The 55,821-nt window shown below is 68.5% G+C and carries 52 protein-coding genes and 1 tRNA gene (1 of these 53 only partly in view); 25 read left to right on the top strand and 28 right to left on the bottom strand.

Features of this window, described 5'->3' with window-relative positions; translation table 11 throughout:
* Positions 1-96, bottom strand: the 5' portion of a protein-coding gene (locus VG566_RS16170; protein ID WP_014647972.1) for a hypothetical protein. 84 nt of this gene lie to the left of the window's left edge; 96 of the gene's 180 nt are visible here — the first part of the coding sequence; the start codon lies at positions 94-96; the stop codon falls past the left edge of the window.
* A 126-nt stretch (positions 97-222) separates the two neighbouring features.
* Here VG566_RS16170 and VG566_RS16165 point away from each other — a divergent pair, with 126 nt between their 5' ends.
* From VG566_RS16165 to VG566_RS16155, 3 genes are read left to right on the top strand one after another with little or no spacing between them, the layout of a single operon-like run.
* Positions 223-801, top strand: coding sequence for an RNA polymerase sigma factor (locus VG566_RS16165; protein WP_032958649.1), 579 nt, complete (start codon positions 223-225; stop codon positions 799-801).
* A complete protein-coding gene (locus VG566_RS16160; protein ID WP_014647970.1) occupies positions 798-1,331 on the top strand; it encodes a hypothetical protein in 534 nt (177 codons plus the stop codon). Before VG566_RS16165 ends, VG566_RS16160 begins: the two co-directional genes overlap by 4 nt.
* A gap of 11 nt (positions 1,332-1,342) precedes the next feature.
* The gene (locus VG566_RS16155; protein WP_069116188.1) at positions 1,343-2,224 is read left to right on the top strand and encodes a DUF4097 family beta strand repeat-containing protein; all 882 of its coding nucleotides are present in this window, start codon (positions 1,343-1,345) and stop codon (positions 2,222-2,224) included.
* Positions 2,225-2,273: 49 nt separating this feature from the next.
* Here VG566_RS16155 and VG566_RS16150 read toward each other — a convergent pair whose 3' ends face one another.
* The 3 genes from VG566_RS16150 to VG566_RS16140 form a co-directional block, all read right to left on the bottom strand.
* Positions 2,274-2,456, bottom strand: a complete 183-nt coding sequence (locus VG566_RS16150) for a hypothetical protein (protein WP_005410566.1) — start codon at positions 2,454-2,456, stop codon at positions 2,274-2,276.
* An 11-nt stretch (positions 2,457-2,467) separates the two neighbouring features.
* Positions 2,468-2,761 carry a YkgJ family cysteine cluster protein gene (locus VG566_RS16145; RefSeq protein ID WP_053462562.1) on the bottom strand — a complete coding sequence of 98 codons (294 nt, stop codon included), beginning with the start codon at positions 2,759-2,761 and terminating at the stop codon, positions 2,468-2,470.
* Positions 2,762-2,990: 229 nt separating this feature from the next.
* Positions 2,991-4,352 carry an Hsp70 family protein gene (locus VG566_RS16140; RefSeq protein ID WP_049407984.1) on the bottom strand — a complete coding sequence of 454 codons (1,362 nt, stop codon included), beginning with the start codon at positions 4,350-4,352 and terminating at the stop codon, positions 2,991-2,993.
* Between the two features lie 192 nt (positions 4,353-4,544).
* On the opposite strand from VG566_RS16140, the gene VG566_RS16135 reads away from it, so the two are divergent.
* Positions 4,545-4,880, top strand: coding sequence for a zinc ribbon domain-containing protein YjdM (locus tag VG566_RS16135; RefSeq protein ID WP_049407986.1), 336 nt, complete (start codon positions 4,545-4,547; stop codon positions 4,878-4,880).
* 7 nt (positions 4,881-4,887) lie between these two features.
* On the opposite strand, the gene VG566_RS16130 is transcribed toward VG566_RS16135, so the two are convergent.
* Positions 4,888-6,039 (bottom strand): tetratricopeptide repeat protein, encoded by a 1,152-nt coding sequence (locus VG566_RS16130; protein WP_134966276.1) that lies wholly within the window; start codon positions 6,037-6,039, stop codon positions 4,888-4,890.
* Positions 6,040-6,268: 229 nt separating this feature from the next.
* On the opposite strand from VG566_RS16130, the gene VG566_RS16125 reads away from it, so the two are divergent.
* The 4 genes from VG566_RS16125 (at position 6,269) to VG566_RS16110 (ending at position 9,133) form a co-directional block, all read left to right on the top strand.
* Positions 6,269-6,871, top strand: coding sequence for a hypothetical protein (locus VG566_RS16125; protein WP_014647966.1), 603 nt, complete (start codon positions 6,269-6,271; stop codon positions 6,869-6,871).
* Positions 6,872-6,920: 49 nt separating this feature from the next.
* Positions 6,921-7,094 (top strand): oxidoreductase-like domain-containing protein, encoded by a 174-nt coding sequence (locus VG566_RS16120; protein WP_032958663.1) that lies wholly within the window; start codon positions 6,921-6,923, stop codon positions 7,092-7,094.
* A complete protein-coding gene (locus tag VG566_RS16115; protein WP_014647965.1) occupies positions 7,091-7,708 on the top strand; it encodes a DUF998 domain-containing protein in 618 nt (205 codons plus the stop codon). Before VG566_RS16120 ends, VG566_RS16115 begins: the two co-directional genes overlap by 4 nt.
* A 78-nt stretch (positions 7,709-7,786) precedes the next feature.
* Positions 7,787-9,133, top strand: coding sequence for an AcvB/VirJ family lysyl-phosphatidylglycerol hydrolase (locus VG566_RS16110; RefSeq protein WP_241884319.1), 1,347 nt, complete (start codon positions 7,787-7,789; stop codon positions 9,131-9,133).
* Positions 9,134-9,257: 124 nt separating this feature from the next.
* Here the strand turns inward: VG566_RS16110 and mprF are convergent, their stop codons facing one another.
* Entirely contained in the window at positions 9,258-11,822 is a 2,565-nt protein-coding gene (gene mprF / locus VG566_RS16105) for a bifunctional lysylphosphatidylglycerol flippase/synthetase MprF (protein WP_014647963.1), read from the bottom strand.
* Positions 11,823-12,014: 192 nt separating this feature from the next.
* Between mprF and VG566_RS16100 the strand changes: the two genes are divergently transcribed.
* Positions 12,015-12,362 carry a RidA family protein gene (locus tag VG566_RS16100; protein ID WP_005418155.1) on the top strand — a complete coding sequence of 116 codons (348 nt, stop codon included), beginning with the start codon at positions 12,015-12,017 and terminating at the stop codon, positions 12,360-12,362.
* Positions 12,363-12,412: 50 nt separating this feature from the next.
* On the opposite strand, the gene rnfB is transcribed toward VG566_RS16100, so the two are convergent.
* The 9 genes from rnfB to VG566_RS16055 all read right to left on the bottom strand — a co-directional run bounded on the left by rnfB (position 12,413) and on the right by VG566_RS16055 (position 21,566).
* Positions 12,413-12,826: an Rnf electron transport complex subunit RnfB gene (gene rnfB, locus VG566_RS16095; protein ID WP_164110719.1), complete on the bottom strand. Its 414-nt coding sequence runs from the start codon at positions 12,824-12,826 to the stop codon at positions 12,413-12,415.
* 25 nt (positions 12,827-12,851) lie between these two features.
* Positions 12,852-13,442: an HAD family hydrolase gene (locus tag VG566_RS16090; protein WP_032958670.1), complete on the bottom strand. Its 591-nt coding sequence runs from the start codon at positions 13,440-13,442 to the stop codon at positions 12,852-12,854.
* Between the two features lie 78 nt (positions 13,443-13,520).
* The gene (metG, locus tag VG566_RS16085) at positions 13,521-15,602 is read right to left on the bottom strand and encodes a methionine--tRNA ligase (protein WP_241884320.1); all 2,082 of its coding nucleotides are present in this window, start codon (positions 15,600-15,602) and stop codon (positions 13,521-13,523) included.
* Positions 15,603-15,703: 101 nt separating this feature from the next.
* Positions 15,704-16,147 (bottom strand): DUF2147 domain-containing protein, encoded by a 444-nt coding sequence (locus VG566_RS16080; RefSeq protein ID WP_032958676.1) that lies wholly within the window; start codon positions 16,145-16,147, stop codon positions 15,704-15,706.
* Positions 16,148-16,565: 418 nt separating this feature from the next.
* Positions 16,566-16,970, bottom strand: a complete 405-nt coding sequence (locus VG566_RS16075; protein ID WP_100450437.1) for a VOC family protein — start codon at positions 16,968-16,970, stop codon at positions 16,566-16,568.
* Positions 16,967-18,037: a serine hydrolase domain-containing protein gene (locus VG566_RS16070; protein ID WP_046431895.1), complete on the bottom strand. Its 1,071-nt coding sequence runs from the start codon at positions 18,035-18,037 to the stop codon at positions 16,967-16,969. The genes VG566_RS16075 and VG566_RS16070 overlap by 4 nt, the downstream gene beginning before the upstream one ends.
* 16 nt (positions 18,038-18,053) lie before the next feature.
* A complete protein-coding gene (locus tag VG566_RS16065; RefSeq protein ID WP_049442350.1) occupies positions 18,054-19,994 on the bottom strand; it encodes a DUF885 domain-containing protein in 1,941 nt (646 codons plus the stop codon).
* A 94-nt stretch (positions 19,995-20,088) separates the two neighbouring features.
* The gene (locus tag VG566_RS16060; protein WP_134967184.1) at positions 20,089-20,874 is read right to left on the bottom strand and encodes a queuosine precursor transporter; all 786 of its coding nucleotides are present in this window, start codon (positions 20,872-20,874) and stop codon (positions 20,089-20,091) included.
* Positions 20,871-21,566, bottom strand: coding sequence for a DUF502 domain-containing protein (locus VG566_RS16055; RefSeq protein WP_049404662.1), 696 nt, complete (start codon positions 21,564-21,566; stop codon positions 20,871-20,873). The genes VG566_RS16060 and VG566_RS16055 overlap by 4 nt, the downstream gene beginning before the upstream one ends.
* Before the next feature lie 76 nt (positions 21,567-21,642).
* Between VG566_RS16055 and VG566_RS16050 the strand changes: the two genes are divergently transcribed.
* Positions 21,643-22,959, top strand: coding sequence for a hypothetical protein (locus VG566_RS16050; RefSeq protein ID WP_241884321.1), 1,317 nt, complete (start codon positions 21,643-21,645; stop codon positions 22,957-22,959).
* 8 nt (positions 22,960-22,967) lie between these two features.
* Here the strand turns inward: VG566_RS16050 and VG566_RS16045 are convergent, their stop codons facing one another.
* The 5 genes from VG566_RS16045 to trxA form a co-directional block, all read right to left on the bottom strand.
* Positions 22,968-23,684, bottom strand: a complete 717-nt coding sequence (locus tag VG566_RS16045) for a hypothetical protein (protein WP_241884322.1) — start codon at positions 23,682-23,684, stop codon at positions 22,968-22,970.
* A gap of 47 nt (positions 23,685-23,731) precedes the next feature.
* Positions 23,732-24,184: a DUF4442 domain-containing protein gene (locus tag VG566_RS16040; RefSeq protein WP_049447139.1), complete on the bottom strand. Its 453-nt coding sequence runs from the start codon at positions 24,182-24,184 to the stop codon at positions 23,732-23,734.
* A gap of 67 nt (positions 24,185-24,251) precedes the next feature.
* Positions 24,252-25,877, bottom strand: coding sequence for a CHASE2 domain-containing protein (locus VG566_RS16035; RefSeq protein WP_241884323.1), 1,626 nt, complete (start codon positions 25,875-25,877; stop codon positions 24,252-24,254).
* A complete protein-coding gene (locus VG566_RS16030; protein ID WP_032961938.1) occupies positions 25,874-27,574 on the bottom strand; it encodes a FecR family protein in 1,701 nt (566 codons plus the stop codon). The genes VG566_RS16035 and VG566_RS16030 overlap by 4 nt, the downstream gene beginning before the upstream one ends.
* A 107-nt stretch (positions 27,575-27,681) precedes the next feature.
* Positions 27,682-28,539 carry a thioredoxin gene (gene trxA, locus VG566_RS16025; RefSeq protein WP_241884325.1) on the bottom strand — a complete coding sequence of 286 codons (858 nt, stop codon included), beginning with the start codon at positions 28,537-28,539 and terminating at the stop codon, positions 27,682-27,684.
* Between the two features lie 323 nt (positions 28,540-28,862).
* On the opposite strand from trxA, the gene VG566_RS16020 reads away from it, so the two are divergent.
* The 9 genes from VG566_RS16020 to VG566_RS15980 all read left to right on the top strand — a co-directional run bounded on the left by VG566_RS16020 (position 28,863) and on the right by VG566_RS15980 (position 36,790).
* Positions 28,863-29,462, top strand: a complete 600-nt coding sequence (locus VG566_RS16020; protein ID WP_046431876.1) for a DUF998 domain-containing protein — start codon at positions 28,863-28,865, stop codon at positions 29,460-29,462.
* A gap of 105 nt (positions 29,463-29,567) precedes the next feature.
* Positions 29,568-32,210, top strand: a complete 2,643-nt coding sequence (gene leuS, locus VG566_RS16015; RefSeq protein ID WP_046431889.1) for a leucine--tRNA ligase — start codon at positions 29,568-29,570, stop codon at positions 32,208-32,210.
* Between the two features lie 137 nt (positions 32,211-32,347).
* A complete protein-coding gene (gene lptE, locus VG566_RS16010) occupies positions 32,348-32,923 on the top strand; it encodes an LPS assembly lipoprotein LptE (protein WP_032961942.1) in 576 nt (191 codons plus the stop codon).
* Positions 32,924-32,935: 12 nt separating this feature from the next.
* Positions 32,936-33,973: a DNA polymerase III subunit delta gene (holA, locus tag VG566_RS16005; RefSeq protein ID WP_032961944.1), complete on the top strand. Its 1,038-nt coding sequence runs from the start codon at positions 32,936-32,938 to the stop codon at positions 33,971-33,973.
* Positions 33,974-33,976: 3 nt separating this feature from the next.
* Entirely contained in the window at positions 33,977-34,642 is a 666-nt protein-coding gene (gene nadD, locus VG566_RS16000) for a nicotinate-nucleotide adenylyltransferase (protein WP_014647945.1), read from the top strand.
* A gap of 58 nt (positions 34,643-34,700) precedes the next feature.
* On the top strand, positions 34,701-35,111 hold the full coding sequence (gene rsfS / locus VG566_RS15995; protein ID WP_005410536.1) for a ribosome silencing factor: 411 nt from the start codon (positions 34,701-34,703) through the stop codon (positions 35,109-35,111).
* Between the two features lie 66 nt (positions 35,112-35,177).
* Positions 35,178-35,648 carry a 23S rRNA (pseudouridine(1915)-N(3))-methyltransferase RlmH gene (gene rlmH, locus VG566_RS15990; protein WP_046431872.1) on the top strand — a complete coding sequence of 157 codons (471 nt, stop codon included), beginning with the start codon at positions 35,178-35,180 and terminating at the stop codon, positions 35,646-35,648.
* Positions 35,649-35,670: 22 nt separating this feature from the next.
* Positions 35,671-35,747: transfer RNA gene (locus VG566_RS15985), tRNA-Asn, on the top strand.
* A gap of 116 nt (positions 35,748-35,863) precedes the next feature.
* The gene (locus VG566_RS15980) at positions 35,864-36,790 is read left to right on the top strand and encodes an alpha/beta hydrolase (RefSeq protein ID WP_423172667.1); all 927 of its coding nucleotides are present in this window, start codon (positions 35,864-35,866) and stop codon (positions 36,788-36,790) included.
* 49 nt (positions 36,791-36,839) lie between these two features.
* Here VG566_RS15980 and VG566_RS15975 read toward each other — a convergent pair whose 3' ends face one another.
* From VG566_RS15975 to VG566_RS15960, 4 genes are all read right to left on the bottom strand, one after another.
* Positions 36,840-38,261, bottom strand: coding sequence for a basic amino acid/polyamine antiporter (locus VG566_RS15975; protein WP_046431885.1), 1,422 nt, complete (start codon positions 38,259-38,261; stop codon positions 36,840-36,842).
* 167 nt (positions 38,262-38,428) lie between these two features.
* Positions 38,429-41,224: a TonB-dependent receptor gene (locus VG566_RS15970; protein WP_014647941.1), complete on the bottom strand. Its 2,796-nt coding sequence runs from the start codon at positions 41,222-41,224 to the stop codon at positions 38,429-38,431.
* 197 nt (positions 41,225-41,421) lie between these two features.
* Positions 41,422-42,072 (bottom strand): energy transducer TonB, encoded by a 651-nt coding sequence (locus VG566_RS15965; protein ID WP_134966372.1) that lies wholly within the window; start codon positions 42,070-42,072, stop codon positions 41,422-41,424.
* A gap of 219 nt (positions 42,073-42,291) precedes the next feature.
* The gene (locus VG566_RS15960; protein WP_049406598.1) at positions 42,292-43,029 is read right to left on the bottom strand and encodes an SIMPL domain-containing protein; all 738 of its coding nucleotides are present in this window, start codon (positions 43,027-43,029) and stop codon (positions 42,292-42,294) included.
* A 129-nt stretch (positions 43,030-43,158) separates the two neighbouring features.
* Here VG566_RS15960 and VG566_RS15955 point away from each other — a divergent pair, with 129 nt between their 5' ends.
* Genes VG566_RS15955 through tldD form a run of 4 tightly spaced genes read left to right on the top strand, consistent with a single transcriptional unit; the run spans position 43,159 to position 50,639 of the window.
* Complete coding sequence (locus VG566_RS15955) at positions 43,159-43,767, top strand: Maf family nucleotide pyrophosphatase (RefSeq protein WP_197561830.1); 609 nt, start codon at positions 43,159-43,161, stop codon at positions 43,765-43,767.
* Positions 43,760-45,247 carry a ribonuclease G gene (rng, locus tag VG566_RS15950; protein ID WP_005418079.1) on the top strand — a complete coding sequence of 496 codons (1,488 nt, stop codon included), beginning with the start codon at positions 43,760-43,762 and terminating at the stop codon, positions 45,245-45,247. The genes VG566_RS15955 and rng overlap by 8 nt, the downstream gene beginning before the upstream one ends.
* A gap of 30 nt (positions 45,248-45,277) precedes the next feature.
* Positions 45,278-49,135, top strand: coding sequence for a YhdP family protein (locus tag VG566_RS15945; protein ID WP_241884326.1), 3,858 nt, complete (start codon positions 45,278-45,280; stop codon positions 49,133-49,135).
* Between the two features lie 58 nt (positions 49,136-49,193).
* A complete protein-coding gene (gene tldD, locus VG566_RS15940) occupies positions 49,194-50,639 on the top strand; it encodes a metalloprotease TldD (protein ID WP_014647936.1) in 1,446 nt (481 codons plus the stop codon).
* A 41-nt stretch (positions 50,640-50,680) separates the two neighbouring features.
* On the opposite strand, the gene yjgA is transcribed toward tldD, so the two are convergent.
* A complete protein-coding gene (gene yjgA, locus VG566_RS15935) occupies positions 50,681-51,268 on the bottom strand; it encodes a ribosome biogenesis factor YjgA (RefSeq protein WP_014647935.1) in 588 nt (195 codons plus the stop codon).
* Between the two features lie 68 nt (positions 51,269-51,336).
* Here yjgA and pmbA point away from each other — a divergent pair, with 68 nt between their 5' ends.
* Positions 51,337-52,704 (top strand): metalloprotease PmbA, encoded by a 1,368-nt coding sequence (gene pmbA, locus VG566_RS15930; protein WP_241884327.1) that lies wholly within the window; start codon positions 51,337-51,339, stop codon positions 52,702-52,704.
* Positions 52,705-52,791: 87 nt separating this feature from the next.
* On the top strand, positions 52,792-53,163 hold the full coding sequence (locus VG566_RS15925; protein WP_014647933.1) for a DUF4870 domain-containing protein: 372 nt from the start codon (positions 52,792-52,794) through the stop codon (positions 53,161-53,163).
* Positions 53,164-53,239: 76 nt separating this feature from the next.
* Here the strand turns inward: VG566_RS15925 and VG566_RS15920 are convergent, their stop codons facing one another.
* The 3 genes from VG566_RS15920 to tilS are packed head-to-tail and all read right to left on the bottom strand — an operon-like array spanning position 53,240 to position 55,691.
* A complete protein-coding gene (locus VG566_RS15920; RefSeq protein ID WP_164110698.1) occupies positions 53,240-54,118 on the bottom strand; it encodes a farnesyl diphosphate synthase in 879 nt (292 codons plus the stop codon).
* The gene (locus VG566_RS15915; RefSeq protein ID WP_014647931.1) at positions 54,108-54,368 is read right to left on the bottom strand and encodes an exodeoxyribonuclease VII small subunit; all 261 of its coding nucleotides are present in this window, start codon (positions 54,366-54,368) and stop codon (positions 54,108-54,110) included. The genes VG566_RS15920 and VG566_RS15915 overlap by 11 nt, the downstream gene beginning before the upstream one ends.
* Before the next feature lie 36 nt (positions 54,369-54,404).
* Positions 54,405-55,691 carry a tRNA lysidine(34) synthetase TilS gene (tilS, locus tag VG566_RS15910; RefSeq protein ID WP_241884328.1) on the bottom strand — a complete coding sequence of 429 codons (1,287 nt, stop codon included), beginning with the start codon at positions 55,689-55,691 and terminating at the stop codon, positions 54,405-54,407.
* Positions 55,692-55,821: the final 130 nt, after the last annotated feature.

The following is a 55,821-nucleotide window of genomic DNA, read 5'->3' as shown; positions in this document are numbered from 1 at the left end:
GCCGTTACCGGGGTGCAGCTGCAGCGACAGGCCCAGTGCCTGCAGCACGACGCAGGCGGCGATCACCAGCAGGGCGGCGCAGGTTGGGCTGGACATGGCAGGACTCCTGGACGGCAATTTCGCGAAGGACCTTCCATGGATGCAGCAGGTGTCGAAAAGGTTGCACGGCAGTGATCGTCGTCCGGCTCTAAACCTTTTCCCGGGCCGCCGCATCCAAGCGATATGCTCGACACCACCATGCCCGCGCCGCCTGCCGCCCACGACGCCGTCGATGAACCCGCCCTGGTGCGGGCGGCCGCCGCCGGCGATACCTCGGCCTATGAACTGCTGTACCGGCGGCATGCACCGCGCGTGTTCGCCGTGCTGTGGCGGCTGTGCGGGGGCCAGCAGGCGCGTGCCGAAGACGCCTTGCAGGAAGCCTTCCTGCAGGCGTGGAAGGCGCTGCCGGGGTTCCGTTTCGAGAGCAGCCTGTCGACCTGGCTGCATCGCCTGGGCGTCAACGCTGCGCTGATGGAACTGCGTGGGCGCGCCGCCGGGCAGGACCACGACAGTCTTGATGATGTGGACGGAGGACTGCAGGAACTGGCCGTACACGACCGCTGCGCCGGTACCGAGCGCGACCTGGAGCGCGCGCTGGCGACGCTGCCGCCGAGGGCGCGCGCGGTACTGGTGCTGCATGACATCGAAGGCTGGAAACACCAGGAGATCGCCGCGCAGCTGCAGATGGCCGTCGGCAGCTCCAAGGCACAGTTGCATCGTGCGCGCGGCCTGTTGCGCGCACGGCTGGGAGACATGACATGAGTACACACGAACACGATTCCGACCACGATCTGGTGGCCCGACTGCGCGCGCTGCCTTCCGAACGCGGCCTGCCCGCCGATGGCTGGACGCGGTTGTCGGCGCAGCTGCCGCCGCGTGAACCACAGGCGGCGCCTGCGCCGACCGGCAACGTGGTGGTGCTGCCGGGGCGTTCGCGCCGGCGCTGGTGGTTGCCGGTGGGGGCCGCACTGGCCGCAAGCCTGGCGCTCTACGCGGTGGCGCCGTGGCGCCATGCGCAACCGGACGCGCCGGTGCCGTCTACCCTGCAACTGCAGGCCGCGGCGATGACCGAGCAGTACCAGCAGGCAGTGGCCTCGTTGCCCGCAGGCCGGGCGCCGGAATGGCAGCCGGCGCTGCACGAACTCGATGAAAGCGCGGCACAGATCCGGGCCGCGCTGGCGCAGGATCCACGCGCGCCGCATCTGCTTGGCCAGCTCAAGCGCACCTATGCGTTGCGGCTGGAATTGACCCGGCAGGCGGCCTATGCCGCCGAGTCCGGCCTGACGACCTGAGGAGACCCCCGATGACACGAACCCTGATGACCTGCTGCGCCGCGCTGTTGCTGCTGCCCGCGGTGGCCCTGGCTGACACACGGATCGACGAGCGCCACAACCTGGCCGCCGGCGGCCGCATCGAACTGAGCAACGTGGCCGGCAAAGTGAGCGTGCGTGGCTGGGACCGCAACGACGTGCAGCTCACCGGTACGCTGAGCGATGGCCTGCAGCTGCGCCAGGAGAAGAGTGCCAACCGCGTGCGCTGGGAGATCGAGTATCCGCGTCGCAACAACAACGGCGGCGCGACGCTGGTGCTGAACGTGCCGCGCTCGGTGGAACTGCTGCTGAGTACGGTCAGTGCCAGCCAGGACATCAGCGGCATCGATGTGCGCCGCCTGCAGGCCGACACGGTCAGCGGCAGCCTGAGCGCCTCCGGTCGCAGCGGCGACAGCAAGCTCAATACGGTCAGCGGCGGTGTCATCGCGCGCCTGCAGACGCCGAAGCTGGACGTGAACACGGTCAGTGGCCGCATCGAAGCCGGCGGCGGCGCGTCCGGTGACATCGGTGCACAGACGGTATCCGGCCGGGTCGAGGTCGATGCCGGGCGGGTGCAGCGGCTGGCGGTAGAAACCGTGTCGGGCAGCATCGACCTGTCGGCGGCCGGGCTGGCGCCGGGGGGCCGTATCAATGTCGAATCGGTGAGCGCGTCGGTCAACCTGCGCCTGCCACGCACGGTTTCGGCGCAGCTGTCGGTGAACAGCTTCAGCGGGTCGATCAACAGCGACGCCGGCCAGGTGGAACGGCCGCGCTACGGCCCGGGCAGCCATCTCGATACTCGGCTCGGCAATGGCGACGGTGACATCCGCATCCAGTCGCATTCGGGCAGTGTGCGGGTACGCCTGGATCGCTGAGCGCGGTCCGGCAGGCCGCGGCGGCAGCGCCGCCGCGGTCGGAGCTGGGTCAGCTGGCTTTCTTCAGCGCCCAGGTAGTGCCGAGGACTTCGATCTTGCCACCGGCCTTGCGGAACGCTGCCAGGTCCGAAGCGATCGAATCGCTGCTGACCACGGTGCTGGCGGCCGCGCCCTTGCGTTCGCTGCGGATGCTGTTGCTGGCCTTCGCGGGGGTCTTTGCCTTGCGGGGCATGGTTGCTCCTGTCAGGTGGAAGGGGAGGAAAGCGCCCAGGCATCGGCCTGGCGCAGGTAGTCCTGCCGCTCGCGGCGGCAGTCATCGCCGCCCATCGAGAACTGGCGGCAGATCGCCGGGCGCTGCGAATAGATCGTGCAGCGCAGGTGATAGGGATCGATCGCCGCGCACCAGCCTTCCTCGTTGCGCGCCATCACGGCACGGCCGTGGGTGTCGCGTGACAGGAACTGGCCGGGCACGTGGTCGCCGGGCTGCAGCAGCACGGGCAACCGGCAACAGACCGCATCACAACGGCGGCAGTCGATGGGTGCAGGTGCTGCGTCAGGTTGTAAGGCCTCAGGGGCCTGGCGGGTGCCCAAAGCGGGTCTCAATGGCGGCTCAGGTGCTGCGCGGACCATGAACGAGCCAGGAAGGCATGGCCGCTAGGCCCGCTGGGCGGGCCAGGCTGCACCGTGGACACACACCGGCATGGCCGGTGGAAGGGACAGCAGGGTTCTAGCCGACCAAGAGTAACTTAGACCGCGTAACGTTTTGTTAATCCTGGCTGGCTGCCGCCAGCGCAAGGCCCTGGACCACGCCCAGCGAGGGCTCGCCGTGGACCATGCGGGCGCCCGGGAAGGCGGCCGCCACCGCCTGGCGCAGGTAGCCGGCGCGGGACATGCCACCGGTCAGGAACACGGCATCCGGGTCGCCGCCGATGTCGCTGCGGACCTGGGCCAGCAGCTCGCGGATCTGCTCCAGGTAGCCATGGGCGGCGGCGGCCAGGCCGTCGGCGCTGCTGTCGGCATGCAGGTCGCGGGCGATGTAGTCCAGCGTGCTGCGGTGCTCGCTGGCAGCGCTGAGGGCGATCTTGGCGCGTTCGACGTCACGGTACAGGCGGGCGGTGTTGCCGGTGTCCTGCAGGGCCTGCAGGCGGTCGCCCCAGGGCGCGTCGACATGGTCGTACTTGTGCAGGCGGAATTCGCGCTGGCGGGTCATGTCCTGCACGGTGGCCGCTTCCACGTAGTGGTGGGCCGGCACGCGGGTGATGCCGCGGCCGAACAGCGGCATGTAGCTGGACAGGCTCAGCGCCAGGTCGATGTCGGTACCGCCGCGGGCGATACCCCAGGCGCGGTGGATGCGCGGGGCGTCGTCGCCGCCGACTTCGGCATGGGCGATGTCGGTGGTGCCGCCGCCGATATCGACGATCACCGCCTGGTGCCGCTCGCGGCTTTCGGCGTGGTAATGCATGGCCGCCGCGGCTGGCTCCTCGAGGAAATCAACCTGGTCGAAGCCGGCCTGGGTGGCCGCTTCACGCAGGATGTCCAGCGCCTGGTCGTTGCCGGCTGCGCCGATCGAACTGCGGAACTGCACCGGGCGCCCGAGCAGGGCGGCGCGCAGCGGCCGGCCGAGCTGGGCACTGGCGGTCAGGCGGATGTGTTCGAGGATGTGCGCGGCGATGCCGGTGATGGTCTGCTTCGCGCGCGGGTGCAGGTTGTAGCCGAGCATCGACTTCGGGCTCTGCACCAGGTTGCCTTCGTGTTCCTCGAAATAGGCTTCCAGCGCTTCGTCGCCGTAGACCGCGTTCTGCAGCAGGTCGTTGGCGCTGCGTTCCTTGCCGGCGCGGGCTTCCATCCATTCCCGGCGCAGCGCGCGCAGGGCTTCGCGGCGCAGCGCCTGCGGCGTGCGTTCCTGGCCGGCGGCGCGCGCCGCGCGCGCGGCGCTGTCGATCATCTGCTGCAGCTGGTGTTCCTGGCCGTCGTCGAGCTGGAAGTCGTCCGGGTCGGGCACCACGCCGGGGAAGTACACGCTGGTGCGGAACTGCTCGGCGTCGCCGAAGCGGATCGGCAGCAGTGTTCCCTCATGCACGATGGCGGCGGCGGAGTTGCTGGTACCGAAGTCGATGCCGAGGCGCATGGGGAGTTCCGGGGGCGATCAGGGGCCGCGCACTCTGCTGCAGTTCGCCGCCGACTGCAAGTTCCTGCGGCCTCCCATTCCGTATCGGCAGGCCGGATCGGGTCAAGCCGGGGGCCGGGCGCCGCCCGGAAAAGGGCAGGCGAGCCGGGCGGTTACAATGGCGGCTGTTGATTCACTTTGAGGTACTTGCTGATGTCTTCTGTCCCCGCCTGCCCGCAGTGCACCCTGGAAAACACCTATGCCGATGGCGCGCTGTGGATCTGCGCCGACTGCGGCTTCGAATGGACCGCCGAGGAAAGTGCCGGTTCGACCCTGGTCGTGCGTGACAGCAACGGCAATACCCTGCAGGCCGGTGACACCGTCACCGTGATCAAGGACCTGAAGGTGAAGGGTTCCTCGATCCCGCTCAAGCAGGGCACCGTGATCCGCAACATCCGCCTGGTCGAGGACGATGCCGAGCACATCGAAGGCAACTCGGAGAAGATCAAGGGCCTGGTCCTGAAGACCTGCTTCCTCAAGAAGGCCTGACCGGCCTTCAGCGCCTGGCCTGCTGCTGTGCGCGCCAGCGGGCCAGGCTGTCCAGCTTGGCCTGGTAGCGCGCCTGCTGCGGGGCACCGCCCAGCGCCTGCGCGCGCAGCAGTTCACGATCGGCGCGCTTGAGCTGGCCGGCCAGGAAATAGGCCCGCGCCAGCCCGAAGTGGAACTGGTGTGCGGTGTCGTACAGGCGCACGGCCTGCCGGTAATAGCGGATCGCCTGATCCAGTCGGCCGGCGCGTTCGGCCTCGGCGCCGAGCATGTACTGCGCGAACGGATCCTCGCGCTGCACCGACTGCAGGCGCTGCTCCAGCGCCTGCGCCTGCATGATCATGCCCAGCTTCCGGTACAGCGCGCTGGCGTTGGTCAGTGCAGCGTCCTGGCGGCCGTCCAGTCGCAGCGCCGTTTCCAATGCCCGGCGCGCGGCGGCGGTATCGCCCGTACGGTTTTCCAGCACGCCCAGGTTGTTCCAGGTGGCGGCGAAGCTGTTGTCCTGTGCCAGCGCGGCATTGAAGAAGGTGCGTGCACCCACCAGATCGCCGCTGGCCATGCGTTCGGCGCCGCGGTTGTTGTAGAAGTGTGCCAATGCCCGTGCCTGGCTGATCGGCAGCGGCCCGCGGCGGTCGTACAGCACGTTGCGATCCAGATCGACGGTGGCGAAGCGACCGGCGAAGCCGACCCCGGCATTGACGTGGCCGACGCTGTAGACCAGGCCCTGGGCCTGGTCCTGGTACCACGACACGACCTGGCCGACTTCCTGCACGCGTGCCTGGATGCCGGCTTCGCGTGCCAGCGCGACGAACATCAGGGTAAAGGCCAGGCAGTTGGCGCGCCGCTGCTGCCAGATCTCGCTCACGGTGAAGGTCGCATCGGCGTCGTACTGCAGGTCCAGGCCGTGGCGGTCGAAGATCATCTCCACCAGCGCCTGCAGGCGCTGCTCGCGGGAGTAACCGTGATTGATCACCTGCGTGCGCAGCATGTCGCGCATCGCCGGTGGAATCGCGAACACCTGCTGCGGCGTCGGCATCGCCGGAGTGGTGGTGCTGGCAACGGCCAGCGGCGCGGCCGTTCCCGGATGATCCTGTGCGATCGCGGACGGTGCTGCCAATGCGGCCAGTGCGAGCAGAACGAATCGGGCGGCAGGACGGTACATGACGGCTCCCGGCAGCGGCGGGCGCTCCCGCCTGAGGCGAGTGTAGACCTGTGCGCGCACCGCTGCAGCGACCGTTGGTCGGTCCGCACGTTCATCCACAACCGGTGTGGACCAGCGCTCGGGAAAGCTGTGGACAACCGCGTTGCGGCCTAGTGCGAAGGGCGTTGTGAGGACGTGGTGAAAAAAGCGACAGCTTGCCCGTCAACCGCGCAGGCGGGATGATCCGGGCATGGACTTTTCCCCGCTGACGCTCGCTCCGGCGCAGTGGCAGGCGCTGCAGGACAGCTATGCAACGCCACCACGCGCCTACCATCACTTCGGCCACGTGCGCGCGGTGCTGCAGCACTGCCAGGAGGTTGCCGACGGCCCCGGCTGGCAGCAGCCGGCCGAGGTCTACCTGGCCGTGCTCTACCACGATGCGATCTACGTGGCGGGGCGAAAGGACAACGAAGCACGTTCGGCGCAGATGGCCCTGCAGGCGATCACGCAGGCGCCGGAACTCGCCGCTGTCGATGCCGCCCGGGTCGAGCAGCTGATCCTGCTGACCGCCCGCCATGGCGCGCTCGGCCCGGACGATGTCGATGCCGAGGCCGCGCTGTTCCTGGACTGCGACATGGCGATCCTGGCCGCGCCGGAACCGGTGTTCACCGCCTATGACCGGGGCGTGGCCGAAGAGTACAAGGGCGTGGTGCCGGGCTTCCTGTATCGCGCTGGCCGCCGCCGTTTCCTGCAGGGCCTGCTGCGCGCACCGCGCATCTTCCTCAGCGAGTTCTTCCACCAGCGCCTCGACGCGGCCGCGCGCGACAACCTGCGGCGGCAGCTGGGTCGCTGAGCCAGCCCGCTACACTGGGGCCCGTTTCCACCGATTGCCGCTTCCAACCGTGTCCGTCCCTGATCCCGATCCCCGTCCGCTGCCGCCGGAAGAGCCCGGTCCCAACGAATGCTGTGGCAGCGGTTGCCCGCTGTGCGTGCTGGACCTGTATGCCGACGAGCTGCAGCGCTATCGCAAGGCGTTGGCCGAATGGCAGGCGCGGCACCCGGAGGCCTCCGCATGAGCCGCGCGCGTCCGGCGGCGCTGCTGGCGCTGGCAGCCCTGGTTCTGTTCCTGGTTACCGCGCTGTGGACCCAGTTCGCACGCACCGACCTGGACTGGGTGCGGGCCACGCTCAGCCTCTACCTGCACGGGCCGTGGGGGCTGGCGTTGCGTGCGGCGTACTGCCTGCTGGCACTGGCGATCACCCTGCTCGGCATCGCCCTTTATCGCGGCAGCATCGGCCCGCGGCGCAGCGCGGCGGCGCCGCTGCTGTTCACGGTCTCGGCGCTGGGCCTGGCCACGGTCGCCATCGGTGACAGCTGGCTGCCCGAAGCAACCCCGCTGCTGGCACCGTTCATCCACGGGTTGGCGGCCAACACCGCGTTCCTGTGTGCCAGCGTCGGCATGCTGCTGCAGGCCTGGTACCTGCGCCGCGAACCGGGCTGGCAATCCGCCGCCGGCCTGCTCTGGGGCTGGGCCTGGCTGGCTTTCGTGCTGTTGTGGCTGCACGTGCTGTGGCGTGGCGGGCCGCCGCGCGGGCTGGGGCAGAAAGTGGTGATCGTGGTGATCGTGGGCTGGCTGCTGTATCTGGCGCTGGCGCTGTATCGGCGCAGTCGTCGCGCCGCAGCCTGCTGAAACCCCAACGGCCTGCACCGGTACGTGCCGTGCACGTGGAGGCAGCGTATCGTGTGCGCATTCCATCGGGGCTGCGATATGAAGCGTGCAGGGCTGGGCAGGGTAATGGGCGTGGTGCTGGCGCTGGCCGCACTGCCGGCAACCGCGGCAGCGACCGTGCAGCAGTTCAGCCACGGGCGGTTCGAACAGATTCCGGTGCATATGCCGGCCGGTACCCCGCAGCGGGTGGTGATCTGGTTCCACGAACCGACTCCCGGTGGCGATACCAGCCGTCTGCCGATCGAGGCCCTGCGTGCCGACGGTGCGATGGTCGCCGCCGTGGACATCGCGCACCTGCGCGGCGTGCTCAAGCGCGAAGGCAACCCGACCTGTTCGTTCGGTTCCGGCGATGTCGAGAATTTCTCGCGCTGGCTGCAGGCCTCGCTGCATCTGCCCGGGTACCACCTGCCGCTGGTCGGCGGCGATGGCGAAGGCGCTGAAATGGCCTACTCGCTGGCCGCGCAGGCCGACACCCAGGTGTTCGCCGGCCTGCTCACCACCGGCTTCTGCCCGGACCACAACCACGAGCGCATGGTCTGCGGCGATGGCGTGAAGCGCAACACGCTGCAACCCGCCGAGCTGAACTTCCCGTGGTTGAGTGCAGCCGGTGATCACGGCTGCAAGGCGGGCGAGGCCAGCGGGTTCGTGCAGCAGGTGGCGATGGCGCGCGAGTTCAAGCGCACGGCGCGTGGTGATGCCTCACCGGGCCTGGTGGCTGCAGCGCGGGTGATGGGTGCGCAGGCAGGCGTCAGCCTGGCACCGCCGCCGGCCGCGCTGAAGGGCCTGCCGGTGGTGGAAGTACCGTCGACCGGCAACGGCGACACGCTGGCCGTGTTCGTCTCCGGTGATGGTGGCTGGGCCGGCCTGGACAAGGACGTGGCGTCGTCGCTCAACGAGCACGGCGTGGCCGTGGTCGGCATCGACTCGCTGCGCTACTTCTGGAGCGAGCGCACGCCGAAGGGCTTCGCTGCTGACCTGCAGAAGATCATCGATCACTATCGCCAGCAGTGGCACCGCGACAAGGTGATGCTGATCGGTTTCTCGCAGGGTGCCGACGTGCTGCCGGCGACCATCAACCAGCTCGATGCCGATACCCGTGCAGCGCTGGATCGCATCGTGCTGCTGTCGGTAGGCAAGAAGGCCGACTTCGAGTTCCACGTCAGCAACTGGCTCGGCGGCGGCGGCGACGGCCTGCCGATCGCGCCGGAAGTGGCCAGACTGCCGGCGGAGAAAACGCTGTGCGTGTACGGCGACAAGGATGAGGACACACTGTGCCCGGACCTGCCGGCCAATGACGGTGTGAAGAAGGTGAAGCTGCCGGGTGACCACCATTTCGGTGGTGACTATGATCGGCTGGCCGAGGTGATCCTCAAGGGCGGTATGTAGCGCTTGGTAGACGCCGACCTTGGTCGGCGCTGGGGCTGAGGGCGCCTTGGGGATGAGCGTGTCGACCAAGGTCGACACCTACCGGGCGACAGGTGGCGCCGGGTATGCCTGGTGATACGGGGCTTCAGTTGCGCCGCGGGTCCAGCGAGATCAGGCGCGTGGCGTCCAGCAGTGCGGCCGGCAGGTGCATGCCACCCGGCGCAGCGAGATAGCGTGGCCGCCACTGCGGGTCGAACTTCGACTTGAAGCGGCGCAGGCCACTGAAGCCGTAGAAGCGTTCGCCATGCCGCGCCAGCAGGCCGGCCAGGCGGTTCCAGCGGCCGGCCAGGCGATGCTGTGCCAGCCCGGACAGTGGCGCCATGCCCAGCGAGAAGCGTGCATAGCCCTGCGCGCGGCCCCACAGGAACAGTTCGATGAAGAGGAAGTCCATCGTCCCCTTCGGCGCCTCGTTGACGTGGCGCATCAGGTCCACCGACAGCTCGGCACCGGCCGGCGCCTGCCACAGGTTGGCGAACGCCACGATCTGGCCTTCGGCCTCGACCAGTGCCACCGGGAACCGCACCAGGTAATCCGGGTCGTAGCTGCCCAGCGAAAAGCCCTTTTCGTCGCCGGCCTTGTCTTCCAGCCACGCGTTGGAGATCGCGTGCAGGCGCGGCAGCAGGCTGGGAATTTCCTCCACCGGTGCCACACGGAAGGACAGGCCGCCGCGCTTGCCCCGGTTCCAGGCCTGGCGCAGGTCCGCACGTTCGCGGCCTTCCAGGCCGAAATCGTGCAGCGGCACCATCGCTTCTTCGCCCAGCTTGACCAGGCCCAGGCCCAGGTCGAGGTAGGTCTGCCAGTAGGACTCGCCGACCTGGTAGAACACCGGGCGCAGGCCGAGCCGGTCGGCTTCCTCGCGGAAGCGCCAGATCAATGCGCGGGCGACCTCCGGCGGGCCGACGGGATCGCCCATCGCGATCAGCGAACCGCCGTAGCGTTGCATCATCACGAAGCCCTGTTTCGCCTCGTCGCGCAGCACCGCCTTGTCAGCGGTCAGTACCAGGCAGGCCTGGGTATCGGTGGCACCGGCCAGTACCGGCGCCAGTGATTGCAGCGTGGCCTCGTCGGCGGCTGGCAGCGGGCTGCGCGTGCTGTGCAGCAGCCGCGCCAGGCCGAACATCACCAGCGCGATCGCCACGACCAGCAACGCGCGCAGCGCGCGTGGTGCGTTGCCGGATATCGCAAACTGCCACCACAGCTCGTTCTGGTACTCGACATGGCTGTAGGTGAAGAACAGCAGCCAGGTGACCGCGACCAGCACCAGGCCGAGGTTGCGCAGCCATGGCCATGACCAGGCTTCGTCCAGCAGCGCGCCCTGGCGGTAGAACTCGCGACGTGCGGCCCACAGTGCCATCGCCACCAGCACTGCCGAGACGGCGATCAACAGTTGGCCACCCCGCAGCCACAGCGGCAGCGGGGTGATCACGCACACCGCCATCGCCAGCACCCAGGCGGCGTGGCTGCGCCGGGCCAGGCCCTGGCCGATCAGCAGCAGTGCGACGCCGCTGAGGCTGCCGATCAGGTGCGAGGTCTCCAGGATCGGCAGCGAGGCATTGACCAGGTGACGGCGTGGCGTCGGCAGCGTGCCGTCGATGACCAGTGCGGCGCCGATGCTGAACACCGCCAGCGCGATGATCTGCGGCAGCCACGGGCGCAGCGCGTTCCAGCCCGCACGGGTTGCCCCGGCGCTGGCCTGCAGCGGTTGGCGCAGGGCGGGCGCGAGCGCGAGCAGGGTGGCCAGCACCAGCGGCAGCACGTAGTAAGTGACGCGGTAGATCAGCGCCGCTGCCAGCACCGCCGCCGGTGCCACCTGCGGCAACAGCTTCAGCAGGCTCCACTCGAACACGCCAAGGCCGGCGGGCACGGTCGAGACCAGGCCGGCCAGCACGGCCACCAGGTACAGGCCGACGAAGCCGGGCAGTCCGGTCGGCGTGGAGTCCGGCAGCAGCACGTAGAACGCGGCACTGGCCAGCACCAGTTCGATCACGCTCAGCACGGTGACGCCGATCATGGTACGGCGGTCGGGCAGCCACAACGCATGGCCGAACACGCTGAACTGCCGTCCATCGCGGCCGACCAGCAGCACGGTGCCGAGATACGCGAGCAGGGCGACGATGCCGACGATGCGCACGGCATCGGGATTCAATGGCAATGCCAACGCTGCCGCTGCAGGTTCCATGCACAGTGCCACGCTGATCAGCAGCCATGCCCCGAACACGAAGCCGAGCGTGCTCATCAGCACCACCTGGCCGATCTGCGCCAGGTCCAGGCCGGCGCTGCGGTAGCCACGCAGGCGTACCGCGCCGCCGGTCAACGCGGCAAAGCCCACGGTCTGGCCCAGCGTGTGCGCAAGGAACGCGGTGATGCCGACTCGCGCAGGGTGCACGCGGATGCCGCTGCGACGCAGGCCGATGGCATCGAAGCCGATCAGGCAGGCGTAACTGGCCAGGCCGAGTACCACGGTGAGCGCGATCTGCATGCCACTGAGCTGGCGGAACGCCTGGCGGATGGCCCGGTAGCCGTGCTCGTCGAACTCGTTGGCCAGGCCGTGCAGGGCCAGGGCGAGGATCAGCAGCGGGATGACGATGGTGGCAACCCGCTTCCAGGCTGGCGTGGAAGGGGCAGTGGTGGAATCGACGGGGACGGTCATCGGCGCAAGGGTGCGGCAGGAGGGGCGAGGGCGGTGTCAACGCGGGCGTGGCGCATCGTGCGCCTGTCATCGTCATTTGACCAGTGGGACCGTCGGAGCCCGGTAGTGACGTGTCGCGGAAGGTGCCCGTGCACCCACCGTCGACCGGATTGGAGGACAATGCAGGCCTGATCACCCGCAGGAGCCACGCCCATGATGGAGCGTTACGACGTCGGACCGCGCATGTCCGAAATGACCGTGTACAACAAGGTCGCCTACCTCTCCGGCCAGATTCCGGAAGACACGAGCCAGGACATCACCGGGCAGACCCGGCAGGTGCTGGCGGAGATCGACAAGCTGCTGGCACTGGTCGCCAGTGATCGCCAGCACGTGCTGCGCGCGGAAGTGTTCCTGGCCGATATCGCCGACTTCGACGGCATGAACAAGGCGTGGGACGAGTGGGTGGTCGAGGGCGCGACCCCGGCCCGCGCAACCTTCGAAGCCAAGCTGGCCCACGCCGAGTGGAAGGTCGAGATCGTGGTGACAGCGGCCGTGCCGTAACTGCGGGATGGGGTCGGATCCCTTTCCCGCGGAAAGGGATCCGACCCCTGTTACAGGGGCAGCAACTCGATGCAGTCCACCGGGCACGGCGGAATGCACAGTTCGCAACCGGTGCACAGATCGGCGATGACCGTGTGCATGTACTTGGCGCCGCCGACGATGGCGTCCACCGGGCAGGCCTGGATGCACTTGGTGCAGCCGATGCAGTCGGCTTCCACGATCAGCGCCACCTGCGGCACCTTGTGTTCGCCACGCGAACGATCAAACGGAATGGCAGGCACGCCCATTACCTGCGCCAGCGCGCGCGCGCCGGCATCGCCGCCCGGCGGGCAGCGGTCCACGCCCACCTCGCCGCGCGCCATCGCCTGCGCATACGGGCGGCAGCCGTCGTAGCCGCACTGCCCGCATTGGGTCTGCGGCAGCAGGCGGTCGAGGCGTTCGGTCAGGGGCGGGATCAGGCTCATGCGTGGCGAAGGCTGCGCGTCGGGGTTACTTCAGGGGTTTGCCACGGAACCAGCGCTCGTGGGCCAGCGCCAGCATCGGCTTGTCTTCGGAACTGTCACCGTAGGCGTGGATGCGCACGTAGCGGGACAGATCGAACTGGCGACGGATGTGCTCGACCTTGCGCGGGCCGCAGTCGCCACCGGCATAGCGACCGGTCAGGCGGCCGTCCTGGCTTTCCAGCCGGTTGCAGATCAGCTGAAGGCCCAGCTGCTCGCACCATGGCCGCAGGTACAGGTCCAGCGAGCCGGACACGATCACCACGGTATGCTGCTGTTCCCTGTGCCAGCGGATCTGCTCCAGCATTTCCGGGCGCACCACCTCGGGCAGGAACTCACGCGAGAAGCCTGCGGCCAGCGTGGCGATGTCATCGCTGTGGCGGTTGCTGAAGGTCAGGCGGGTGACGCGTGCACGGATGCGTTCGGCCGAGATCAGTTTCAGCTTGTATGCGGCCAGCCACGGGCCGACCTTCCACCACGCCTGCGCCAGCTGTTCGGCGGTGGCCACGCGGCGCAGGAAACGGCCATAGGTATCGCAGGTGGTCACGGTGTGGTCGAAGTCGAACAGCGCCAGTTCCATTCCATTGCTTCCCATCGCGTTGCCTCCGCTGGCCGATGCTGCCGGCAGGCGCGGCGGTGGCCGCGCCCGCTGCAGGCATCAGCGGACCGGCATGCCCGGCTGCGCGCCGCTGTCGGCGTCCAGCAGCGCCAGCGCGCCGCCGTCGAAACCGGCCGACAGGATCATGCCTTCGCTCAGGCCGAAGCGCATCTTGCGCGGCGCCAGGTTGGCGATGAACACCACGCTGCGACCGACCAGGGCTTCCGGCTCGCCGTAGCTGCCACGGATGCCGGAGAAGATCTGGCGCTTGCCCAGTTCGCCGGCATCCAGTTCGAAGCGCAGCAGCTTGTCCGAACCTTCCACGAACTCGCACACCAGCACCTTGCCGATGCGCAGGTCGAGCTTGGCGAAATCGTCGATGCCGATATAGGCCGGAGCATCGGCGCTCTTCGCGTCGTCCTTGGCCGGGGCCGGTGTGGCCGGCTTGGCGGCGTCGGTCCTGGCGGCGGGGGCGGCAGCGGCGGCCGGCTGCAGGGTGTCCTTGGAGGCGTCGATCATGGCGTCAATCTTCTTCGGGTCGATACGGGTGAACAGCGGGGTGTAGTCGGTGATGCGGTGGCCCAGCAGCGGCTGTGCCAGTTCGGTCCAGTCATTGACCGGCGCGGCCAGGAAGGCCTCGGCCTGCGCGGCGGTGGCCGGCAGCACCGGCTTCAGTGCGGTGACCAGCACGCGGAACAGGTTCAGGCCCTGGCTGCACACGGCCTGCAGCTGCACGTCGGCGCCTTCCTGCTTGGCGATGACCCACGGCTTGACGTCGTCGATGTAGCGGTTGGCTTCGTCGGCCAAGGTCATGGTCAGGCGGATCGCCGCAGCCGGGTCGTTGCGCTCGTAGGCTTCACGGATCGGCGCCAGGCCGTCGACGAAGCGCTGGTACTGCACCGCGTCGGGCAGCTGCGCGGCCAGCTGGCCGTCGAAGCGCTTGCTGATGAAGCCGGCGCAGCGGCTGGCCAGGTTGACGAACTTGCCGACCAGGTCGGCGTTGACGCGGGCGATGAAATCACCCAGGTTCAGGTCAAGATCGTCGACGCCACCGCCGGACTTGGCGGCGTAGTAGTAGCGCAGCGCTTCCGGCTCCAGGCCGGCATCGAGGAAGGTACGCGCCATCACGAAGGTGCCGCGCGACTTGCTCATCTTGGCACCGTCCACGGTCAGGTAGCCGTTGACGTGCAGGCGGGTCGGCGCGCGGTGGCCGGTACCGTGCAGCACCGCCGGCCAGAACAGGCCGTGGAAGTTGACGATGTCCTTGCCGATGAAGTGGTGCAGTTCGGTGGCGGTGCCGGCGCGCAGGTGCGCTTCGAAGTCTTCGCCGAGCTTGCCGCACAGGGTCTGGAAGCTGGACAGGTAGCCGATCGGCGCATCCAGCCAGACATAGAAGTACTTGCCCGGCTGGCCGGGAATCTGGAAACCGAAGTACGGCGCATCGCGCGAGATGTCCCACGCGCGCAGGCCACCTTCGGCGTTGAGCCACTCACCCAGCTTGGCCTTCACGCCCGGCAGGGCGACATCGCCGGCCAGCCATTCGCGCAGGAATGCATCGAAGTGGCCCACCTCGAAGAAGAAGTGCTCCGAATCGCGCATTTCCGGCGTGGCGCCGGAGATGACCGAACGCGGCTCCTTCAGGTCGGTCGGTGCATAGGTCGCGCCGCAGACTTCGCAGTTGTCGCCGTACTGGTCGGGGCTGCCGCAGTTCGGGCAGATGCCCTTGACGTAGCGGTCGGGCAGGAACATGCCCTTGGCCGGGTCGTAGAACTGGGCGACCGAACGGCGGCTGATGTGGCCGGCCGCTTCCAGCTTCAGGTAGAACTGCTCGGTCAGTGCCTTGTTGGCCGCCGAGTTGGTCGAGTCGTAGTGGTCGAAGGCCACGCCGAAGGCGGCGAAGTCACGTTCGTGGCTGGCCTGGATGTTGGCGATGAAGGTTTCCGGGGTGACCCCGGCCTTTTCCGCGGCCAGCATGATCGGCGTGCCGTGGGTGTCGTCGGCGCAGACGAACCAGGCCTTGCCGCCGCTCATTCGCCGCGCACGCACCCAGATGTCGGCCTGGATGTAGCCGACCAGGTGGCCCAGGTGCAGCGGGCCGTTGGCGTAGGGCAGGGCGGTGGTGACGAGCGCGGTACGGGTCATGGTCGCGGGGTGAAGCCGAGGGGAACCGCAGAGTATCGCATGCCCGCAACGACGTGACCCGGCCGGGGCCGGGTCACGGGGTGAAGCGGGGGCCGGGGCGCTTATTCGCGCTGCCAGGTCTGCGCGCGGCAGATGAAGGCGATGCAGCCGGACACGTCCAGCCTGGTGCCACCCGGCTGCAGCTCCATCTTCGACTTGTAGGTCTTGCCGTTGGCCGGGTCGAGGATGGTGCCGCCGGACCACTTGTTGGCGCCATCGGCCTTCAGGTTCCAGAGGATGGTCATGCCCTTCACCGGCTTGTTCCTGTTGGCGCCTTCACAGCCATCGCAGACCGGGTTCGGGCCCTTGTCCGAGTGCAGGATGTCGACCACCTTGCCGGTCAGGGTGCCGTTGGCGGCTTGGCTGATCTCGACGATCGACTTCACCTTGCCGGTCTTGTCGTCGATGGTCTTCCAGCGGCCGGCGGCGCCGTCGGCGGCCTGGGCCGACAGGGCGGCCAGGCACAGCGGCAGTGCCAGCAGCAGGGTCTTGAAGGTGTTGCGCATGGTCCCCTCCCAGGGTTCATTCCGGCACGGTGCCGGCATGGGTCGACTGTATACCCATTCGGCGGGGTATGGGGAAGGGGGGCTTTGCAGGGCTGCGCCCTGCACCTGCAGAGGCAGCCGCAACAGCCGGAGCAACAGCAAAAGCGGACTTGCTGAGGGATGGCGGGGCACTGTGGGTTTGCGGGGCCGCCGTAAACCCGTCCCTGGGGGTTTGGTCGCCGCATCCATGCGGCTCACACCCCGCAAACCCACAATGCCCCGCCTTCGACAGTTTCCGGCGATCTGCCGGTGCTGGTGCGGTTGGTGGGTGTCGACCTTGGTCGACACAGATCCATGCCATGCGTGGATGACGTTTCCGGTGGCGGCGATAGGGTCAGATCCCTTTTCCGACGGAAAAGGGATCTGACCCCCGGGGACGTCAACCGGCTTCGTACAGCTCCAGTGGCAGGTCGTCGGGGTCGGCGAAGAAGGTGAAGCGGCGTCCGGTGTACTCGTCCACGCGGATCGGTTCGCAGGCGACACCATGCGCGGCCAGGCGCTGGATGAAGGGTTCCAGTGCAGTCACCCGGAACGCGAGGTGGCGCAGGCCCTGGGCTTCCGGGCGGCTGGGACGGGGCGGCGGCGAGGGGAAGGAGAACAGTTCCAGCTGGCCGCCGTCGGGCAGGGCCAGGTCCAGCTTCCAGGAATCGCGCGCGGCGCGGTGGTTCTCGGCCAGCACGCGCAGGCCGAGGATGCGCACGTAGAAGTCTTTTGAACGTGCGTAGTCGCTGCAGATCAGTGCGGCGTGGTGGATGCCCAGCAGGGCACCGGAATCGGCGGTCATTGCAGGGTGTCCAGCCAGCGCTGGGCGATCTTCAGCGCCAGCGGATAGGGTTCGGGGTCGTTGCGGTTGGTCAGAACGATCACGGTCAGGTGTTTTTCCGGGTGGCGCACGATCACGTTGCGGAAGCCGATGCTCTCGCCGCTGTGCCATTGCACGGGGCCATTCAGCCGCCAGCCGAACCCGTAGTGCGGTACATCCGGTTCGGGCGTCGATGTGGCGGGGCTGAACATCGCGCGGCGCGAGGCCTTCGACAGCAGGCGGTCGTCGTACAGCGCCGCATCCCAGCGGGCCAGGTCGTCCAGCGAGGAATAGATGCCGCCATCGCCGAGCACGGCGCTGGTGGTGCTCTGGTCGGTGCGCCGCCAACGGCCATCGATCCAGCTGTAGCCATAGGCGCGTGCGGCGATGGTATCGATGCCGTCCTGATGGGCCACGGTGTGGGCCATGCCCAGCGGGCGGAAGATGCGCTGTTGCAGGAAGGCTGCGAAATCCTGGCCGGAGGCGCGGCCGACGATCAGTGCCAGCAGCGCATAGCCGCTGTTGCTGTAGTGGTACTGCGTGCCGGGCGCGAAGTTCAGCCGGTCCTGGCGCGACAGCAGGGTCAGCACATCGGCGTCATGCACCTGCCGAGCATCAGCCGGGTCCATCAGGTCTTCGTAGTCGGGCAGGCCACCGGTATGCGAGAGCAGCTGGCGGATGGTGATGGCGGCCGCAGCCGGGGGCAGTTCGGGCAGCCATTGCCGGGCAGGTTGGTCCAGCCCGAGCCGGCCATCTTCCACCAGCAGCAACACCGCCGCAGCAGTGAACTGCTTGCTGACCGAGGCCAGCCGGAAGTTGCTGGCCGCGGTGACCGCCGTGCCGTCCTCCACCACCGCCAGGCCATAGCCGCGCCGGAATACCGGTTTGCCGTCATGCAGCACCAGTACGGCGGCGCCGGGCACCTGGCCGTCGTAGGCCTGCATCAGGCCGTCGATGCCCGCATCCGGTGGGGCCAGCACCGGTGCGGCGACGGTGGCCAGCGGCAGCAGGCCCAGCACGGCGGCGAACAGGGCGACGGCAGGACGCATGGCGGCTCCGGAAGGCTCAGGGTGACGGGGCGGGCGTGGCGCTGGCCGGCTGGGCCATCCAGCGTTCCATCTTGCGGTCCAGCACGTCCAGCGGCATCGAGCCGTCCTTCAGCAGTTCGGCGTGGAAGCGGCGCAGGTCGAAGGCGGCGCCCTGGCGCGCCCTGGCCTTGTCGCGCAGGGCGACAATGGTGGTCAGGCCGGCCACGTTCGACAGTGCCTGGCCAGGCTGGGCCATGACCCGCTCGACTTCGGCGTTGGCATCGTCGCTGCTCATGTCCACGGTCTTCTGCAGGTAGGTGACAGCCTGCTGCTTGCTCCAGCCCTGGGCATTCACGCCGGTATCGGCCACCACGCGGGCGGCGCGCAGCAGGCGCGAGTACAGGTAGCCGATGCGGTCGTAGGGATCGGTGTAGATGCCCAGGTCCTCGCCCAGCGTTTCGGCGTACAGGCCCCAGCCTTCGACGAAGGCGAGATCGCCACCGAGGCGGCGGAAGCGCGGCAGCTTGGCCAGCTCCTGTTGCAGGCCCAGCTGCACGTGGTGGCCGGGGATCGCTTCATGCAGGTACTGCACCGGCACGTTCCAGCGCTTGCGGCCGGGCAGGTCGCGGGTGTTCACGTACAGCACCGCGGATTGCCCGGGCAGTGCCGGCTGGTAGGCAGCGGCAGCGGCGGTGAGCGCACGCTCCGGTTCCACCGCGCGTACGTCCAGCGGCGCCTTCGGCAAGGTATCCAGCACCTGCGGCAGGCGTGCGTTGACCTGCTGCTGCACCTGGCGGTAACGGTTGATCAGCGCATTGGCATCGCCGTACTGGAACTGGCGGTCGTTGCGCATGCTGCGCAGCAGCTTGGTGGGGGTGCCGCGCAGCTTGGCATCCTTCATCACCGTGGCGATCTGCGCCTGCAGTTCCTGCACGCGTTGTTCGCCCAGCGCGTGCAGCTGCGCGGCGGTCTGGTCGCTGGCGGTGGTCTGCACGATCAGGCTGGCGTACCAGGCCTGGCCATCGGGCAGTGCGCCCAGGCCGCTGCTGGCGCGCGTGGCCGGCAGGTATTCGGTGGCGATGAAGCCGCGCAGGGCGCGATAGGCCGGCATGATGCGCAGTTCGATCATGCGCTTGTACTCGGCGCTGATGCGCGCCTTGTCCTCGGCCGGGATGGTGTTCGGCATGGTGCGGATCGGCGACCAGAAGATGCTCTCTTCGGCGGTCGGCTTGATCACCGCATCCAGTTGCGGCAGCACTTTTTCCATCAGGTCGCGCGGCTGTACCACGCCGGCCTTCATGCCTTGGCGCATGTTGTCGATGGCCTGGTCGAACAGTTCGGGAATGCCCAGCGAACGGCGCGACCAGGTATCGTAGTCCTGCACGGTGTTGAATGGCTGCGCGCCGGCACCGGCACCGAGGATCGCCATGATGCTGCCAATGTTGTAGTACTGGCTGATCGGCATCATCCAGCTCGGGTAGCGCTCGGCGGCCAGCGAGGCGCGTGCGTCGCGCACGAAGATCTCGTAGCTGAGCAGGTCCTGGCCCTGCAGGCCATCACTGCCGAGCTTCTCGACCTTGCCCAGCCATTGCGTGGTGAAGTCGTGCGACTGCTGGCGCCAGGCGGCGGACAGGATGTTGGGCAGCTGGTCGTTGTAGCGGGATTCGCCCTGGAAGGTGGCCTGCAGCGGGTTCAACCGCATCGAGGCATCCCAGTACTCGTCGTACAGGCGCTCCAGCTGTACCTGCTTGGGTACGGCACGGGCCGGCGCGACCGGACGCGGCGCGGCGCGGCGTGCCGAGCTGCCACGCGCCGGTGCGGTGGCGCGGGCGGGCCTGGCCTTGGGCTTGGCAGCCTGGCGGGTCTGCGCGGCGGCAGGGCGGCTGGCCTTCTTTTTCGCTGCTTCGGCCGACGGCACGGCACTGAACAGGAACAACGCGGCGATGGCGGCGGCCAGGGCGCGGGTGGGATGCGGCATCAGGAGCTTCCGTGGAACACAGACCGTGGAGCTTGCACGATCCGGCCGCGTACGGCCAGCGTGAAGGCGCAGTCAGCTTGCCGCCGCTGGGGCTTCAGTCAGCCGCCGCCGCCGCGCGCAGCGCAGCGGCCCTGTCTGCGCCCAGATAGCGGGTGATCGCACGCCGCATCAGGTACAGCAGCGGAATCAGGGCAATTGCAAAGCCCATCTTGTAGATGTAGTTGACGCTGCTGACGGCCAGGAACAGCGAGGTCGGCCAGTGCTGCGGGCCGAGCACGAAGGCGATCCAGATCACCACGAAGCTGTCCACCACCTGCGAGATCGCGGTGGACCCGGTCGCACGCAGCCACACGTGGCGCTCGCCGGTGGCCTGGCGGATGCGATGGAACACCGTCACGTCGATCAGCTGGCCGAGCAGGAAGGCCACCAGTGAACCGGCGATGGTCCACATGCCCTGGCCGAACACCGCTGCGAATGCGGCCTGGTAGTCCGGCACGCCGTGCCCGTCCATGGAGGTGATCCACCAGCTGGCCGGCGCCAGCGAGATCGCCGCGAAGGCGAACAGGAAGCCATAGGCGATCAGGACCACGGCCAGCCACGAGATGAAGCGCACGCCGCGCTTGCCGAAGAACTCGTTGATGGTGTCGGTCATGATGAACACCACCGGCCATAGCAGGGTGCCGGCGGTGAAGCTGAGCGAACCGGTCTGGCCGAACAGGTTCCAGTTCAGCGGATCGATGCCGAGGGTGTCTTCCAGCGCGAAGATCTTCACTCCGATCAGTTCGGCCAGCACCGCATTGCCGCAGAAGAACGCAGCCAGCACGATGAACAGCAGGACCGCGCGGTCCTGCAACGGGCGTTCGATCGGCGCCGCGGTCATTCGCTGCGATCGCCGGGGCGATCGCCGGCGCGCGTGAACGGAACGCTGGACGGCGCGACGGCGCCGCCGGAAATGATGAAGCTCATGGCCTGGTCGACGGTCCAGTCGGTCGGGGTCAGCAGTTCCACCGGCACGATTTCCAGGTAACCCGAAGTCGGGTTCGGCGTGGTTGGCACGTACACCGCGGCCAGTTCACGGTCGGTGCCGTGTTCCTTGATCACGCGGGTGACCAGCCCGACCGACTTCATGTCGCGGTGCGGGAAGTCGATCAGCACCACGCGCTGGGTGCTGCCCGGTTCGGTCTGCAGCATGTCCAGCAGCTTCTTGGCGCTGTCGTAGATGATGCTGGCCAGCGGAATGCGCTTGATGACCGCGCCGACCCAGCGCAGCAGGCGCTGGCCCAGCACGCGGCGGCTGGCCACGCCCACCGCCAGGATCACCAGCAGGGTGGCCAGCAGGGCGATGGTGTTCTGGATCCACTCGGCCCGGACCCAGCCGAGGTAGTGCGGAAAGCTTGTCGCGATCTGCTCGGAAAGTGGCACCACCAACGGGCTGGAAATGCCCGACAGCAGCACGAACACGAACTTGACCACGACCCAGGTCAGCCAGATCGGCAGCAGGGTCAGCAGGCCGGTCAGGAACAGGCGCTGCAGGGAGGGGCGGGGGACCAGGGCGGGGGCTTCGAGCGACATGTGCGCATTGTAGCGGTCACGGCCGCTCGATTACGCTGGGCAATCGACTGCGGCAACGGCACATGGAAGGGAAGCTGTGTTGAAGATTCTGCACGGACTGGGTTGGACCCTGGCAGGCCTTCTGGTGCTGGCCATCGTGGTGTGGTGCGCCTCGCGCATGTGGCCGGTGCCGGAATCGCGGCTACAGGCCCAGCAGCGCCTGCAGGCCCGCCTGCCTGTCCACGGCCACAACGGTTTTGCGCTGCTGTGGACGCTCGCGTTCGACGATCTGGACGCGCGCCAGCGCGAACAGGCCCTGGCCCGCGACGTGCAGCGTTGGGAGGCCGATCCGCGCGGCAATGGCGGCGCCGGACCGCAGCTGGCGGAGGACCATGACGCGCTGCGATCACGACCGGCGGCCAGCTGCGGGCCGACCGCCAGTGACTGCCTGGGCCAGGTGCGCGCCGACCCGCAGCGCTTCGTCGATGCCCACGCTGGCCACCAGCAGCTGCATGCGCGCCTGGACCAGCTGGCCGATGCGGACCACTTCGTGTCGCCATTCCGGCCCAAGGGCGACGGCATCCTGGTGCCGATGCCGACCTATGGCCTGATGATCGATGCCACCAGCGCACGCGCGCTGGCCTATGTGCAGGGCGATATCGACGGTGCGCTGCGTGGCAGTTGCAGGGGGCTTCAGCTGGGCCGGCGGCTGGTGACGGGCGGCAGTTACCTGGTGGAGAGCATCATCGGTGCCAGCCTGGTGCAGGCCAATGCCCAGCTGCTGGCCGACATGCTGGTCGAACTGCCGGCCGACCATCCGTTGCCAGCGGAATGCGATCAGGCAATGCAGCCGATGCTGGCCGCCGAACAGAGCCTGTGCCGTGCGATGCAGGGTGAGTACGCGATGAGCCGGGCTGCGATCGAAACCTCGGCGCAGGAATTCGGCGGGGTGCTGGTCCTGGATCGCAGCAGTACCCTGGCGCGCGCGGCGGGCAATCTGGGCTGGGCCTGCGGCGCGGCGGCGATGGCGGCGCTGGAAGCGGATCGCCCGCTGCCGGTGCCGGCACCGCCGCAGCATGACTTTGGCTGCCTGTCGAACATCCTGGGGTGCGTGCTGACCGATATTGCCCGCCCGGTCTATCCGGCCTATTCGTCACGGACCCAGGATGCCGCCGCGATGGTGCGGCTGATCGGCGCGCAGCGCTGGCTGAGGCAGCAGGCGCAGGATCCGGTGGATGCGCTGCAGCGCCTGCCTGCGCAGTTCCGCTCGCCGGTGCGGGCACCGCAGCTGTCGGCCGATGGCCGCCGTCTGCAGGTGCCGCGGCGTTCACCGTCGCGCAGCACCGACGAGAGCCCATGGCTGTCGGTGCCGCTGGTGATGGAGAACGCCCCGGCCGCTGCTGCGCGCGATTGAGCAGCGTCTCAGTCGCTGCCCGCCAGCGGATCGAATGCCCAGCCATCACCGATGGTCTGCAGCGTCCAGCGGCGGCGGCTGTGCAGGGGCTCCCAGTGCACGCTGTCCTTGTCGTCCTCGATGCTGCCTTCGCTCCGCTTTACCCTGCCAGTGGAGAAGTTCACGCTCACCGACTCGGTCTGCCCGGAATTGCGCATCACCGAATTCTGGTCGTAGCCGATCAGCGCAAAGGCATCGTCCTGCCAACGGAAGGTAAAGGCGGTCGTGCCCATTGACCAGCTGCCCGCGCTGGCGAATGAAAACAGTGCGACCTTCAGGGTGCCCCGCTGGATGCTGACGCCGCCGTCTTCGAGCGGGTCGCTCATCACCGGATTGTCCGGGCGTGGTATCAGCTGGTGGTCCTGCACCGCCAGCACATAGCCGGACGGGCGCGACCACGCCACGGCGAGAATGCGCGGGTTGCTGTCGTACGGCGAGGGACCCAAGCCATCGTGCTCGATGACGTTGCGTGGCGCCTGCTGACGCAGCACCAGCACCAGGTCCGCGCGGCCATCCTGGTCGAGATCGCCTTCGACACTCGATTCAAGTGCCCAGCCCTGGGGGACGAAACCGGCGGCATTGGCCGCCTGGGCCGGCAGCGTCGGATATTGCACCGGTGGCAGGTCGAGGGCGTGGGCGGTGAAGGACAGCAGGGGCAGCAGTGTGGCAAGCGCATACGGGCGCATCGGAGCCTCCATGGCAGGGAGGCCGAGGATAGCGCGCGCGTGCTGGATCAGCGTGCGTGCGGCTTCAACCGCAGGTACACCTGCTTGCGTACCTGGGCGACCACTTCGCCGCTTTCGTCGACGACATCGTTGCTGAACCAGCGCAGCACCTTTTCGCCGCCGGCCGCTTCGGCACGCAGTTCGGCCAGCAGTGCATCATCGATGCGGAACGAAGTGCGCACCGTGCCCCGGCCAGGCTTGAGGAAATCGATCGCACCGGCCCGGTCCCACACGTAATAGTCACGGCCGAGGATGTGCAGCAGGCCCAGCATCCAGAATGGATCGGTCATCGCGAACAGGCTGCCGCCGAAATGCGTGCCCACGTAATTGCGGTTCCACGGCCGCATCCGCAGTGCCACGTCGATCTGCCGGTAATCGGGCGTGATCCGGGTGACGTGGATGCCGGTGAACAGGAACGGCGGCCAGAGGTTGATGCCGAAGCGGAACAGGCGGGCGTTCATGCGGGTCCGGGGCGCGGGGCGAGGTGCCCAGTCTAACCATTCGCATGCGTATGTTGCACCCCGGGAGTCACGTCCCGCCGTCGATCATGAACCCGTCGCGGCCGTTGGCCTTGGCCTGGTAAAGGGCGGTGTCGGCGCCTTCCACGAAATGGTGCGGTTGCAGGTCACCGTCGGGCACCCGGGTGAATACCCCGATGGTGAGCGTGACGCCGTCATCGCTGCCATCGCCCGGCGCCGGCAGTGCACGCACGCAGGCAATCAGGTCCTCGATCACCCGGCGCGCGCCCTCGGCCGGCGTATCCGGCAGCACCAGTGCGAATTCGTCGCCACCGTAGCGCGACGCCATGTCGCGCGGGCGACGGGCATGCGCGCCGATCAGGCGGGCGACATCACGCAGCACGCGGTCACCGACCTGGTGGCCATGGCGGTCGTTGTGGCGCTTGAAGTGGTCGACGTCGATCAGCGCCAGGCTCAATGGCTTGCCACTGCGCCGCGCGGCGTCGCATTCCTGCTGCAGTGACTGCTCGAAGCGCAGGCGGTTGCCCAGGCCGGTGAGGGCATCGCGGTTGGCCAGGCGGTGCCAGGCCGAGATCCGCCACACCGCCCAGACCAGCAGTGCCAGCACCACGCCCAGCATCGCGCTGGCCGGTGCCCACCACAGGTCACCGGTGCGCAGCAGCAGCCAGCTCAGCAGCGGCGGCATCGGCAGCGAACACAGCGCGACCAGCCACGGCAGGCGCAGGCCGAGCAGGATCACGCACAGCGCCACCAGCACGCCACTGATGGCGTGCTGCCAGGCGTGCGGCAGCACGTCGATCTGCTTGTGCTGCAGCAGCATCGAGGTGATGTTGGCCTGGTACTCGCTGCCGCTCATCCAGAACTCGCGGGTGGTCGGGGTCAGCAGGCGAGGCGCGATGCCGCTGGCCGTCATGCCGACCACGATGCGGCGGCCATGCAGCATCGCTCCATCCACGTGCCCATCGAGCACGTCCGCATAGGACACCTGCGGCAGCCGCTCGGGCGGGCCGGCGTAGCGCACGCGCACGTAATCATCGCGACGCCATTGATAGGGCGAGCCCAGCGCCGGGTCGGGGTCGGGCAGGCCGCGTACCGCACCCGCCGGCAGGTCGGCCAGTGCCAGGCCCAATGCCGGCCAGTGCGGCCGTCCGATACCGGCGTGCAGATAGACGCCGCGGGCGACGCCGTCCCCATCCACCTCGACATCGGTGTGGCCGATCGCGGCGGCACTGGCGGCGATCTGCGGGATCGGCAGCATTTCCTCGGCCATGCGGTCGCCGGCCGCCGGTGCCGCCAGCACCGGCAGCACCACCCGGCCGTTGCGTCGGATCGCGGCCGCCAGCTCATCATCCTGGCGGCTGTCGCGACGGTCGGGTTCGGACAGCATCAGGTCCAGCGCAACGCGTTCGGCGCCGGCATCGGTCAGGCGGTCCAGCAGGCGGGCATGCACCGAGCGCGGCCAGGGCCACTGGCCGATACGCTGCAGGCTGCCTTCGTCGATGGCCACGATCAGCACGCTGGGGTCGGGGCGGTAGTCCCAGTTGCCGACCAGTGCGTCATAGGCCGCCTCGTCCTGCCGCCACAGCCATTGGCCCTGGCTGGCCACGATGGTCAGCACGCCGGCCAGCAGGGCCAGCAGGATCCGCTTCGACCATGGCAGCGGCGAGCGCCTCACAACAACAACCAGAGCAGCAGTGCACCGCCACCGGCGCCGTAGCACAGGCGGCATGGCAACGGGATCTGCTGGGCAGGGGAGAACTCGCCGGCGTGGCCGTCATCGTCGATGTACTGCACGCGCACGTGCAGCGTGCCGCTCCACGGGCGCTTGAAGCTCACCTGCGGCTGGGCCACGGTTTCATCGATCAATGGGGCCTTGAAGTCACCGCGGCGATCCACCTGCACCCGGTAGCGCTGGCCTTCGCTGCCGGCCTGCCAGCGCAGGGTGAGCTCGCCGTGCGCGGCCTCGGGCGGTTGCAGTGCCGGGTCCACCGGCTCGTTGCTCAGCTGCAGCGGCAGCGCCTGGCCATAGCGGCCCTGGTGGCCTTCGGCATCGCGCGAGGCCACGCGCCAGTAGTACTGTCCGGGCGGCAGCGGTTGCGCCAGGCGCAGGTCGGTCGCATGGGTAGCCTGCTCCTGCAGTGGCTGCCGGAAGCTGGGTTCGGCGGCGATCTGGAGCACGCTGCTGCGTGCACCGGGGGCCTGGCTCCAGCGGAAGCGCGGGCGGTCGCTGTTGATCGTCTGCCCATGCAGCGGCGATACGGTCAGCGGCGGCGGTGGCTGGTCACTGAGCTCGAAATCGGCGCTCGCATCCAGGCCTTCGACGCCCTGTGCGTCGACCGCGCGCAACAGCAGGCGCAGCTGGCCGGGCGGCAGGTCGCCGATCGCCAACCGGGTGTCGGCGGTGGTGGTGGCGAACAGCAGGATCTCCGGCGTTGCCGCCTGCACCACTTCCACCCGGTAGTGATCGGCGCCAGTGACCGGTTCCCAGGCAAGCAGGGTCGGCAGCGGCGCCAGGCGCAGCGCGTCATTGCGCAGCGCCGGCGCCGGCAGCAGGGCCGAGACCGCGGCGGGGGCCGCATCGGCGCTGCTGCTGCGGGTGGACTGCCCCGGGCGCACCAAGCGCTGGCCATGGGGGTTGCCGACCTGCACCTTGCCCTGCAGGACCTCGGTGGCGCCGACGTGCCCGGTATCCCCGGCGCTGACCCGGAACACCGTGCCGCGCACGCTGCTGGTCGCGGTGGGTGCATCGATGATGTAGCGCGAGGCCGGGCCGCGCGCCGGCGTCACCCGGTTGCTGGCGCGCCCCTGCTGCAGGCGCAGGCGGGTGTCGACCATGCCGGTGTGGCCATAGCGGCTGAGCTGGTCCAGGCGCAGGCGCGAGTATTCGCGCAGCTGCAGGCGCGAGGCATCGGCAAATTCCAGCGTGATGCTGGAATCGCCCTCGGTTTCCACGGTGTCACCGATATGCAGCTGCTCGCCGGCCTGGAGCGCACGGGTCGCCGTGCCATCGGCACCGGACAGCTCGACCTTGCCGCGCACCGACAGCACCCGGGCCGGCGCCGGTTCGGTGCGCAGCCAGCTGATCGGGAAGCGCAGCAGCTGGCCCGGCGGCAACTGGTAGGGGTTGTCGATGCGGTTGTGCTGCTGCAGCTGCTGCCAGCGCACCGAGGGTTTCAGGTACAGCCCGCCCAGGTCCCACAGGGTGTCGCCGGGCCGGACCCGGTAGTTCCAGTCCTGGGCGCCGGCGATGGCAGGCGGCAGGAGGAGGGCGCAGAGCAGGGCGCCCGTTAAACGCATGGCGAACGACAGAGAGCGGACGACGGTCACAGTTTGCAATCCCGGCAATGCGGGGGTGCAGCTGCAAGACCCCATGGCCCCGACCTCATCCCCCCGAACGGATCGTGGCGACCGCAAGGCCGCCAGCGCGCGCATTATTGCCCGCGTTCAGTGCAGGGATTCTGAACGGAGCGGGCTTCCGTTCAGAACAGCAGCGACGCCATCCTGCGGCGGTACTGGCCCACCAGGGCCTCGTCGGAGATCACGTTGAAGGCGTCGATCAAGGCTTTGCGTGGCAGGCCCTCCTCGAATCCACGGTCGATCCGCAGCATTTCCAGGAACTGCGCCAGGGCGGCCTCGTCATGCCCGCCCAGCAGCAGCTGCACGCCGCGCAGGTGGCGGGCCTTGAGATCCTTGCCATCAGCGGCGATGCGGGCCTCCAGCACCTCGGCCGCCGGGGCATCCTTCAGCGCAGCGGCGAAGGCCAGGCGGGCACGGGCGCGCACGGCGCGGTCGTCGGTGGCCAGATTGGCCGGCAGGCCGTCGATCAGGGTACCGGCCTCGTCCACGCCGCCGATCTGCAGCAGGGCCAGGGCCAGGTCGAGCTTCAGCTCATCCTTGTCCGGCTCGGCGGCGATCTGCGCGCGCAGTACGTCGACCTGCGCCTGCGGGTCCAGCGGGGCGTCATCTTCAGGGGCGGCATCGCCGACATCGGCCGGCACGATGCCGTGCTGGGCCAGGAATTCACGCAGCTGGCCTTCCGGAATGGCGCCGGGGAAGCCGTCCACCAGCTGGCCGCCCTTGACCAGGAACACGGTGGGCACCGAGCGGATCTGGAAGGCCGCCGCGATCTGCTGTTCCTTGTCGACATCGACCTTGGCCAGCTCGAAAGCGCCGTTGTACTCGGCAGCCAGCTTTTCCAGCATCGGGCCCAGGGTCTTGCACGGCCCGCACCAGGTGGCCCAGAAGTCGACCAGCACCGGCGTCTGCAGCGACTTCTGCAGGACTTCGGCCTCGAAGGTCGCAGTGGTGGCGTCGAATACGTAGGTCGTCTCGGTCATGGGGGAGGCATCGCTTGGCATCTGGAGACCGATTCTATGGTGACGATCGATGTCGGTCTCAACCCTGCCATCACGGAGTACGCCCTCGAGTGGTGCTGGCGGGCCGGCAGGGGCGCAGTGCAGCGTGTGGATCACCCACTAGCCGGAGGCGGCAGGCTTCGATGGGGAGGCGCGCTTGCGACAGGGCGGAACTGCCATGCCTCGAGCATCACGGTAGGCGCAGCAGGCGGATATTGAAGTGCCCTGGAATGCGCCGCGCTTGGCGCATCGCGCCGCTACCGCGACAATGCCGTGGTCCATTCCTTTCCAGGTGATTGCGCGCAATGTCCGTGGTCCGGCTTGATCGTTGGTTGGGGCTGCTTGCGGCAGTCGTATTCGTCCTGGCCGTGGCCGGCTTCGGTGCCGGCCTGGACGGCTATGCCCAGGCTCGCCACCCGGTGGCGCTGCTGGGTGCGCGCGGTGTACCGCATGCGCTGGCCTTCAATCTGCTGGGTTTCGTGCTGCCCGGCGTGCTGGCGGTGGCGGTGGCTGAACGCCTGCGCCGCAGTCTGCCGGCCACTGCTGGCTGGGCGCCACGGGTCGGCAGCCAGATGCTGCTGCTGGCCGGTCTGGCCTTTGCCGCGATGGGGCTGCTGCCACTGGACGTGGATGACCTGCATGGGCCCGCCAGCCAGCTGCATGCCAGCGCCTGGATGATCTGGGTGCTGGGTTTCGTCGCCGGCACCGTGCTGCTGGGCGTGTCCCATCTGCGCCAGGCGCATGGCCGGGCCTCGGGCGCAGTGGCCCTGGGCTGCGGCGTGCTGGCCGCGCTGGCGGCGTTCGCCCTGCAGGGCACACTGCCGGCGCCGATGGCACAACGGCTCGCGTTCGCCTGCTGGCTGGTCTGGCTGGCGGCGGCCCTGCCGCTGTCGCGCCCGCGCTGAGACGCCTCCCCGAGCGCCGCGGCGCCGGCGTCCGGCAGGCAGGATTGGAGCCATTTGCCGCACTGCGGTACGCTGTACCGCTTTGCCGCCGCATCCGCGTGTTCCATGACCAGCGCTGAAACCAACGCCTACGACCCGCAGCAGGTTGAATCCGCCGCCCAGCAGTACTGGGACGCCACCCGTGCCTTCGAGGTCGACGAGACTTCGGACAAGCCGAAGTACTACTGCCTGTCGATGCTTCCGTACCCGTCCGGTGCGCTGCACATGGGCCACGTGCGCAATTACACGATCGGCGACGTGATCAGCCGCTACAAGCGCATGACCGGCCACAACGTGCTGCAGCCGATGGGCTGGGACGCGTTCGGCCTGCCGGCGGAAAACGCTGCGATCAAGAACAAGACCGCGCCGGCGGCGTGGACCTACAAGAACATCGACCACATGCGCAGCCAGCTGAAGTCGCTGGGCTATGCCATCGACTGGTCGCGCGAGTTCGCCACCTGCCGTCCGGACTATTACGTCCACGAGCAGCGCATGTTCACCCGCCTGATGCGCAAGGGCCTGGCCTACCGCCGCAACGCGGTGGTGAACTGGGACCCGGTCGACCAGACCGTGCTGGCCAACGAGCAGGTCATCGACGGCCGCGGCTGGCGCTCCGGTGCGCTGGTGGAGAAGCGCGAGATCCCGCAATGGTTCCTGCGCATCACCGACTACGCCCAGGAACTGCTGGACGGCCTGGACGAGCTGGACGGCTGGCCGGAATCGGTCAAGACCATGCAGCGCAACTGGATCGGCCGTTCCGAGGGCCTGGAGATCCAGTTCGATGTGCGCGATGTCGATGGCAGCGCGCTGGACCCGCTGCGCGTGTTCACCACCCGCCCGGACACGGTGATGGGCGTGACCTTCGTGTCGATCGCCGCCGAGCACCCGCTGGCGCTGCATGCGGCGAAGAACAACCCGGAGCTGGCGGCGATGCTGGCCGACCTGAAGCAGGGTGGCGTGTCCGAGGCTGAACTGGAAACCCAGGAAAAGCGCGGCATGGACACCGGCCTGCGCGCGCTGCATCCGGTCACCGGCGAGCCGGTGCCGGTGTGGGTCGCCAACTTCGTGCTGATGGGCTACGGCACCGGCGCGGTGATGGCCGTTCCGGGCCATGACCAGCGCGACAACGAAGTGGCCAACAAGTACGGCCTGCCGATCAAGCAGGTGATCGCGCTGAAGGATGCGCGCACCGAAGAGGAGCGCAACTGGGACGGTAGCCGCTGGCAGGACTGGTACAGCGACAAGAGCCGTGCCTTCGAGCTGGTGAACTCGGCCGAGTTCGACGGCCTGGATTTCCAGGGCGCCTTTGAAGCCTTGGCCGAACGTTTCGAGCGCAAGGCCCAGGGCCAGCGCCGCGTCAACTACCGCCTGCGCGACTGGGGCGTGAGCCGCCAGCGCTACTGGGGCTGCCCGATTCCGGTGATCTACTGCGCCAAGTGCGGCGCGGTGCCGGTGCCGGAAGAGCAGCTGCCGGTGGTGCTGCCGGAAGACGTGGCCTTCGCCGGTACCGGCTCGCCGATCAAGACCGACCCGGAATGGCGCAAGACCACCTGCCCGGATTGCGGCGGCGCGGCCGAGCGCGAGACCGACACCTTCGACACCTTCATGGAGTCGAGCTGGTACTACGCCCGCTACACCTCGCCGGGTGCCCGTGATGCGGTCGACAAGCGCGGCAACTACTGGCTGCCGGTGGACCAGTACATCGGTGGCATCGAGCACGCGATCCTGCACCTGATGTATTTCCGCTTCTACCACAAGCTGCTGCGCGACGCGCGGATGGTGGACAGTAACGAACCGGCGCGCAACCTGCTGTGCCAGGGCATGGTGATCGCCGAAACCTATTACCGCCCGAACCCGGACGGCTCGAAGGACTGGATCAACCCGGCCGACGTGGAAGTGCAGCGCGACGAGCGCGGCCGCATCACCGGCGCCACCCTGATCGCCGACGGCCAGCCGGTGGTGGTCGGTGGTACCGAGAAGATGTCCAAGTCGAAGAACAACGGCGTGGACCCGCAGGCGATGGTCGGCAAGTACGGCGCCGATACCGTGCGCCTGTTCTCGATGTTCGCCGCACCGCCGGAACAGTCGCTGGAGTGGAACGAAGCCGGCGTGGACGGCATGGCCCGCTTCCTGCGCCGCCTCTGGGCCCAGGTGCAGAAGCACGCTGCCGACGGTGCCGCCCCGGCACTGGATGCCGCGGCGCTGGATGCCAACCAGAAGGCGCTGCGCCGCAAGACCCATGAAACCATCGGCAAGGTCGGTGACGACTATGGCCGCCGCCACAGCTTCAATACCGCGATCGCTGCGGTGATGGAGCTGATGAATGCGCTGGCCAAGTTCGAGGATGGCAGCGAGCAGGGCCGCGCGGTGCGCCAGGAAGCGCTGCAGGCGATCGTGCTGCTGCTCAACCCGATCACCCCGCATGCCAGCCACGCCCTGTGGCAGGTGCTGGGTCATGGCGAGACGCTGCTGGAAGACCAGCCGTTCCCGCAGGCCGACAGCAGCGCGCTGGTGCGCGATGCGCTGACCCTGGCGGTGCAGGTCAACGGCAAGCTGCGTGGCACCATCGAGGTGGCGGCCGATGCCGCGCGCGAGCAGGTCGAGGCGCTGGCCCTGGCCGAGCCCAACGCGGCCAGGTTCATGGAAGGCCTGACGGTGCGCAAGATCATCATCGTCCCGGGCAAGATCGTGAACATCGTCGCTGCCTGATGTCCCCGGCACCGGTCACCCGCGCGGTGGCCGGTGCCATTCCATGAGCAGGGCCGGGCGCCTGATGGCCCTGCATTCACGCGGCTTCGGGCACGCTGTGTGTTGCCGTGATCGCCCGGCTCCGCCAGACTGTCTCCATGACCCGAATCCTGCTTGCCCTCGTTCTTGTCCTCGGCCTCGCCGGCTGCGGTTTCCATCTGCGCAACAAGCTGATGCTGCCGACCGACACTGCCCCGGTGAAGGTGGTCTCCACCGCCCCGTACAGTGAACTGGTCAAGCTGCTCAACCGCAGCCTGCTGGCCTCCGGTGCCAAGCTGGCCGATGAGGACAGCAAGGGACCCAACGCCCAGCTGCAGGTGCTGTCCGAGCGCTGGGGTGACCTGCCGATCGCCATCGACTCGCAGGGCCGCGCACAGGAATACAGCCTGCGCTACGCGGTGATCTTCATCTTCCGTCGCGAGGATGGCAGCGAACTGGTGCCGCAGCAGGTGATCGAACTGTCGCGCGACTATGTGTCGCCGCCGACCGACGCCACCGGTACCACCACCGAACGCGAAATCCTGGCCACGGAGCTGCGCCGGGAAATGTCCGCCTCGATCATCCGCCGTATCGACAGCGTGGTCCGCGCCGAGATCGAGAAGGGCGGCAGCCTGTCCGCGCCGAAGGCCAAGCCGATCGAGGGTGCGGTGCCAGCCGCCGACGTCAAGCACTGAGCGGCAGCGACGATGGAACTGCGTCCGGAGCAGCTGGCCAGCCAGGGCGCTGACACCCCGTTGGCGCCGGTGTACCTGATCGCAGGCCCGGAAACCCTGCGCGTGCTGGAGGCGGCAGATGCCGTCCGCGCGCGCGCGCGCGCCTCCGGCATCGGCGAACGCGAAGTGTTCGACGCCGACGGGCGGGATTTCGACTGGAACCAGCTCGACGCCAGCTTCAATGCGCCCAGCCTGTTCAGCGCCCGCCGCCTGGTCGAGGTGCGCCTGCCCAGCGGCAAGCCCGGCAAGGACGGCGCCGAAGTGATCAGCCAGTTCTGCGCCAATCCGGCGCCGGACGTGGTGCTGATGATCACAGCCAATGAATGGAGCAAGGCCCATCAGGGCAAGTGGGCCGAGGCGGTCAGCCGTATCGGCGTGCTGTCGGTGGCCTGGGCGATCAAGCCGCACGAACTGCCGGACTGGATCGAGCGCCGCCTGCGCGGCAAGGGCCTGCGTGCCGACCCGGCCGCCGTGCAGCGCCTGGCCGAGCGGGTGGAGGGCAACCTGCTGGCCGCCGCCCAGGAAATCGACAAGCTGGCGCTGTTGGCCGATGGCCAGCCGCTGGATGTGGAGCGGATGGAATCGCTGGTGGCTGACGCTGCCCGCTACGACGTGTTCCGGCTGGTGGAGGCGACGTTCTCCGGCCAGCCGCCGGCCGTGCTGCGCATGCTGGCTGGCCTGCGCGGCGAAGGCGAAGCGGTGGCCGCACTGATGCCGATCGTGATCCGTGAACTGCTGGCCGGTGCCGGCCTGGCCCGTGTGCAGGCCCGTGGCGGCAATCTGGCCGCCGAAATGAAATCGCGTGGCATCTGGGAATCACGGCAGGCGCCCTACAAGCGCGCGCTGCAGCGGCACCCGGAAGGCAAGCGCTGGGAACGCTTCGTGGCCGAAGCCGGGCTGGTCGACCGCATCGCCAAGGGGCGGGCCGACGGCGATGCCTGGCTGGCGCTGGAGCGCCTGCTGGTGGCCGTGGCCGAACCGCGTGCCGTGCGCCTGCTGGCGCGGGCCTGAGCGATGAGCCTGCGGATCTATTACGGGGGCACCTTCGATCCGGTGCACCTGGGGCATCTGGCAATCGCGCGAGCCGCCCGGGACGAACTGCAGGTGGCCGTGCGCATGTTGCCGGCAGGCGATCCGCCGCACCGTGCGGTGCCCGGCGCCACCGCCGAGCAGCGCTGCACCATGTTGTCGCTGGCCATCGGCGACGAGCCGGGCCTGCTGCTGGACCGTCGTGAACTGGACCGTGCCACGCGCTATCCCGGTCGTCCGTCCTACACCGTCGATACCCTGCGCGAGCTGCGTGGCGAGCTGGGCCCAAGCCGGCCATTGGCCTGGCTGGTGGGCGCCGACAGCCTGCTGGGCCTGTCCGGCTGGCACGAATGGGAGGCCCTGTTCGGGCTGGCCCACTTCGTGGTGGCCGAGCGGCCGGGCAGCCCGCTTCAGGCGTCGATCGACGGTGAACTGGGGCGTGCCCTGCAGGGGCGCTGGGCCGACAACGAACAGGCCCTGTTCGCCAGCCCGGCCGGACGCATCCTGCGCCTGCACCACCCGCTGCGCGAGGAATCGGCCAGCGCCGTGCGCTCGCAGATCGCCGCCGGTGGCCCCTGGCGCGCCCTGCTGCCGCCGGCTGTCGCGGACTACGTCGCTGCACACGGGCTGTACCGCCCGGCCACAGCGTGAATGGCGCCGCCGTGCCATCCCCGTATAATCGCCCCCACGTTTATCGAGTCGATCCACTTTGAGCAACCAGACCCAGCCCCAGACCATCAAGGTCGATCTGCCCAGCCCGCCGCCGTCCGTGCCGGAACTGCTGGCCAGCGTCCGCCAAGCCACCGAAGACCTGAAGGCCAAGGACCTGGTCGAGATCGACGTGCGCGGCCGGTCCAGCGTTGCCGACTACATGATCGTCGTTTCGGGCACCTCGACCCGCCACGTCAAGTCGATCGCCGATGAAGTCGTGCGCTTCGCCAAGAACCTCGACGTGATGCCGCTGGGTGTTGAAGGCGAGCGCGAAGCCGAGTGGGTGCTGGTCGATCTGGGCGACGTGATCGTCCACGTGATGCTGCCGCGCGTGCGTGAGTTCTACGCCCTCGAGCGCCTGTGGACCGTTGGCGACCAGCCGCCGTCCAGCGACGACGAAGTGGCCTGAGCCGCACGTTGATGCATCCCTTCGACGGCGCCGATGGCGCCGTCGACGTTTTGGAGGACCGTGTAGATGAAAGCCCGCCTGATCGCCACCGGTGAACGCGCGCCCAGCTGGGTCGCGCAGGGCTTCGCCGAGTACCAGAAGCGGCTGTCGCACTGGCTGCCGTTCGAGCTGGTGGAAATCGAGCCCGGCTTGCGCGGCAAGGGGCGTGATCCGCGCCGCGCCACTGAAGAGGAAGGCAAGCGGGTCATCGCTTCGCTGCCGAAGAACGCCTATGTGGTGGCACTGGATGTGCCAGGACGACAGCTGAGTTCCGAACAGCTGGCACAGCGCCTGGAGCATTGGCGCGGGCAGGGCCGCGACCTGGCGTTCCTGATTGGTGGCCCGGAAGGGCATTCGCCGGAGGTGTCCGCGCTGGCCGATGAGAAGTGGTCGATCGGACCGCTGACGCTGCCGCACATGCTGGTGCGCCTGGTGGTGGCCGAGCAGCTGTATCGGGCCGCCGCAATGATTGCCAATCACCCCTACCATCGCGCGTGAAGAGTGGTTATACTAGTCGTCTGCCCGAATAGCTCAGCCGGTTAGAGCACTTGACTGTTAATCAGGGGGTCGTTGGTTCGAGTCCAACTTCGGGCGCCACCTTGAGAAACCTGCATCGCAAGATGCAGGTTTTTTTTTGTCGCTACACTCTGCTGCTGCAACCATGGACGCCGATCGTGCGCGTGCTGCTGTCCTCGAGCTTCCTGCTGCTGGCGATGGTGCCGTTCGCCACAACGAAGGCCGCGCCTTCCACCTGGCATCCGCCACAGGGCACCACCGAGCTTCCGTTGTGGCCGCAGGGCACGGTGATCGCGCCGCCGAAGTTGAAGGGGCCCGAGCAGGTCAGCGAAGTGATCTCCGAAGCCAGTGGCGAACACTGGATGATGCTGCAGAACGTCGCTGCGCCGACCCTCACCGTGTTTCCACCGAAGGGACCGGCCACCGGCACCGCGGTGATGGTGGTGCCTGGCGGAGGCTATCGGGTGCTGGCGATGGACCTGGAAGGCAGCGAGATCTGCGACTGGCTGACCGCACAGGGCATCACCTGTGCATTGCTGAAGTACCGGGTGCCAGCCTCTGGCCCGAACTGGGACCCCGAGTGCAACTGCCGCGACTTTCCGAAAGTGCCGATGGCCCTGCAGGATGCACAGCGTGCAATGGGCCTGCTGCGCGCACAGGCCGAGCGCTGGTCAATCAATCCCAAGCGGATCGGGGCGATCGGCTTTTCCGCCGGTGGTCACGTGGTGGCTGGACTGAGCACGCACGCGCTGCGCAGCTACGCGCCGGTCGATGCTGCGGATGAGCAACCCAGCCGTCCCGATTTCGCCATGGTGATGTATTCCGGGCACCTGTGGGCAGGGCACGGGAAGGGATTGTCGCTGGTCAGGGACATCACCGTGGATGACAAGGTGCCGCCGACGTTCATCGCGCAGGCCACCGACGATCGCACCGATGACGTGCGCGAATCGCTGGCCTATTACCGTGCCCTGGCGGACGCGGGGGTGCCGGTGGAAATGCATCTGTTCGCACGCGGCGGCCACGCATTCGGGTTGCGCATGAAGGATGCACCGGTAGCGGCGTGGCCGCAGCTGGCCGAGCGCTGGATGCAGGATATCGGCATGCTGGCGGATCGCCAGTTGTAGAGCCGAGCCATGCTCGGCTGCCTGTGTGAAGCCGAGCGTGGGCTCGGCTCTACAGTGCCAGCTCACCTCTGCAGAAGGCCACCAGCGTGGCGATCGCCACCGCCAGGATCGCGCCGAACAGTACCCACTCCCAGCGCGTGAATACCCGCTCGCCGCGCTGGCGCCGGGTCAAAGCGAACAACACCACGCCGGGCACGTACAGCAGTACCGACAGCAGCAGGTTGTCCAGGCCGCCGGCATACACCAGCCACAGCGCATAGGCGCTGGCCAGCAGTGCGACCCCGAAATCGCGCCAGCGCACGCCTGGTTCGCCGGCGTAGGCCTGCCCGCGCCAGGCCAGCTGCACGCCGAACGCGGTGGACAGGAAGTAGGGCACCAGGCTCATCGACGCAGCGAGCAGCACCAGCCCGGTGTAGCTGCCCGAACTGACCAGCACCATCAGCAGGAACAACTGGATCAGGCCATTGCTCAACCACAGTGCATTGGCCGGCACGCCACGCGCGTTCTCGCGGCCGAGGAAGGCCGGCATGGTGCCGTCACCGGCGGCGGCATACAGCACTTCGGCGCACAGCAGCACCCAGGCCAGCAATGCGCCGAGTACGGAGACGATCGAACCGATGATGATCACCGTCGCGCCCCATTCGCCGACGATGGCGCGCAGCACATAGGCCATCGACGGATTGGGCAGCCCGGCCAGTTCGGCCTGCGACAGCACGCCCATCGACAGCAGGCTGACCAGTACCAGCAGCAGCCAGACCCCGAGGAAACCGATCACCGTGGCACGGCCGACGTCGGCACGGCGCGCGGCACGCCGCGAATAGATGCTGGCCCCTTCGATGCCGATGAACACCCACACGGTCACCAGCATCATGCCGCGCAGCTGCTGGCCGAGGTCGCCGAGTGCGGGCGTACCGAGGAAATCGGCGCGGAACACGTCCATGCGGAACGCGCCCGCCGCCAGGATCAGGAACAACGCGATCGGCAGCAGCTTGGCCACCGTCACCAGGCCGTTGACGATGGCGGCCGTGCGCAGGCCGCGCAGCACCAGCAGGTGCACGGTCCACAGCAGCAGTGATGAGGCGGCCACGGCGGCGGGTGTATTGCCTTCACCGAAGACCGGCACGAAGTGGCCGAGGCCACTGAAGATCAGTACGAAGAAGCTGGCGTTGCCGAGCACCGACGCCACCCAGTAGCCCCACGCCGCAGAGAAGCCGATGTAGTTGCCGAAGCCTTCGCGCGCATAGGCGTAGATGCCGGTATCCAGGTCGGGGCGACGATTGGCCAGGGCCTGGAACACGAAGGCCAGCATCAGCATGCCGGCGCCACTGACCGCCCAGCCGATCAAGGCGGCGGCCGGGCCGGCGCTGCGCGCGACGTTCTGCGGCAGTGAAAAGATGCCGGCGCCGACCATCGAGCCGACTACCAGTGCAGTCAACGCGGGCAGGCCCAGCCGTTGCGATGTCGCGGCCATGGAGATCCCCTGCGGCGCGGATGCCGCGAGCATACGGTAGCCATGTCCTCGTGAACATGTCCGCAAGAGTCAGCAGGCAAGCGCCAGCCTGCAGGAACCGGCCCGCGTGAAAACGACGAAGGCCCGGGCAACGGCCCGGGCCTTCGAAGGTGACGCTGCAACCGGTCTTACTTGAACGTGTACTTGAAGCCGACGGTGTAGTAACGGCCCAGCGCACCGGAGAAGTGCATCGGGTTGTAGTTCACCGCGCCGTAGGTGGTCGGATCGAGCGGGGCGATGCGGTCGAACACGTTGGCCACCGAGGCGTTGAGTTCGAACGAGTCGTTGATGCTCCAGCGACCGGACAGGTCCATCGTGGTGAACGAAGAGATCTTCTTCACCGGCGTACCGTCAGCGTAGAAGGCCAGGTAGCTGCCACCACGGCTGTCGATGTTGTCCATCTTGCTGATGTAGTTGACGATGCCGCTGACGCTCCACGGGCCCTGCTTCCAGGTGGTGCCGAAGTTGACCTTGTCCTTCGGCGTACCGATGCAGTTGGTGACGTCGCAGTTGCCGTGGGTACCCACGTAATCAACCGTGTCGCCGCCTTCGGTGCGCTCGAACTTCAGGATGTGGCTCCACTGCAGGTCCAGCTCCAGCTGGCCCGGGCCGATCTCGAAGGTCTGGCGGATATCGGTATCGATACCGCGCACGCGCGACGAGCTGGCATTCACGTAGCCGGTGTTGACCGCCAGGATGGTGCCGCTGTTGGCCACGCCATTGAGATTGTTGCTGTCGCGCAGCACGTTGCCGGCCAGGATCGCCGCCGCCGTGCTGCCCTGCACGATCTCGTTGGTACGCTTGATCTGCCAGGCATCGACGGTCATCGAGGTGGTCGAAGTCGGCTGCAGCACGATGCCGACCGAGTAGCTCTTGGACTCTTCCGGCTTCAGCAGCTTGTTCGGCTTGGTGATGATCGCCACCGAATTGGCGCCACATTCGCTGGCAGCGCCGCCGCTGATCTGGCAACGCACCGGGTCGACCGCAGTGGAGAAGGCGGCCAGGCCACCGTCACCGTTCTCGGCCGGGTTCGGCGCGCGGAAACCTTCGGCGTAGCTGGCGCGCAGGGCGATCCAGTCGGCCGGGGTCCACTTCACGCCCAGCTTCGGCGTAGCCTTGCCTTCGCCGCTTTCGTACTTGTCGTAACGCAGGGCGCCGGACAGTTCCAGCTGTTCCAGCACCGGTGCCGACAGTTCGACGTAGCCGGCGTAGACGTTCTGGGTGCCGTCATAGGCCGAGTAGCCCAGGCCGATGATGTCGCCCTGGTCGGTGTAGGTCTGCGGGGTCAGGCTGTTGCTGGTCTTGCGCCACTCGGTACCGATCGCCAGGCCCAGCGGACCACCCTTCAGGTCCATCAGGCTGCGCGAGACGGTGAAGTCGAACATGTCCAGGCTGGACTTGGCGCGGGCGCTGATCGTGGGCGAGATGTAGTCGTACAGCGCCTGCGAGTTCTTGCCGGCATCATCACCGATACGCCACACGCCACCGGCGCAGTTGGCATTGCCCAGTGCACACTGGACGGCGCTGTAGCGCAGGAAGCCGGTGCGCTTGTTGGTCAGGTCGGTGCCCGAGTGCAGGTAGGCGGTGTCGTAGCTCCAGTCGCCCCAGTTGCCCTTGATGCCGACCAGGAAGCGGTTGAACTCATTGGTGTTGTCGGTCACGCGCGGGCCGACATCCCAGGCCGAGTAACGCACGCGGCGCGCCGTGCCCGGGGTCGGGTTGTCGGGATGGTTCGGGCCCAGCACGGTGGCACCGGGGCCACTGTTGGCATTGACCGGGCCGCCCGGATAGCCCCAGCCGCCCGACACGCCGGACGGGGTGTTGCTGAAGATGGTTTCCTTCTTCGAGTAGCCGATCTCGGTGTAGATCTCGCCGCCTTCACCGAAGGCGAAGCTGGCGCGACCGAACACGTTGACGTACTTCTCTTCCGGAATCAGGTCGCGGTACTGCTGCGCCGGATCCCACAGGCAGCCATCGGCGGCGATGCTGGCCGGGGTCTGCCCACCGATGGTGGTCAGGCCGGCGCAACCCGGCAGCGGCACCAGATGGCCGGTGGCGTCGAGGTAGGAGCCGTTCGGGCCGGAACCGCCGGAGGTGCCACCACGGGTGTAGGCACCGCCGAGGAACTGGGCGGTCTTGTCATAGCCCCACGGGCGGGTGTCACCGGTACCGATCCACTTGCGGTTCTTGCGGTCGCTGATCTTGATCGCGTCGGTCTTGCCAACGTCCAGGCTGAAGAAGGCGTTCCAGCCATCGGTGGCCAGGTCGCCGGTACCGGCGGTCAGGGTTGCCTTCCGGGCGTCGCCATCGCTGTCACCGGACAGGCCGTAGGAGCCACGCAGGATGGCGCCCTGGAAGTCGCTGCGCAGGATGATGTTGACCACGCCGGCGATGGCATCGGAACCGTAGATCGCCGAAGCGCCGTCCTTCAGGACTTCCACGCGCTCGACGGCATCGAGCGGAATGGTGCTGAGGTCGGTGAAGACCTTCTGTCCGTCATCGGCCAGGCCATAGGTGGCCATGCGGCGGCCGTTCAACAGTACCAGCGTCGAGCCGGCGCCCAGGCCGCGCAGCGAGATGCCGGCACCACCGCCGGCGAAACCGTTGCCGAAGGTCTTGGGAATCGAGCCGGCGCCATCGGCGGTGATGGTCTGCAGGTACTCGGCCAGCGAGGTCTTGCCGGTGCGGTCGATTTCCTGGCGGGTCACCACCTGCACCGGCGACGGTGTCTCGGTGTTGGTGCGCGGGATGTTGGAGCCGGTGACCGTGATGCGGTCGAGGTTGGTGGCCTTTTCCTGCGCGAAGGCGGAGGAGGAAGCGACGGCGCCGGCCAGCAGCAGGGCGCCGCCGGTGAGGATGTGGGTGATGGACGATGCCAGGGTGCTGCGGCGGCGGCTGGCGGGCCGTTGGATCGGGTGTTTCACAGCTTCTCTCCTAACTGGAAAACCGTAGCGTTGAGGGCTGTCGCCGGATCGATACCGGGACGCGCCAATCTAGGTTTCCTGCAGGTGACGAAGTCGTGAAATTTTGCTTAATCGGTAACGCTTGGTCCCTGGCCTGTCCGCATTTCCCGGGCAGCGGCAGGGACCGGCCCGGCGCGAGGCCGGGCCGGTGGTGGGGCTCAGTCGGGCAGCGAGAACTGTACCGGTACCAGGCCGATGGCCGGAACTGCCACGCCGTCACGCTGGGCAGGCTCGAAGCGCCAGTGCCGGAGCACCTGCTGGCGGGCGGCCTGGTCCAGGTTGCGCGAGCCGCTGCTGCGCTCGACGCTGACCGCGACCGGTTGGCCATGGCTGTCCACTTCCACCCGCAACAGCACTGTTCCCTGTTCGTGGTTGCGCAGGGACTGGATGGGGTAGGTCGGCGGCGGGGCGCTGCGGTACTGCAGCTGGGCGCCGGCCAGAGGGGTGGACGTGTCGATGCTGGGCGCCAGCTGCGGCGGAGCCGGTTCGGCGGCCGGCAACGCGATGCCCTGGGTCTCCTCCACGGTCGCGGTGGGCGCGGGCAGTGGCGGTACCACCGGCTGCGTTCGCGGTTTCGGCACCACCTGGACGATCTCCCTGGGCGTGACCGGAACCGGCGGTGTCGGCGGTGGCGGGATCTTCTCGATCAGCCGGACCGGCGTCTTTTCACGCGGGACCTGCACGGCCTGGTAGGTCGCAGGGATGAGCAGCAACAGGAAGGCCAGCAGGTGCAGGGCGATCGCCGCGCTCCAGGCGGCCACCCGGGCGGGGTCGAAATGCAGGGATGCAACGGGGTACGTACGAACCATGATCCACCTCCATGCCAGTGACGAAGTCCTCAACGCACCAGGGCCCGTGGCGGGGTTGCCGCACGCGGCTGGCAGTCCATCAGTAGCGCGGCACGACGGCTACTGCCTAGAGGCAGGGGCATGATCGTTGGGCTGGCCTTCAGCCAGTGTCGGCGGAGGGCACGAAAAAGGCGGGCCCCCTGCGGGACCCGCCTGTGTCGTCGACCGCGGCGGACGCGATCAGCGGCCCAGTTCGAACACCACGTCCAGGTTGACCGAGACGGTCGATTCGCCCGGTGCGACCGGGGTGGCCTTGTCCATCGCCGCACCGGCCGCCATGGTGCGCATCATCTGCATCGGGCGGAAACCGCCGCTGCTGTTCTCGGAGATGCTGACGATGCGGCGCACCTGCAGGCCCAGCGACTTGGCATAGGTCTGGGCGCGGGCCTGGGCCTTCTTCAGCGCGGCCAGGCGGGCTTCGTCATAGACCGGTTCGGGCTGGTCGATCTCAAACTGCGGACCGTTGATCTGGTTGGCGCCCTGAGCGGCCAGCGCATCGAGCACCTTGCCGAGCTTGGCGATGTCACGGACCTTCAGGCTGACCGTGTTGCTGGCCTGGTAGCCGGTGATCTTCGGCGCCTCGTTGTCGGCATAGCGGTACTGCGGGTTGAGGCTGACGCCGCTGGTCTGCACGTCGCGCTCGGCGATGCCGGCGGCCTTGATCGCGGCCAGCACCTTGTCCATCTGCTGGGCGTTCTGGCGCATGGCGCTGTTGCCGTCGGCGGCCTGGGTGACCACGCCGGCCGACAGGGTGGCGACGTCCGGCACGCGGGTGGCCTCGGCGTTGGCCGAAATGTTCAGCAGGGTGCCTTCGGCCGCGGCGGCGATCGACGGCGACGACGGAGCAGCATGGGCAGTCATCGAGGTTCCAAGGGCGAGGGACAGGGCGAGCAGCAGCGGGGTGGCGGTCAGGCGCATGGGATCTCCTTGTTGTGCGGTGAGGGTGGTGTCGTAGCGATGAACGCGCTGTGAGCCTGTACGGGGTTGTACGCGTTCCGTAACGGGTTGCCGACGATTCAGGTGACGGGCTCAGGTTATGCTGTGCCGATGCTCTATCTTGCTTCCCGCTCCCCCCGACGCAACCAGTTGCTGGCCCGACTCGGACGCCCCTTCCAGGCCCTGGACCTGGAGGTCGTCGAGCAGCGCGCCGCGACCGAGAGTGCCGAACAGTATGTGTGCCGGGTCGCCGCCGACAAGGCGCGCGCCGGGCTGGCCCGGGTGCTGGCCGAAGACCCGCAGGCGCGGGTGCTCGGCTCGGACACCGAGGTGGTGCTGGACGGTGAAGTGTTCGGCAAGCCGGCCGACGCCGCCGGCGCGCGCGAGATGCTGGCGCGCCTGGCCGGGCGCACCCACCAGGTGATGACCGCGGTGGTGGTGGTCGGTGCCGACGGGCTGGACAGCGAACTGGTCATTTCCGAAGTGACCTTCGCCCCGATCGCCGCCGCCGACATCGCCGCCTATGTCGCCACCGGCGAGCCGTTGGACAAGGCCGGGGCCTACGCCATCCAGGGCGGGGCCGAGCGCTGGATCGAACATCTTTCCGGCAGCTACTCCGGCGTCATGGGGCTGCCATTGCTGCATACCGATCGTCTGCTGGCGCGCTGTGGCGTGCCGGCCCCCACTGCCGATGCCGCCAGGGAGGCTGCCGATGTCTGAGGAAATCCTGGTCAATGTGACCCCCCGCGAAACCCGGGTCGCGGTGATCGAGAACGGCATGCTGCAGGAACTGCACATCGAGCGCGGCTGGCGCCGGGGTGTGGTCGGCAACATCTACAAGGGCAAGGTGCAGCGGGTCATGCCCGGCATGCAGGCCGCGTTCGTCGAGGTCGGCCTGGAGCGCGCCGCGTTCCTGCACGCCAACGACGTGGTGCGCCCGGCCCCGGTGGCCAGTGCCGACACCGAGAACACGACCCTGCCGCCGCCGGCCAGCGTGCCGATCGTCGAGCTGCTGCGTGACGGCCAGGACATCGTGGTGCAGGTGGTGAAGGACCCGATCGGCACCAAGGGTGCACGCCTGACCACGCAGATCAGCATTCCCTCGCGCTACATGGTGCTGCTGCCGCAGTCCAAGGTGGTGGGGGTGTCCGCGCGCATCGAGGATGAAACCGAGCGCGCCCGCCTGAAGGCGCTGGTGACCGAGTTGTCGGCGCAGCACGGCGGCTACGGCTACATCGTGCGCACCAACGCCGAAGGCCAGCCGGCCGAGGCCATCGCCGAGGACATCGCCTACCTGTCGCGCGTGTGGAACGTGGTCGAGCGCCGCGGCCGCGAAGCGCCGTCGTGCAGCATCATCTATGAAGACCTGAGCCTGCCGCTGCGGTCGGTGCGCGACCTGATCCGCAAGGACGTGGACAAGGTGAAGGTGGACTCGAAGGAGACCTTCGGCCAACTGCAGGCCTTCGTCGCCAAGTACATGCCGGTGCTGGCCGAGAAGCTGGAGCTGTACTCCGGTGACCGCCCGATCTTCGACATGTTCGGCGTGGAGGACGAGATCGGCCGCGCGCTGGACAAGCAGGTGCCGCTGAAATCCGGTGGTTACCTGGTGATCGACCAGACCGAGGCGATGACCACCATCGACGTCAATACCGGTTCGTTCCTCGGCCAGCGCAACCTGGAAGAGACGGTGTTCCGCACCAACCTGGAAGCGGCACAGGCGGTGGCCCGCCAGCTGCGCCTGCGCAACCTGGGCGGCATCATCATCATCGACTTCATCGACATGGACGATGCCGAGCATCGCCGCCAGGTGCTGCGCACCCTGGAAAAGGCGCTGGCCCGCGACCATGCCAAGACCACGGTGTACGACTTCTCGCCGCTGGGGCTGGTGGAGATGACGCGCAAGCGCACGGTGGAAAGCCTGGAGCGCCAGCTGTCGGAAACGTGCCCGCAGTGCAGTGGCCGTGGCAGCATCAAGACCACCGAAACGGTGACCTACGAGATCTTCCGCGAGATCACCCGTGCCGTGCGCCAGTTCGATGCCGCACGCCTGCTGGTGATCGCCTCGACCAAGGTGGTCGCGCGCATCACCGACGAGGAATCCTCGGCGGTGGCCGAGCTGGAGGAATTCCTCGGCAAGAGCATCCGCTTCCAGGCGGACGAGCAGTACCTGCAGGAGCAATTCGATGTCGTTCTGCTCTGATCCTCGCCGGCCGCAGGCCGGCGGTGGCCGATGAGCGCGCCGCCGCGCCTGCGACTGCGAAGGATCCGCCGTCATTTCATTGCCGCCTGCGCGGTAGGCCTGGTCGGGCTGGCACTGCTGGTGGGTACCCTCAGCCAGCTGCTGCCGCTGGCCGAGCGTCACCCCGACAGGATTGCCGCCTGGCTGAGTGAGCGTGCCGGCCAGCCGGTGCATTTCGACCAGCTGCAGACGGCCTGGACCCGGCGTGGTCCGCTGCTGCAGCTGAAGGGCCTGCGCATCGGCGCCGGGCAGGGCCTGGCCATCGGCGAGGCCGAAGTGCTGGTGTCAATGTACAGCGGGCTGCTGCCCGGCCGCTCGTTGACCGAACTGCGCCTGCGTGGCCTGGCGCTGGACCTGCAGCAGGGCGAGGACGGACGCTGGACGGTGCGCGGGCTGCCGCAATCGGACAACGGCGGCGATCCGCTGGATGCGCTGCGCCGGCTGGGCGAGCTGCAGGTGATCGGGGGGCGCCTGGGCGTGCAGGCGCCGACGTTGGGCATCGACACCACGCTGCCGCGCATCGACCTGCGCATGCGGGTCAATGGCGATCGCCTGCGCGTGGGCGTACGCGCCTGGGCGCAGCCCGAAGCGCTGCCGCTGACCGCGGTGCTGGACGTGGACCGTGCGCGCGGCAACGGCGAGGCCTGGCTGGGCGCCGACCCGGTCGATTTCCACGCCTGGGCGCCCTTGCTGGCGGCTGGCGGCGTGCGCCTGCGCGAGGGCAAGGGCGAGTTGAACCTGTGGTTGACCCTGCGCGATTTCGCGCCGGTGGCGCTGACCACGGATTCGGACCTGCGCGACGTGCGTATCGATGGCGCACCGATACCCGGCATGGCGGCGCCGCAGCTGCAGCTGCAGCGACTGCAGGCCCGCCTGCGCTGGCAGCGCCAGGCCGAGGGCTGGGCGCTGCAGGTACCGCAGCTGCGGCTGAAGAATGAAGACGGCGAGCAGCGCCTCGATGGCCTGCAGCTGCAGGTCGGCAAACAGCTGCAGGTCCGTTCCGGTGAAGTGCAGGCCGGCATCGCACTGCGTGCGCTGGCCCTGAGTGATCGCCTTGAGCCGGGCCTGCGTCGCTGGCTGTTCCTGTCCAGGCCGCAGCTGGACGTGCGCGCCTTGCAGCTGTCGGGCGAACGCGATGGCCCCCTGTGGGCGCAGGGTGAACTGCAGTCGCTGGGTTTCGCCAGCGTGGGCAACTCGCCCGGCCTGCGCGGCCTGGGCGGGCGCTTTGAAGGCGACGCCGACGGCTTCAGCCTGCAGCTGCAACCGCAACGGCAGCTGCAGTTCGATTGGCCGACCGGCTTCGGCGTGCGCCATGACCTGCACCTGGCCGGACAGATCGTGGGCTGGCGCGACGAGGGCGGTGGTTGGCGGATCGGGACGCCGGCGATGCGTGTGGAAGGCACCGACTACGCGGCCGACGTGCGCGGCGGGGTCTGGTTCCAGGGCGACGGCACGCGGCCGTGGCTGCAGCTGGCCGCGAAGCTGGACGACGTGCCGATGACGGCGGCCAAGCGCTTCTGGATCCACTCCAAGATGAGCAAGGGCGCCACCGACTGGCTGGACATGGCGCTGGCTGGCGGCCAGGTGCGCAATGGCGTCGGCCTGGTCACCGGTGACCTGGACGACTGGCCGTTCGACAACAATGATGGCCGCTTCGAGGCCACCGGCCACATCACCAATGGCGACATCCGCTTCCAGCACGACTGGCCGCTGATGAGCCAGGTCGACGCCGACATCGCCTTCATCGGCCCTGGCTTCGACATGCGTGGACGGGGTGATCTTGCCGGCGTGGCGGTACAGAAATTCGAAGCGGGCATTCCGGACTTCGGGCACCAGCCGTTGTACGTACGTGCCGATGCGCCGAGCGAGGCCGGCAAGCTGCTGGCGATGCTGCGCCTGAGCCCGTTGCACAAGGATTACGGCGATACGCTGGACAATCTGGTCGCCAGCGGTCCGGCCCATGTGACCTTCGATCTGCTGCAGCCGCTGCATCAGGATGAAGGCGAGGGCCACCTGCAGGGCACGGTCGATCTGGCCGGCGTGAAGCTGGTCGACAAGCGCTTCCAGCTGACCTTTGACAACATGCACGGGCAGGCGCGCTACAGCAATGGCGGTTTCGGCGCCGAGGACCTGGCGGTGCGCCACCTCGGCCAGGAAGGACGGCTGAGCCTGCGTGCCGGCGGTTACGTGCATGACAGCACGCGCGCCTTCGAGTCGCAGCTGACCGCCCGCCTCGATGCCAGCGTGCTGATCGACCGTGCTCCGGAGATGGCCTGGCTCAAGCCTTACATCAACGGCAATTCGGCCTGGACCATCGGCGTCAACCTGCCCAAGGTGGCGCCCGGCGCACCTGCGCCGCCGAGCGAGCTGCGACTGGGTTCGGACCTGGTCGGCACCCGGCTCGACCTGCCGGCGCCGCTGGACAAGCCGGCCGCCGAGCCGCTGGCGACCACGGTGGCCGCGCAGCTGCCGATGGGCGCCGGCCGCATCGACGTAGCGTTCGGCCAGCGCCTGGCCCTGGCCGCGCGCAGCCACAACAACCAGACCGGTGTGCAGGTCACGCTGGGCAGCGACCATGTCGACCGCGAGCCGCCGGCGAGCGGACTGACGGTCAATGGCCGCAGCCCGACCCTGGATGCGCTGGAGTGGATCAGCCTGGCGCGCGGTGGAAGTGACGACGACGCGATGCCGCTGCGCGCGGTCGACGTGCAGGTCGGCCAGCTCAAGCTGATCGGCGGAGTGTTCGAGCAGACCCGGCTGCAGCTGCACCCGGGCCCGCAGGCACTGGACGTGCGCCTGGACGGGCCGTCGCTGGCCGGCCGCCTGACCGTACCCAACGCCGACGGCGGCACCATCAGCGGCCAGCTTGACCGCGTGCACTGGCAGTCACTGCCGACGGCACCGGGTGCGGCCGCCGCGCCGGCGCGGGTACAGGCCGGTGCCAATGACATGGACCCGGCCACGCTGCCGCCGTTCGCGCTGGACATCGCCGACCTGAAGTTCGGCGAGGTGGTGCTGGGCCAGGCGGTGCTGCGCACGCGCCCGCTGGCCAACGGCCTGAACGTGGACGCGTTGCGCTTCCGCGCGCCGGACCAGGAAATCGACATCACCGGCCGCTGGCTCGGCCGTACGGGCGGCGCCCGCACCGAACTGACCGCGCAGGTGCGCAGCGAGGACCTGGGCGGGCTGATGCAGAACCTTGATTATGGCGGCCAGCTGCGCGGCGGTTCCGGCCAGGCGCAGCTGCAGGCGGCCTGGAGCGGGGGGCCGTCGGACTTCCAGCTGGGCAACCTGCAGGGCAGCCTCGACCTGCATGCGCGCAATGGCCAGCTGCTGGAGCTGGAGCCGGGCGCCGGCCGCGTGCTGGGCCTGCTCAGCGTCGCGCAGCTGCCGCGGCGGCTGATGTTCGATTTCCGCGACTTCTTCTCCAAGGGCTTCGCGTTCAACCAGATCGAGGGCAGCATGCAGTTCGGTCAGGGCATGGCGCGCACCGACAAGGTGCTGATCGAAGGCCCGGCGGCCAACATCACCATCCGTGGCCAGGCCGACCTGCGCAACCAGCAGTTCGACCAGACCATCGACGTCAACCCGCGCGCGGGCAACCTGCTGACCGTGGTCGGTGCGGTGGCCGGCGGCCCGGTGGGGGCGGCGCTGGGCGCGGCCACCAATGCGGTATTGTCCAAGCCGCTGGGCGAGATTGGCGCCCGTACCTACAAGGTGACCGGTCCATGGAAGGAGCCGAAGGTGGAAGTGATCGAGCGCAGCCGCGACAAGACCCCATCACCGCCCGTGCCGGCACCTGCACCGGCCATTCCGCCGACCGTCACCGACCTGCCGCGCTCGCGCTGAGCACGGCTTCCCGTTCACGGGGCTTGCCTGAGCGCCCCCGCACCCCCAGATCGAAACCATGACTGATATCGCCCTGACGCTTGCCCAAGACCGCCTGCTGCGCCCCGGCGGCCTGGATACCGCCGGCCTGGAGCGCACCTTCGGGCAGCTGCTCGGCCCTGGTGTCGACTTCGGCGACCTTTATTTCCAGCACGCCCGCCGCGAGAGCTGGAGCGTGGAAGACGGCATCGTCAAGGACGGCGCCCATTCCATCGAGCAGGGCGTGGGCGTGCGGGCGATTTCCGGCGAGAAGACCGGCTTCGCCTACTCCGATGACATCCATGCCGATGCGCTGCTGGCGGCGGCGCAGTCGGCGCGCGCGATCTCGCGCGAGGGCGGTGCGCAGACCGGACGTTCACTGCTGCGCGGCAATGCGCGCGCGCTGTACCCAGCGTTGGACCCGATCGACGGCATCGGCAACGAGGCCAAGGTCGAGGTGCTCAAGCGCCTGGATGGCTACCTGCGTGCCGCCGACCCGCGCGTGAAGCAGGTGATGGTGAGCCTGTCCGGCGGCGTCGATACGGTGCTGATCGCCCGCAGCGACGGCGTGCTGGCGGCCGACGTGCGCCCGCTGGTACGCCTGAACGTGCAGGTCATCGTCGAACACAACGGCCGTCGCGAGTCCGGCTACGCCGGTGGTGGTGGCCGTTATGGCTACGAAGCGCTGTTCGCCAGCGGCCGCCCCGAAGCCCTGGCCCAGGAAGCGCTGCGCCAGGCGCTGGTGAACCTGGACGCGGTGCCGGCGCCGGCCGGCATGATGCCGGTGGTGCTCGGCCCGGGTTGGCCGGGCGTGTTGCTGCACGAAGCGGTCGGCCACGGCCTGGAAGGCGACTTCAACCGCAAGGGCACCAGCGTCTACGCCGGCCGCATCGGCGAGCGCGTCGCCGCACCGGGGGTGACCATCGTCGACGACGGCACCCTCGACGGTCGCCGCGGTTCGTTGAACATCGACGACGAAGGCCACCCGAGCCAGTGCACCCCGCTGATCGAGGACGGCATCCTGGTCGGCTACATGCAGGACAGCCTCAACGCGCGGCTGATGGGCATGGCCCCGACCGGCAACGGGCGCCGCGAATCGTTCGCGCACCTGACCATGCCACGCATGACCAACACCTACATGCGCGCCGGCGAGCACGACCCGCAGGAGATGATCCGTTCGGTGAAGAAGGGCCTGTACGCGGTGAACTTCGGCGGTGGCCAGGTCGACATCACCAGCGGCAAGTACGTGTTCTCGGCCACCGAGGCCTACCTGATCGAGGATGGCCGCATCACCACCCCGGTGAAGGGCGCGACCCTGATCGGCAACGGCCCGGAGACCATGCAGAAGGTGCGCATGGTCGGCAACGATCTGGCCCTGGACGAGGGCGTGGGCATCTGCGGCAAGGACGGGCAGAGTGTGCCCGTGGGTGTCGGCCAGCCCTCGCTGTTGATCGAGGGCATCACCGTCGGCGGTACGCAGGCCTGAGCGTGGCGATGGCCGCGGCCACCGCCCGGGCCGGCGCGGACTCAGTCCTCGTCGGCCTCGTCGACCGGATCGCCGGCGTGTTCGTCGCCCGCCGTCTTCAAGCCCAGCGCCGCCGGCAGCATCAGCGTACGCAGCACCTGGAAGATCTCGCGGTAGGCGCGCGGCGGCTTGTTCTTCGCCTTTTCGGCCTGCGCGTTGCGGACCAGGGTGCGCAGCTGCTGGCGGTCGGCCTGCGGGTAGTCGTCAAGCAGGGCGGCCAGCGCCTTGTCACCGTCGGCCAACAGGCGGTCGCGCCAGTCTTCCACGCGGTGCATCATCGCCACTTCGCGGCGGCCAGTCTCGCTGTTGGCGTCCAGCGCATCGCGGATCGCGTCCAGCGTTGCCTCGTCCTCGCGGCGCATGTGCTTGGCCAGGAACGCCAGCTGGCGCTTGTGGGCGATGTGGGCGGTGATGCGCTTGCACTCGGCGATATGCGGCAGCAGGTCTTCCGGGATCGGCAGGCGCGCCAGCTGGGCCGGGGTCAACGACACCAGCTTCTCGCCCAGGGCCAGGACGTCGAGCGCGTCGCGCCGGTTCTGGCTGCGGCTCTTGTCGTGGAATTCACCGGTTTCTTCGTCGCGTCCGCGCATCGTCCCTACCTGATCTCAAAAAAAGTCGCCCGGCGTGATGCCGGGCCCAACCTGTACAGGATAAAGCATTGAACGTGATCGCCCCTGAAGTGGCCGTCGGCGACGACAGCCCGGCCCGGCTGGAACGGCTGGCCGACCTCTCCCAGCAGCTGCTCGACCGCGCCCGCGCGCTGGGCGCCAGCCAGGCCGAGGTCAGTTGCAGCGAGGACCGCGGACTGGAGGTCAATGTCCGCCTCGGCGAGGTCGAGATCGTGCAGTCCACGCGTGACCGCGGCATCGCCGTGACCGTCTATTTCGGCCAGCGCAAGGGCAGTGCCAGCACCGGTGACCTGAACGAGGCCAGCCTGGCCGCTACGGTCGAGCAGGCCTGCGCGATTGCCCGGCATACCGAGGATGACCCGGCTGCCGGCCTGGCCGAGGCCGCACTGATGGCCACCGACTTCCCTGAGCTGGACGGTTGGCACCCGTGGGCGTTGCAGGCCGATGAGGCGGTGGACCTGGCCCTGGCCTGCGAGGCGGCCGGTCGCGAGGCCGACGCGCAGATCCGCAATTCCGACGGCGCATCGGTGTCGAGCATGCAGAGCCTGTCGGTGTATGCCAATTCGCATGGTTTCTTTGGTCGTGAGCGCGGCACCCACCATTCGGTCGGCTGCGCGCTGATCGCCGGGCAGGGCGATGGCATGCAGCGCGATGGCTGGTACACCAGCGCGCTTGCCCGGGAGGACCTGGAAGACGTGGGCCTGGTCGGCCGTCGTGCCGCCGAGCGCACCGTGGCCCGCCTGCAGCCGCGTTCACTGGCTACTGGCAGCATGCCGGTGCTGTTCGCCCCGGAAGTGGCGCGCAGCCTGGTCGGCCACCTGCTGTCGGCGGTGTCCGGCGGCGCCTTGTACCGCCAGGCCAGCTTCCTGCTGGACAGCGTCGGCCAACGCCTGTTCCCGGAATGGATGCAGATCGACGAGCTGCCGCACCTGCGCCGTGGCCTGCGCTCGGCCGCCTTCGACGGCGACGGCGTGGCCACCCGTAGTTCGGCGCTGGTCCGAGACGGCGTACTGCAGCGCTACGTGCTGGGCAGCTATTCGGCGCGCAAGCTGGGCCTGCAGACCACCGCCAATGCTGGCGGCGTGCACAACCTGCAGCTGGCGGCCAATGCCGGCCCGCTGGAAGAGATCGCCCGGCAGATGGGTGACGGCCTGCTGGTGACCGAGCTGATGGGGCAGGGCGTGAACGGGGTGACCGGCGATTACTCACGAGGCGCGGGCGGCTTCCGTGTCGAGAACGGCGAGATCCAGTACCCGGTGGACGGCGTCACCATCGCCGGCAACCTGCGCGAGATGTTCAGCAGCATCGAGGCGGTCGGCAGCGACGTCGACCCGCGCTCGCACATCCGGACCGGTTCGATCCTGCTGGGGCGGATGACCGTCGCCGGTAATGATTGATGGCATTGATGACGTAAGCTATGCGCGCCTGACGCAACCAGCTTGGTGCTGGTGGGTCAAGACCACCCAATGAAAAGGAGTTTTGTCGTGAGCGAATTCGATAACGTCCCGCCGCCGCCGGCAACCACCGATGCCCCGGCCGACCAGCGCACCATGGCGCTGGCTGCGCACCTGCTGGGCATCTTCACCTGGTTCATCGGCGCCCTGATCATCTGGCTGATCAACAAGGATGACGCCAGCAAGGCCTTCGTGACCGACCAGGCCAAGGAAGCGCTGAACTTCCAGATCACCGTGACCATCGCCATGGTCATCAGCATCATCCTGATGGTGGTGATCATCGGCGGCATCCTGGCGCCGATCGTGGGCATCATCAACCTGGTGTTCTGCATCATTGCCGCAGTCAAGGCCAACAACGGCGAAGCCTATCGCTACCCGTTCACCCTGCGCCTGATCAAGTAATACCGGCCGCATGCGCAAACAGGAACGCCCGGCATTGCCGGGCGTTCCTGTTTGAGGGCAGCGTCACCGGCGGCGATCAGTGATCGCGTTCCACCGCCAGCGTTGCCAGCGCGCGCAGCGCATCGGCCTCTTCGCCATGGCCGGCCAACGTGGCCTGCATGCGTGCGGCCAGTTCGCGCAGCTGCGCCTTCGCGCCGTCCATGCCGAGCAGCGCGGGGAAGGTGCTCTTGTCCTGCGCCTCGTCCTTGCCGGCGGTCTTGCCCAGCTGTTCGGAACTGGCTTCGACATCGAGGATGTCATCGCGGATCTGGAAGGCCAGGCCGAGTGCATCGGCGAAACTGTCGAGCTGGGCCAGCTGCGGCTCGTGGGCCTGGCCGCACAGCGCCCCCATGCGCACCGCTGCACGGATCAGCGCGCCGGTCTTCAGCGCATGCATGCGGGTCAGTGCCGCCAGGGTCTGCTGCTGGCCGGTGGCATCGATGTCCAGCGCCTGGCCGCCGCACATGCCGGAGGCGCCGGACGCGTGAGCGAGGGTCTGCAGGCAGGCCACGCGCAGCGTGGCCGGCAGCGGCGCATCGGCCAGCAGGCCGAAGGCACGCGTCTGCAGGGCGTCGCCGGCCAGGATCGCGGTGGCTTCGTCGAAGGCGATGTGGGTGGTCGGCTTGCCGCGGCGCAGGGCGTCGTCGTCCATCGCCGGCAGGTCGTCATGTACCAGCGAATAGGCGTGGATCAGCTCGACAGCCATCGCCGCCGCGTCCAGCTGTTCCGGCTGCGCGCCGAACAGGTGGCCACTGGCATACACCAGCAGCGGGCGCATGCGTTTGCCACCGCCCAGCACCGAATAGCGCATGGCCTGGTGCAGGCGCTGCGGTGCTTCGGCGGGCGAGGGCAGGGCGGCATCGAGCTGGCTTTCGATACGGTCGCGCCAGCGCGCGAACAGGGCTTCAGCCGTCATGGTTGGGCGGATCGAAAGGCTCGGCCGTTTCCGGCTGGGCCGGATCGCTGAGCAGGCGCACGCGCAATTCGGCCTGCTCCAGCGCCTGCTGGCACTGACGGTACAGACCGACACCGCGTTCGTAAGCACTGAGCGACGCTTCCAGGCTCAGCTCGCCGGTTTCCATCTGCTCCACCAGCTGTTCCAGCGATTCGAGCGACTGCTCGAACTGGGCGACCGGGGAGGCGTTTTCGGGGGACTTCTTGGCCATGCGGCAAGTGTGGACGGGCTGCGCGCGGGGGTCAATTCACCAGCCGCCCGGACGCCACTGCAGCTGCGCGTCGTGGGCCTGCAACCAGGCCTGCAGGGGAGCTGCGATGACCACGTCGGCGGCGGCAAGCAGCTGCGCTCCATCGAAGACCAGCGGCAGCTGGGCGCGTCGCCAGGGGGCAAGGTGTTCGCGTTGCAGGCAGTCCTTCAGCGCATGCGAATGCTGGCGACCGGGCAGCAGGATGCGTTCGCCGCCCACACGCGCACGGACCTGGAGCGGCCGTTCGAAGGCCTCGGCGCCGTGCAGGTGCAGCTGACCGCCATCGGGCAGCGCCAATGGCGCGCGTCCATCCCATCCGGCCTGCCAATCATGGGGAAGCGCCGGCAGTTGCGCGGGCAGGAGATAGGCATGATCGCGCCATTGCTGGATGGCATGATCGTGCCAGCGCACCCGCGCCTGGCGATCGTTGCTGGCTGGCAGCAGTTCGTCCAGCGCCTGCTGCAGCACCGTGGCCGGCAGTGGGGCGGCCCCATGGCCGATCACCCAGGCACGCAGCACGCGCGCGGCGCGGCCCGGTGACACCTGGCGCAGCAGCTGCAGCGACAGCACACGCGGTGCCACCTCCAGATGCGCGATCAGCTCGGCGTCCTCCTCGTCCAGCAGCGCGCGGGTCTGCCGGCAATGCAGGGCGCTGCCCGCCAATGCCGCGGCGGCGTGCGGCCAGCGCTGGCGCAGCAACGGCAGCACCTGCAGGCGCAGGAAATTGCGATCGGCGTGGTCGTCGGCGTTGCTGGGGTCTTCAACCCAGCGCAGCGCGTGCTGGTGCGCGTAATCGAGCAGCGCACGGCGCGGCACCGCCAGCAGCGGTCGCCACACACGGTGTTCGCCTACGCGGCTGTCTGCGGACATCGCGGCAAGACCATCGACGCCGGAGCCACGCAGGGCACGCAGCAGGAAGGTCTCGGCCTGGTCGTCCAGGTGCTGCGCCAGCGCCAGTGTTTCGCCGTCGCGCAGTTCGGCGACGAACGCGGTGCGTCGCGCCTGCCGTGCTGCGCCTTCCAGGCCCAGGCCCGATGTAGGGTCGATCTGCACGCGATGCACGGCCAGTTCGATGCCCAGCGCTGCGCATTGCTGCTGGCAATGCGGCACCCAGTCGTCCGCATCGGGGTGCAGGCCATGGTGCACATGCACCGCGCGCAGCGCCGTGCCGGAGGCCTTGGCGCAGCGCCACAGCCAGTGCAGCAGCACGGTCGAGTCGACACCGCCGCTGTAGCCCACCAGCAGTGGCGCATCCAGCGGAACGAGGGCAGGGAAGGCAGTCACGGCGGCAAGTATAGGGTTGCTCGGCAGGGCTGCGCCCTGCACCCGCCGATGCAACGGCAACGGCCGAAGCAACAGCAACAGCAACAGCGTGCATTCCGTGGGATGGCGGGGCGGCCGGCAACCACGGCGG

Origin of the sequence: Stenotrophomonas sp. CASM114, assembly GCF_049384325.1 — a bacterium.
Lineage (GTDB): Bacteria > Pseudomonadota > Gammaproteobacteria > Xanthomonadales > Xanthomonadaceae > Stenotrophomonas > Stenotrophomonas muris.
This window is presented reverse-complemented; position numbering and strand designations above follow the sequence as displayed.

Excerpts from the sequence above, each read along its gene's own strand:
- lptE (WP_032961942.1), top strand. The coding sequence starts at position 32,348 with ATGACCCGAATCCTGCTTGCCCTCGTTCTTGTCCTCGGCCTCGCCGGC.
- VG566_RS15945 (WP_241884326.1), top strand. The coding sequence starts at position 45,278 with ATGAGCGCGCCGCCGCGCCTGCGACTGCGAAGGATCCGCCGTCATTTC.
- VG566_RS16040 (WP_049447139.1), bottom strand. The coding sequence starts at position 24,184 with ATGAACGCCCGCCTGTTCCGCTTCGGCATCAACCTCTGGCCGCCGTTC.
- VG566_RS16110 (WP_241884319.1), top strand. The coding sequence starts at position 7,787 with ATGAAGCGTGCAGGGCTGGGCAGGGTAATGGGCGTGGTGCTGGCGCTG.
- VG566_RS16055 (WP_049404662.1), bottom strand. The coding sequence starts at position 21,566 with ATGTCGCTCGAAGCCCCCGCCCTGGTCCCCCGCCCCTCCCTGCAGCGC.
- VG566_RS16165 (WP_032958649.1), top strand. The coding sequence starts at position 223 with ATGCTCGACACCACCATGCCCGCGCCGCCTGCCGCCCACGACGCCGTC.
- VG566_RS16090 (WP_032958670.1), bottom strand. The coding sequence starts at position 13,442 with ATGGAACTGGCGCTGTTCGACTTCGACCACACCGTGACCACCTGCGAT.
- VG566_RS15975 (WP_046431885.1), bottom strand. The coding sequence starts at position 38,261 with ATGGCCGCGACATCGCAACGGCTGGGCCTGCCCGCGTTGACTGCACTG.
- yjgA (WP_014647935.1), bottom strand. The coding sequence starts at position 51,268 with ATGCGCGGACGCGACGAAGAAACCGGTGAATTCCACGACAAGAGCCGC.
- VG566_RS16130 (WP_134966276.1), bottom strand. The coding sequence starts at position 6,039 with ATGTACCGTCCTGCCGCCCGATTCGTTCTGCTCGCACTGGCCGCATTG.
- VG566_RS16075 (WP_100450437.1), bottom strand. The coding sequence starts at position 16,970 with ATGACCGCCGATTCCGGTGCCCTGCTGGGCATCCACCACGCCGCACTG.
- tldD (WP_014647936.1), top strand. The coding sequence starts at position 49,194 with ATGACTGATATCGCCCTGACGCTTGCCCAAGACCGCCTGCTGCGCCCC.
- VG566_RS15980 (WP_423172667.1), top strand. The coding sequence starts at position 35,864 with ATGGTGCCGTTCGCCACAACGAAGGCCGCGCCTTCCACCTGGCATCCG.
- VG566_RS16020 (WP_046431876.1), top strand. The coding sequence starts at position 28,863 with ATGTCCGTGGTCCGGCTTGATCGTTGGTTGGGGCTGCTTGCGGCAGTC.
- VG566_RS16045 (WP_241884322.1), bottom strand. The coding sequence starts at position 23,684 with ATGCGCCCGTATGCGCTTGCCACACTGCTGCCCCTGCTGTCCTTCACC.
- rlmH (WP_046431872.1), top strand. The coding sequence starts at position 35,178 with ATGAAAGCCCGCCTGATCGCCACCGGTGAACGCGCGCCCAGCTGGGTC.
- trxA (WP_241884325.1), bottom strand. The coding sequence starts at position 28,539 with ATGACCGAGACGACCTACGTATTCGACGCCACCACTGCGACCTTCGAG.
- VG566_RS16060 (WP_134967184.1), bottom strand. The coding sequence starts at position 20,874 with ATGACCGCGGCGCCGATCGAACGCCCGTTGCAGGACCGCGCGGTCCTG.
- rnfB (WP_164110719.1), bottom strand. The coding sequence starts at position 12,826 with ATGAGCCTGATCCCGCCCCTGACCGAACGCCTCGACCGCCTGCTGCCG.
- VG566_RS15960 (WP_049406598.1), bottom strand. The coding sequence starts at position 43,029 with ATGCGCCTGACCGCCACCCCGCTGCTGCTCGCCCTGTCCCTCGCCCTT.
- mprF (WP_014647963.1), bottom strand. The coding sequence starts at position 11,822 with ATGACCGTCCCCGTCGATTCCACCACTGCCCCTTCCACGCCAGCCTGG.
- holA (WP_032961944.1), top strand. The coding sequence starts at position 32,936 with ATGGAACTGCGTCCGGAGCAGCTGGCCAGCCAGGGCGCTGACACCCCG.
- VG566_RS15955 (WP_197561830.1), top strand. The coding sequence starts at position 43,159 with ATGCTCTATCTTGCTTCCCGCTCCCCCCGACGCAACCAGTTGCTGGCC.
- VG566_RS16135 (WP_049407986.1), top strand. The coding sequence starts at position 4,545 with ATGTCTTCTGTCCCCGCCTGCCCGCAGTGCACCCTGGAAAACACCTAT.
- VG566_RS16080 (WP_032958676.1), bottom strand. The coding sequence starts at position 16,147 with ATGCGCAACACCTTCAAGACCCTGCTGCTGGCACTGCCGCTGTGCCTG.
- VG566_RS15920 (WP_164110698.1), bottom strand. The coding sequence starts at position 54,118 with ATGACGGCTGAAGCCCTGTTCGCGCGCTGGCGCGACCGTATCGAAAGC.
- VG566_RS15915 (WP_014647931.1), bottom strand. The coding sequence starts at position 54,368 with ATGGCCAAGAAGTCCCCCGAAAACGCCTCCCCGGTCGCCCAGTTCGAG.
- VG566_RS16115 (WP_014647965.1), top strand. The coding sequence starts at position 7,091 with ATGAGCCGCGCGCGTCCGGCGGCGCTGCTGGCGCTGGCAGCCCTGGTT.
- VG566_RS16150 (WP_005410566.1), bottom strand. The coding sequence starts at position 2,456 with ATGCCCCGCAAGGCAAAGACCCCCGCGAAGGCCAGCAACAGCATCCGC.
- VG566_RS16125 (WP_014647966.1), top strand. The coding sequence starts at position 6,269 with ATGGACTTTTCCCCGCTGACGCTCGCTCCGGCGCAGTGGCAGGCGCTG.
- VG566_RS15965 (WP_134966372.1), bottom strand. The coding sequence starts at position 42,072 with ATGGTTCGTACGTACCCCGTTGCATCCCTGCATTTCGACCCCGCCCGG.
- metG (WP_241884320.1), bottom strand. The coding sequence starts at position 15,602 with ATGACCCGTACCGCGCTCGTCACCACCGCCCTGCCCTACGCCAACGGC.
- VG566_RS16100 (WP_005418155.1), top strand. The coding sequence starts at position 12,015 with ATGATGGAGCGTTACGACGTCGGACCGCGCATGTCCGAAATGACCGTG.
- VG566_RS16030 (WP_032961938.1), bottom strand. The coding sequence starts at position 27,574 with ATGGGGTCTTGCAGCTGCACCCCCGCATTGCCGGGATTGCAAACTGTG.
- nadD (WP_014647945.1), top strand. The coding sequence starts at position 33,977 with ATGAGCCTGCGGATCTATTACGGGGGCACCTTCGATCCGGTGCACCTG.
- VG566_RS16155 (WP_069116188.1), top strand. The coding sequence starts at position 1,343 with ATGACACGAACCCTGATGACCTGCTGCGCCGCGCTGTTGCTGCTGCCC.
- VG566_RS16140 (WP_049407984.1), bottom strand. The coding sequence starts at position 4,352 with ATGCGCCTCGGCATCGACTTCGGTACCAGCAACTCCGCCGCCGCCATC.
- VG566_RS16160 (WP_014647970.1), top strand. The coding sequence starts at position 798 with ATGAGTACACACGAACACGATTCCGACCACGATCTGGTGGCCCGACTG.
- leuS (WP_046431889.1), top strand. The coding sequence starts at position 29,568 with ATGACCAGCGCTGAAACCAACGCCTACGACCCGCAGCAGGTTGAATCC.
- VG566_RS16065 (WP_049442350.1), bottom strand. The coding sequence starts at position 19,994 with ATGCCGCATCCCACCCGCGCCCTGGCCGCCGCCATCGCCGCGTTGTTC.
- rng (WP_005418079.1), top strand. The coding sequence starts at position 43,760 with ATGTCTGAGGAAATCCTGGTCAATGTGACCCCCCGCGAAACCCGGGTC.
- VG566_RS16070 (WP_046431895.1), bottom strand. The coding sequence starts at position 18,037 with ATGCGTCCTGCCGTCGCCCTGTTCGCCGCCGTGCTGGGCCTGCTGCCG.